43 protein-coding genes and 4 tRNA genes (1 of these 47 running past the window's edge) are annotated in these 57671 nt (G+C 39.0%); 36 read left to right on the top strand and 11 right to left on the bottom strand.

The window, feature by feature from the left end; translation table 11 throughout:
• The 4 genes in view from BSCG_RS16805 to BSCG_RS16820 are tightly spaced (at most 30 nt apart) and all read left to right on the top strand, a layout consistent with a single transcriptional unit that may run on beyond the window.
• On the top strand, positions 1-1262 hold the 3' portion of the coding sequence (locus BSCG_RS16805; RefSeq protein ID WP_008775686.1) for an aldo/keto reductase. The gene continues 142 nt to the left of window position 1, outside the view; 1262 of the gene's 1404 nt are visible here — the last part of the coding sequence; its start codon lies off the left edge, out of view; the stop codon is at positions 1260-1262.
• 6 nt (positions 1263-1268) lie between these two features.
• The gene (locus BSCG_RS16810) at positions 1269-1688 is read left to right on the top strand and encodes a DUF1893 domain-containing protein (RefSeq protein WP_008775685.1); all 420 of its coding nucleotides are present in this window, start codon (positions 1269-1271) and stop codon (positions 1686-1688) included.
• Between the two features lie 30 nt (positions 1689-1718).
• Positions 1719-3608, top strand: a complete 1890-nt coding sequence (locus BSCG_RS16815) for a TonB-dependent receptor (RefSeq protein WP_032849461.1) — start codon at positions 1719-1721, stop codon at positions 3606-3608.
• Between the two features lie 13 nt (positions 3609-3621).
• The gene (locus BSCG_RS16820; protein WP_004296005.1) at positions 3622-4134 is read left to right on the top strand and encodes a hypothetical protein; all 513 of its coding nucleotides are present in this window, start codon (positions 3622-3624) and stop codon (positions 4132-4134) included.
• 131 nt (positions 4135-4265) lie between these two features.
• On the opposite strand, the gene BSCG_RS16825 is transcribed toward BSCG_RS16820, so the two are convergent.
• The 5 genes from BSCG_RS16825 to BSCG_RS16845 form a co-directional block, all read right to left on the bottom strand.
• Positions 4266-8252: a two-component regulator propeller domain-containing protein gene (locus BSCG_RS16825; protein ID WP_008775682.1), complete on the bottom strand. Its 3987-nt coding sequence runs from the start codon at positions 8250-8252 to the stop codon at positions 4266-4268.
• A 229-nt stretch (positions 8253-8481) separates the two neighbouring features.
• Complete coding sequence (locus tag BSCG_RS16830) at positions 8482-9666, bottom strand: ABC transporter permease (protein WP_004296002.1); 1185 nt, start codon at positions 9664-9666, stop codon at positions 8482-8484.
• A complete protein-coding gene (locus BSCG_RS16835) occupies positions 9650-10834 on the bottom strand; it encodes an ABC transporter permease (RefSeq protein WP_004312435.1) in 1185 nt (394 codons plus the stop codon). The genes BSCG_RS16830 and BSCG_RS16835 overlap by 17 nt, the downstream gene beginning before the upstream one ends.
• Before the next feature lie 22 nt (positions 10835-10856).
• The gene (locus BSCG_RS16840; RefSeq protein ID WP_004312436.1) at positions 10857-11843 is read right to left on the bottom strand and encodes an HlyD family secretion protein; all 987 of its coding nucleotides are present in this window, start codon (positions 11841-11843) and stop codon (positions 10857-10859) included.
• 6 nt (positions 11844-11849) lie between these two features.
• Positions 11850-13262: a TolC family protein gene (locus tag BSCG_RS16845; protein WP_008775681.1), complete on the bottom strand. Its 1413-nt coding sequence runs from the start codon at positions 13260-13262 to the stop codon at positions 11850-11852.
• A gap of 777 nt (positions 13263-14039) precedes the next feature.
• On the opposite strand from BSCG_RS16845, the gene BSCG_RS16850 reads away from it, so the two are divergent.
• The 5 genes from BSCG_RS16850 to BSCG_RS16870 all read left to right on the top strand — a co-directional run bounded on the left by BSCG_RS16850 (position 14040) and on the right by BSCG_RS16870 (position 18532).
• Positions 14040-14112 (top strand) — tRNA-Gly (locus tag BSCG_RS16850).
• 139 nt (positions 14113-14251) lie between these two features.
• A complete protein-coding gene (locus tag BSCG_RS16855) occupies positions 14252-14680 on the top strand; it encodes a DUF2867 domain-containing protein (RefSeq protein ID WP_008022330.1) in 429 nt (142 codons plus the stop codon).
• Positions 14681-14850: 170 nt separating this feature from the next.
• Complete coding sequence (gene proS, locus BSCG_RS16860) at positions 14851-16344, top strand: proline--tRNA ligase (RefSeq protein WP_004312439.1); 1494 nt, start codon at positions 14851-14853, stop codon at positions 16342-16344.
• A gap of 214 nt (positions 16345-16558) precedes the next feature.
• Positions 16559-17236: a response regulator transcription factor gene (locus BSCG_RS16865; protein WP_004295994.1), complete on the top strand. Its 678-nt coding sequence runs from the start codon at positions 16559-16561 to the stop codon at positions 17234-17236.
• Between the two features lie 21 nt (positions 17237-17257).
• Entirely contained in the window at positions 17258-18532 is a 1275-nt protein-coding gene (locus BSCG_RS16870) for a sensor histidine kinase (protein WP_004312440.1), read from the top strand.
• 129 nt (positions 18533-18661) lie between these two features.
• On the opposite strand, the gene BSCG_RS16875 is transcribed toward BSCG_RS16870, so the two are convergent.
• Genes BSCG_RS16875 through BSCG_RS16885 form a run of 3 tightly spaced genes read right to left on the bottom strand, consistent with a single transcriptional unit; the run spans position 18662 to position 21509 of the window.
• The gene (locus tag BSCG_RS16875) at positions 18662-19618 is read right to left on the bottom strand and encodes an ABC transporter permease (protein WP_004295992.1); all 957 of its coding nucleotides are present in this window, start codon (positions 19616-19618) and stop codon (positions 18662-18664) included.
• A complete protein-coding gene (locus BSCG_RS16880) occupies positions 19611-20354 on the bottom strand; it encodes an ABC transporter ATP-binding protein (protein ID WP_008775678.1) in 744 nt (247 codons plus the stop codon). Before BSCG_RS16880 ends, BSCG_RS16875 begins: the two co-directional genes overlap by 8 nt.
• 3 nt (positions 20355-20357) lie before the next feature.
• The gene (locus BSCG_RS16885; RefSeq protein WP_004295989.1) at positions 20358-21509 is read right to left on the bottom strand and encodes an NEW3 domain-containing protein; all 1152 of its coding nucleotides are present in this window, start codon (positions 21507-21509) and stop codon (positions 20358-20360) included.
• Between the two features lie 317 nt (positions 21510-21826).
• Between BSCG_RS16885 and BSCG_RS16890 the strand changes: the two genes are divergently transcribed.
• Entirely contained in the window at positions 21827-22264 is a 438-nt protein-coding gene (locus BSCG_RS16890) for a PepSY-like domain-containing protein (RefSeq protein WP_004295988.1), read from the top strand.
• Between the two features lie 21 nt (positions 22265-22285).
• Entirely contained in the window at positions 22286-23143 is an 858-nt protein-coding gene (locus tag BSCG_RS16895) for a PepSY-like domain-containing protein (RefSeq protein WP_004312442.1), read from the top strand.
• A gap of 87 nt (positions 23144-23230) precedes the next feature.
• On the opposite strand, the gene BSCG_RS16900 is transcribed toward BSCG_RS16895, so the two are convergent.
• Complete coding sequence (locus tag BSCG_RS16900) at positions 23231-27685, bottom strand: translocation/assembly module TamB (RefSeq protein ID WP_008775677.1); 4455 nt, start codon at positions 27683-27685, stop codon at positions 23231-23233.
• A 200-nt stretch (positions 27686-27885) separates the two neighbouring features.
• On the opposite strand from BSCG_RS16900, the gene tsaD reads away from it, so the two are divergent.
• From tsaD to BSCG_RS16990, 19 genes are all read left to right on the top strand, one after another.
• The gene (gene tsaD / locus BSCG_RS16905; RefSeq protein ID WP_004306076.1) at positions 27886-28905 is read left to right on the top strand and encodes a tRNA (adenosine(37)-N6)-threonylcarbamoyltransferase complex transferase subunit TsaD; all 1020 of its coding nucleotides are present in this window, start codon (positions 27886-27888) and stop codon (positions 28903-28905) included.
• A gap of 39 nt (positions 28906-28944) precedes the next feature.
• The gene (locus tag BSCG_RS16910; RefSeq protein WP_008775676.1) at positions 28945-30177 is read left to right on the top strand and encodes a competence/damage-inducible protein A; all 1233 of its coding nucleotides are present in this window, start codon (positions 28945-28947) and stop codon (positions 30175-30177) included.
• A 122-nt stretch (positions 30178-30299) separates the two neighbouring features.
• On the top strand, positions 30300-30560 hold the full coding sequence (gene rpmB, locus BSCG_RS16915) for a 50S ribosomal protein L28 (RefSeq protein ID WP_004314359.1): 261 nt from the start codon (positions 30300-30302) through the stop codon (positions 30558-30560).
• A gap of 21 nt (positions 30561-30581) precedes the next feature.
• Positions 30582-30770, top strand: coding sequence for a 50S ribosomal protein L33 (rpmG, locus tag BSCG_RS16920; protein WP_002560155.1), 189 nt, complete (start codon positions 30582-30584; stop codon positions 30768-30770).
• Between the two features lie 16 nt (positions 30771-30786).
• Entirely contained in the window at positions 30787-30945 is a 159-nt protein-coding gene (locus BSCG_RS28715; protein WP_004295982.1) for a DUF4295 domain-containing protein, read from the top strand.
• Between the two features lie 138 nt (positions 30946-31083).
• Positions 31084-32043 carry a signal recognition particle-docking protein FtsY gene (gene ftsY, locus BSCG_RS16925; protein WP_004295981.1) on the top strand — a complete coding sequence of 320 codons (960 nt, stop codon included), beginning with the start codon at positions 31084-31086 and terminating at the stop codon, positions 32041-32043.
• A complete protein-coding gene (rimO, locus tag BSCG_RS16930; RefSeq protein ID WP_008022336.1) occupies positions 32040-33350 on the top strand; it encodes a 30S ribosomal protein S12 methylthiotransferase RimO in 1311 nt (436 codons plus the stop codon). The genes ftsY and rimO overlap by 4 nt, the downstream gene beginning before the upstream one ends.
• Positions 33343-33615, top strand: coding sequence for an HU family DNA-binding protein (locus tag BSCG_RS16935; RefSeq protein ID WP_004314362.1), 273 nt, complete (start codon positions 33343-33345; stop codon positions 33613-33615). The genes rimO and BSCG_RS16935 overlap by 8 nt, the downstream gene beginning before the upstream one ends.
• Before the next feature lie 13 nt (positions 33616-33628).
• Positions 33629-35041, top strand: coding sequence for an HU family DNA-binding protein (locus tag BSCG_RS16940; protein WP_008022338.1), 1413 nt, complete (start codon positions 33629-33631; stop codon positions 35039-35041).
• 237 nt (positions 35042-35278) lie between these two features.
• Complete coding sequence (locus BSCG_RS16945) at positions 35279-36274, top strand: AAA family ATPase (RefSeq protein WP_004295977.1); 996 nt, start codon at positions 35279-35281, stop codon at positions 36272-36274.
• An 83-nt stretch (positions 36275-36357) separates the two neighbouring features.
• The gene (locus tag BSCG_RS16950) at positions 36358-37227 is read left to right on the top strand and encodes a DUF58 domain-containing protein (protein ID WP_004295976.1); all 870 of its coding nucleotides are present in this window, start codon (positions 36358-36360) and stop codon (positions 37225-37227) included.
• Positions 37227-38315 (top strand): hypothetical protein, encoded by a 1089-nt coding sequence (locus BSCG_RS16955; protein ID WP_008775675.1) that lies wholly within the window; start codon positions 37227-37229, stop codon positions 38313-38315. The genes BSCG_RS16950 and BSCG_RS16955 overlap by 1 nt, the downstream gene beginning before the upstream one ends.
• A 49-nt stretch (positions 38316-38364) precedes the next feature.
• On the top strand, positions 38365-39348 hold the full coding sequence (locus BSCG_RS16960; protein ID WP_004295974.1) for a vWA domain-containing protein: 984 nt from the start codon (positions 38365-38367) through the stop codon (positions 39346-39348).
• A gap of 45 nt (positions 39349-39393) precedes the next feature.
• A complete protein-coding gene (locus BSCG_RS16965) occupies positions 39394-40422 on the top strand; it encodes a VWA domain-containing protein (RefSeq protein ID WP_004295973.1) in 1029 nt (342 codons plus the stop codon).
• An 8-nt stretch (positions 40423-40430) separates the two neighbouring features.
• Entirely contained in the window at positions 40431-41153 is a 723-nt protein-coding gene (locus BSCG_RS16970) for a tetratricopeptide repeat protein (protein ID WP_008775674.1), read from the top strand.
• Between the two features lie 31 nt (positions 41154-41184).
• Positions 41185-43014 (top strand): BatD family protein, encoded by a 1830-nt coding sequence (locus BSCG_RS16975; protein ID WP_008775673.1) that lies wholly within the window; start codon positions 41185-41187, stop codon positions 43012-43014.
• Positions 43015-43032: 18 nt separating this feature from the next.
• Positions 43033-43866, top strand: coding sequence for a tetratricopeptide repeat protein (locus tag BSCG_RS16980; protein WP_004295970.1), 834 nt, complete (start codon positions 43033-43035; stop codon positions 43864-43866).
• Between the two features lie 128 nt (positions 43867-43994).
• A complete protein-coding gene (locus BSCG_RS16985; protein ID WP_004295969.1) occupies positions 43995-44285 on the top strand; it encodes a hypothetical protein in 291 nt (96 codons plus the stop codon).
• 77 nt (positions 44286-44362) lie between these two features.
• Positions 44363-45484: a universal stress protein gene (locus tag BSCG_RS16990; protein WP_004306068.1), complete on the top strand. Its 1122-nt coding sequence runs from the start codon at positions 44363-44365 to the stop codon at positions 45482-45484.
• A gap of 239 nt (positions 45485-45723) precedes the next feature.
• Here the strand turns inward: BSCG_RS16990 and BSCG_RS16995 are convergent, their stop codons facing one another.
• Together BSCG_RS16995 and gyrA are read right to left on the bottom strand one after the other, a co-directional pair.
• A complete protein-coding gene (locus BSCG_RS16995) occupies positions 45724-46938 on the bottom strand; it encodes a tetratricopeptide repeat protein (RefSeq protein WP_004295966.1) in 1215 nt (404 codons plus the stop codon).
• A 32-nt stretch (positions 46939-46970) separates the two neighbouring features.
• Positions 46971-49547 carry a DNA gyrase subunit A gene (gyrA, locus tag BSCG_RS17000; RefSeq protein WP_004295965.1) on the bottom strand — a complete coding sequence of 859 codons (2577 nt, stop codon included), beginning with the start codon at positions 49545-49547 and terminating at the stop codon, positions 46971-46973.
• 356 nt (positions 49548-49903) lie between these two features.
• On the opposite strand from gyrA, the gene BSCG_RS17005 reads away from it, so the two are divergent.
• The 6 genes from BSCG_RS17005 (at position 49904) to BSCG_RS17030 (ending at position 57431) form a co-directional block, all read left to right on the top strand.
• Positions 49904-52432 (top strand): ATP-dependent Clp protease ATP-binding subunit, encoded by a 2529-nt coding sequence (locus BSCG_RS17005; RefSeq protein ID WP_008775672.1) that lies wholly within the window; start codon positions 49904-49906, stop codon positions 52430-52432.
• Positions 52433-52566: 134 nt separating this feature from the next.
• Positions 52567-54612, top strand: a complete 2046-nt coding sequence (htpG, locus tag BSCG_RS17010; RefSeq protein ID WP_004306065.1) for a molecular chaperone HtpG — start codon at positions 52567-52569, stop codon at positions 54610-54612.
• 171 nt (positions 54613-54783) lie between these two features.
• Positions 54784-57081, top strand: a complete 2298-nt coding sequence (locus BSCG_RS17015; protein WP_004295962.1) for a patatin-like phospholipase family protein — start codon at positions 54784-54786, stop codon at positions 57079-57081.
• 79 nt (positions 57082-57160) lie between these two features.
• Positions 57161-57234 (top strand) — tRNA-Arg (locus BSCG_RS17020).
• A gap of 20 nt (positions 57235-57254) precedes the next feature.
• Positions 57255-57328: transfer RNA gene (locus BSCG_RS17025), tRNA-Arg, on the top strand.
• 29 nt (positions 57329-57357) lie between these two features.
• Positions 57358-57431, top strand: a tRNA-Arg gene (locus tag BSCG_RS17030).
• Positions 57432-57671: the final 240 nt, after the last annotated feature.

Genomic DNA, 57671 nt, shown 5'->3' with positions numbered 1-57671 from the left:
AGGTGCCTACCGATAAAATGACTTACCGCACGTCTCCGACTACCGGTGACCGTGTTTCACTCTTGGGATATGGTTGTATGCGTTGGCCTCTCAAACCTGTTCCCAACGGTAATGGTGAAGTAATCGACCAGGATGCCGTGAATGGACTGATTGATTATGCAATCGCTCACGGAGTAAACTATTTCGATACATCTCCGGCATACGTACAGGGCTTTTCCGAAAAGGCAACGGGTATTGCATTGAGCCGTCATCCCCGTGACAAATATTATATCGCCACCAAGTTATCCAATTTCTCTCCCGATACATGGTCTCGTGAAGCATCGCTCAAGATGTACCACAAATCGTTTGCAGACCTGCAGGTAGATTACATTGATTATATGCTGCTTCACGGCATCGGCATGGGAGGAATGGAAGCCCTTAAAGGACGCTACCTGGATAACGGAATGCTTGACTTTCTAGTGAAAGAACGGGAGGCAGGACGTATCCGCAATTTGGGATTCTCCTATCACGGGGATATCGAAGTGTATGACTATCTGCTTTCACGGCACGATGAATTCAAGTGGGACTTCGTACAGATACAATTGAACTATGTAGACTGGAAACATGCCAAAGAAACCAATACCCGGAATACGGATGCTGAATATCTGTATGGAGAATTGCATAAACGAGGAATTCCATCTATCATCATGGAACCGCTTTTAGGAGGTCGTTTGTCTAAATTGAATGACAACCTGGTGGCACGGCTCAAACAACGCCGTCCGGAAAGTAGTGTCGCTTCCTGGGCTTTCCGTTTTGCCGGTTCATTTCCGGACATTCTGACTGTGTTAAGTGGTATGACTTATATGGAACATCTGCAAGATAATCTCCGCACTTATTCTCCTTTGGAACCGTTGACAGATGAAGAAAAAGAGTTTCTCGAAGAAACGGCACAATTAATGTTGAAATATCCAACGATCCCTTGCAACGACTGCAAATATTGTATGCCATGTCCGTATGGGTTGGATATACCTGCTGTGTTGTTACATTACAACCGTTGTGTCAATGAAGGGAATGTCCCCAGGAACGGGCAGGATGAGAATTATGCGAAAGCCCGACGCGCTTTTCTTGTCGGATATGACCGCAGCGTGCCTAAACTTCGTCAGGCAAGCCATTGCATCGGTTGTAACCAGTGTGTGGCACACTGTCCGCAGAACATTGATATTCCGAAAGAGCTGCATCGGATAGATCAGTTCGTAGAACAATTGAAACAAGGTACTTTATAAAAAAAGATGGAAGAATTAATCAATTTACTACATACGGGAGGATATTCCTGTACTATTGCCAACAAAGGAGAAATCCGCACTTTCACTCAACGCGGTGTGGCTGATATCTATGATTTACTGACTCAGGAACCGGAGTTTCTTAAAGGAGCCTCGATTGCTGATAAGGTGGTTGGAAAGGGAGCTGCCGCCCTGATGATTCTGGGAGGTATCAAAGAGTTATATACTGATATTATCAGTACCAAAGCTCTGGAGTTGCTTCAGAAATCAGATATAAAAGTTGATTTTACAGAGGAAGTACCTTTTATCTGGAACCGTAACCATACAGAAGGATGTCCTGTAGAGACAATGTGCAGCGAAGTGGAATCAGCAGAAGAAATATTACCACTGATCCGCGATTTTCTGGAAAAGATCAGAAATAAGAAGTAAAAAGAAGAAACTTGAAACACGAAATAAAGTATGAAAAGAAATACAGCCTGTTTATTCCTGTTCGGTAGCTTGCTTTCCCTCTCGGGAATGGCACAGACTAAAAAGGATAGCATACAGGCCGGAAGAAATTATATGATTGATGAAGTCGTAGTCACCGGAACACGTAATGAAACCGATGTGCGTCATCTTCCGATGACCATTTCCGTAGTCGGCAGGCAACAAATTGAGAAAAGATATGAGCCTTCTCTTTTGCCGTTGTTAACGGAGCAGGTACCGGGATTATTCACTACCAGTCGTGGCATCATGGGATATGGCGTATCTACCGGAGCTGCAGGTGGCATGAGCTTGCGTGGTATCGGTGGTAGTCCGACAGCGGGATTATTGGTACTGATTGACGGTCATCCCCAGTACATGGGGTTGATGGGACATCCGATAGCGGATGCTTATCAATCTATGATGGCAGAGAAAGTGGAAGTTTTACGTGGTCCTGCATCTGTACTTTATGGTTCGAATGCCATGGGTGGTGTGATTAATATTGTTACCCGTCGGCAACAGGAAGAAGGTGTGAAGACGAATATGCAAGTTGGGTACGGTTCATATAACACGTTGCAGACTGAATTTTCCAACCGTGTCAAGAAGGGACGTTTCAGTAGCGTCGTAACCGGATCATATAATCGTACAGATGGACATCGTCCCGATATGGGATTCGAGCAATATGGTGGATACGCAAAGTTAGGTTATGATATCAGTTCTTTCTGGAAAGTATGGGGAGATGTGAATGTAACCCATTTTAATGCTTCCAATCCGGGGACTATCCAAGTACCACTGATTGACAACGATTCTCGTATCACTCGTGGAATGACATCGTTCGCTTTGGAAAATCATTATGAAAAGACTTCAGGAGGTTTGAGCTTTTTCTATAACTGGGGACGACATAAAATCAATGATGGCTATCAGATAGGAAAAGAACCGCAAAAATCACATTTCAACTCTAAAGACAAAATGCTGGGTGTATCATGGTATCAGAGTGCCACTTTCTTTACCGGTAATCGTTTGACCGTAGGATTTGATTATCAACACTTCGGAGGTGAATCATGGAACAAAGTACTGGCTACGGGTGAACATACTCCGGGAGTAGACAAGCAAATGGATGAGTTTGCCGGATACGTTGATTTCCGTCAGGATATCAGCAGTTGGTTCTCACTGGACGCAGGTATTCGTGTAGACCACCATTCACACGTAGGTACAGAATGGATTCCACAAGGCGGACTGGCTTTTCATTTACCCAAGAATGCAGAACTTAAAGCAATGGTCAGCAAAGGATACCGTAATCCAACCATTCGTGAGATGTATATGTTTCCTCCTGCCAACCCGGAATTGAAACCGGAAAAACTAATCAACTATGAACTTTCCTATTCACAACGTCTGCTGGAAGGGGTATTGTCCTATGGAATCAGCCTTTACTATATCAATGGCGACAATCTGATTATGTCAAACGGACTCTTTCCTCCATTGAATATCAATTCCGGAGAGATAGAGAATTGGGGAGTTGAAACGAATATAGGCTACCACATCAATTCACATTGGAATGTGAACGCCAATTATAGCTGGTTGCACATGGAGAATCCCGTTCTTGCTGCCCCCGAACATAAATTGTATGCAGGGGCGGACTATACTTCCGGACGTTGGAGTATATCGACTGGAGTACAATATGTGAAAGGACTTTATACTTCTGTTGTAAAGGGTAGCGAGCAACAGGATCATTTTGTTTTATGGAATTTTCGTGGGAATTATCGTGTCTGCCGTTTCGCTAACCTCTTCATAAAAGGAGAGAACCTGCTGGCACAGCGTTATGAAATAAATGCAGGTTATCCCATGCCCAAAGCTACGTTTATGGGTGGTATTAATTTGAACTTTTAAATAATAAAATGATATGGAATCAACTACTGTAAAACTCTATTCGCTGAATTACGGCAATGTGAGAACTTATCTGGCAGCCTCGTTATTCATCGTTGGCAACATCCTTTTTCCCCAATTTTTTCATCTCATACCGCAAGGAGGAATAACCTGGCTGCCTATCTATTTCTTCACACTGATCGGAGCTTATAAGTACGGATGGAAAGTCGGTCTGCTGACTGCTGTTCTTTCCCCTATTATCAACTCCTCACTTTTTGGTATGCCGATGCCGGTGGTGCTGCCTGCTATTTTATTAAAGTCCGTATTGCTCGCCATTGCTGCCGGTTGGGCCGCACAACGTTTCGGACGTATCTCCATCCCGGTATTGGTTGGCGTAGTACTTACCTATCAAGTTGTAGGGACATTGGGAGAGTGGATGTATATAGGAAATTTCTACAATGCCATTCAGGATTTCCGCATTGGAATTCCCGGAATGTGCCTGCAAGTATTCGGAGGTTATTTATTCATTAGATATTTGATTCGCAAATAACTTCCTTATCAATAACCGCTTTTCCCTGAAAAGAGTTATAAGCCTTGAAAAAGAAAGTTCTCCTCTGTTATAGATACCCATAACAGAGGAGAACTTTTTTAAATACAACGTATCTATTCGCTTTTTATTTATCAATCTTCTTCGTCATCTTCCAGTTCAGCAGAGGGATTGCCTCCTTCTTTAGCATACCTGCTCGGACTCATCTTATAGTATTTTTTGAATACTTCCCGAAAATATTTAGTTTCAGAGAATCCAACCATGTCTGAAATCTCATTAATAGCATATTCACCCTCTTTCAATAACTCGGTAGCACGTTTCAAACGCATCCCCCGAATAAACTCTGTCGGAGACTGTCCCGTCAATGCTTTCAATTTACAATAGAAACTGGTACGGCTCATGCCACTTGATTCACAGAGCACATTAACGGAAAATTCAGGGTTGTTTATATTCTCATCCACGATTTTCTTTACATTTGATATAAACTTCCAATCGAGGCTGTTAGTACCGTTTGCAGATGGAACCATTGATTTCGCTTCTATATCCAGATTGGCATATCTCATGCGCAACAGTTCCCGGTTTGCCAACAGATTAGCGATATTCGCCCGTAATATTTTCACGCTGAAAGGTTTGATGAGATATTCGTCCGCACCAATCGACAGTCCATCCAGAATATTATTTTCTTCTCCCAAAGCAGTGAGCAACAACACAGGAATATGTGAAATTTCAATATCACTTTTGATAGCCACACACAATTCATCTCCCCGCATCTCTGGCATCATGATATCAGAAAGAACCAGTTCCGGCCAATATTCTTTGATAATAATCAATGCTTCCTTTCCGTTAGCGCAAGCTTGTACATTATATATAGAAGACAATGAACTGACCAGATAGGAGCGTAGCTCATCATTGTCTTCTACAACAAGAATCCGTCGTAAATTTGGATCATCTATCGTAGCGGTTGTCTTTGCCGGTACATTCGGAGCGGGCAGTACAGGAGCCAACGCCTCAAATTTAGAAGATGCTTCGTCACTGATACTTTGAGAAGTCTTATTCTTTTTCGGAAAAACAATTTTGATTGTCGTACCTTGATGTTCGACACTATCTACACTAATTTTACCTCCATGAAGGCTCACCAGTTTTCCTACCAACATTAATCCGATACCACTACCCGTCACTTTAGAGTTAATAGCATTGCTGGCACGGAAATGAAGCTTGAACAACTTACTTTGTTCACTGGCAGGAATACCTATACCTGTATCCTTGATTATCACTTTCCATGAATCATTCGTATCGGACACGGAAATGCTGACCTTTCCATTTTCCGGAGTATATTTTAGCGAGTTCGATATTATATTCTTCAAAATAGAATCCATCTTCTCCTTATCAAACGATACATTCATATAGCTGAAAGTACTCTCGTATGTATATTCAATACGCCTAATGGCAGCATAAGAAGAGAATGAATTATATATTTCATTCATATAGGTATTCAACTCATACTCGGAAACACTCATTTTAGAGGAATATACATCCGTTCGCTCAAAATTAATCAGATTGCTGACCAGTCGTAAAAGAACTTCCACATTCCTCAATGCAATGTTCGTACGAGTTATTCCATTGTCGGTAAGCGTCTCTTCTTCCAATAATTCCTCCAAAGGTGCTTTTATTAAAGTTAATGGAGTACGTATATCATGGGCCGTATTGATGAAGAACTGCGTTTTTTCATCAGATATATTCTTTTGTTTTCTTAGATTTATCACACGTAGAACAAAATAAAATCCCCCTATTACCAACAGAATATAACACAAGATAGCCCACCAACTCGACCAAAAAGGTTGCGTGATGATAATTTTCATAGCACGTTCCTGAAAAACAATGTCATGTTCTTCTCTGGATATAGCACGTACATGAAGAATATATCTACCTGGAGGCAAATTGGTAAAACGAATCAAATTATTTGCTCCCGGTTGAGTCCATTTCTCATAAAAGCCTTCTAATTTCCACGAATATAGTGCATTTCCGGGAGAATCATAATTGATTGTAGAAACTTCAAATGAAAACGTATTCTCATCATAAGCCAGCTCTAATACATCTGTCTCATCGATACTTTTCTGTAAAGGAGAATCCTTGACACCCGGATAAACAGGTTGATAAGACAGATGAAAGTCGCTAAATACCAATCTGGAGAACTTATAATCCGGGAATTTCACATTCATCGGAAGTTCAATTGCTCCATCCGTACTACCGAATACAAAGTTTTTATTTTTACGCACCGTTCCTGCCGCTGCGTTAAAGTATGCAGGCAACAAGCCTTCTCCTCTAGTCCAATTACGAAATATCTTTTCTTTAGTATGAAAACAGGTTATTCCGTTCTCTGTACTCATCATTATACGTCCATCTACTTCCGGCAATATTGTAAATATTCTATTTGAAACTAAAGCAGAATTATCAGAAAAATAATGTTCGAAAGTCTTATCTTGAGGATTATAAATAAATACTCCCATACCATTTGTCCCGATATATAACAACCCATTATCTGCCTGATAAAGCGTATTAATATAAGTGATTCCTATCTCCATTTCAATATACTGATATTCACCAGTATTTCGATTCAATAAATACAAGCCAGCAGCAGTTCCGATCCACATATTATCTTTGTCTTTTTCAACAATTGATGTTATGGAATTCAGTCCCGGATATAGACGTGCACTGTTAGTCTCCAAATCAAAACATTTTAGATTATAATAGCCTCCCGACCAGATATGTCCTCTTGAATCTTTAACTATATCACGAATATATTTATCCGGACGCATATTGACGTGAGAAAGAAGGTAAGGAGAGAAGTATTCAACTGATAGCGTTTCTTTATTTATTTTATAAATGCCGGAAGTATATCCTCCTGCCCATATAATGCCAGGAGCCACTTCACATAAAGTAATAAATATATGATTCTTGTCCTTTAGTTGATGATTAAAAGAGCTTAGAAATGAATGCCACTGACCTGTTTTTGAATTATAAAGACTAATACCATTACTAGTTCCAAACCACAGATCACCTTCATGATCTTCGATAACCGCTTGTACCTGATCATTGATTAATGACTGTGCATTACCCATAGCATGTTTCATCCAATGATAATTTTCATAGCGATTATCAATCACTGTAATTCCTGTTGGATAATTAGCAAGCCATATCCGCTTTTCTTCATCTACAAAAACATCATTGATATTATTTCCATTCATTTCATTATAACTCTGATAATTAGCAATAATGTAATCTTCCAGTTCACAGGTATTTACGTTAACTTTATACACCCCCATTCCTTCCGTTGCAATCAGTAACTCTGTTTCATTCAATGGGCTGATACGAGCTATGTTTACATCACTAAGATCAGCGTCCGGACGTATAATTTCCTGTGTATTCATATCGTACACAAAAACTCCTCTTTCAAATGAACCAATGAACAATCTTTTTAATTGCCGATGAAAATACAGTTCACTCACCTGTGCATGAAAATAGTCCAGTGTTTCAACAGGCATGGTCTCTAAAATACCATTCTCCAGTTTGACATATCGTACGCCCGTCTCCGTTGCTATAAAGAAATGGTGCTCATCTACTTGTTCTATTGCCGTAATACTACTATGCAATACATTGGGAAATCGAACTATATGAGCATCTTTAATATTATACAGCAATACAGTATCTTTACGACATATCCAGATATTATCATTGCGATCCAGATAACCACAACTTATTGCTTCAGAGGTATCCGGTAATTTATATACCATTTTGAAATCGTCTCTGTCGGCTTCGTATTGAAAGACTCGTCCTTGTTTGCCAACCACCCATATACCGATATGTGGTTCTGTATATAACCATCCCAAACGTATGGGAGCATCCAAAATAGTGCCTTCTTTATTTAATTTATAGTGTTTTATATCTTTACCGTTGTATCGGTCCATCCCTTCATTTGTAAGAAACCACATATAGCCCTGAGCATCTTTCTGAATATTGAATATCCGGCGATTGCTCAAGCCATCTTCTATTCCTATATATTTGTATGTTTGTGCTGTAACCCAAACAGGAAAAAAGAGAAGAATATATACAATGTATTTCATATAAATGGTTGTTTTTTAAACTACTTCTAACGATCATATAAACATAACAGTTAACGAAACTAGACAAAAACAATGACAAATGCAAAGAAATAGGAGAGATTCTACAAGAAAACATCTATTTAGAAACATTTTTATTTCCAAAGTTGATTATTTACTTTGCGAAGTTGATTTATCTGAAAGTGTTCTTTTGCTATATGTTATAATTAGCGCATGTTTTGTTTTTGTTAATTTAACTAATCAGATTTGATTCCAGTTTCTTCTTATAGACCCATATACTTATTGTAAAATAAATAAGTGCCTGTATCCAGAGAGTTATATATTCCGGTCTGATATCAGCCATACTGGCTCCCATAGAATTCAGTTTCACAAAAGCGAGTGTGCCTGGTGCAGCTGGGAAAATGTAATGGACTACTTTCCAATACCAGGGCATTAGTTCCATTGGATAGGAAACGCCGGAAAGAAAGATTAATCCTACGGAGAAGAAGGCGATCATGAGTAGGGGAGCTTCAGAATCCGTAAAATACCTGGATGCAGCCAATCCCAAGAAAGAAGTTGCCATCAAATATGGAATCAATAATAGTACGATGTACAATCCGTTTCCAATATTGGGGATGCTGAAAAAGTGAGGGAGCAAGCCTAATAGAAAAAAGGCAAAGATGGCATAAAGAGTACAGTATACGGACGTTTTTCCTGCCACTATACGAATAGCAACTCCCCAGCCATACCCCAAAGGAGTATATGCACGGATTCCTTTACTACTGTATTCTTCTCCGGTCACCATACCAATAACCATCAGCAAGGTCTGGAAAATTATAATCATCATGACTGCCGGAATAAGATAGGAACCATATCCTTCGGTATAATTGTAGAGTGCAGTGCCTTCCACATTGATCGGTTTCGCCATAGCTACGGCGAGCAATCCTTGTGGTGGAAGAAACACTGCTTCATCTGGCCGGTATTTATCATTAATAGCCAGCATGACACGTGAAGAAGCACCTTGCAAAGCTTCGAAATACAAGAAGGCATCAGTAGTTGCATAAAGGGAAAATACGGCTTCATCTCCCCGGAACACCCGTTCCTCAAAATCATGAGGCAGGTAGAGTATTCCCTGTACTTTGCCTTCTTTCATCCATTCTTTTGCTTCGTGATAGTCCATAGCCTGACTAAAAATCTCTGCTTGGGGAGTAGCATCCAGCCAACGGATAAAATCACGGCTCAATTCACTGTGCGAATTGTCGACTACGGCAACAGGTACATCGGTTACAATATTCGGTGCATACATATAATTGTAGAGCAACCCGTAAACGAAGATTCCTCCCATCAACACCAGTAAAACCGCATAACTGGTACTGATAGCTAGAAATTCACGACGAATGATGAATGACAACTGTTGTAACTTACTTAATGTTTTCATACTTATGACTTTCTATAGCTCGTTTTAAATGAGGAAGCAGCGACAGGGCCAGCAACGGGAAGATACAGAGTATCACAGCCGACGGCCAAAGATGGATAAACCCACCGCCTCCATAGAGCATGGTTTGCATCATTTCCGTAAAATGACGGACAGGGAACAAATTGGAAGCATCCCTCACCAACGGATACATATTGGGAACCGGAAAGGTTACTCCGGACAAAGTAGCCCCCAGAGAACCTACCATAGAAACTACACTTATAACCAACGATATTGCCGGAAACAGCGAGAATAAAAACAGCCCTAAAGCCTGTGTTGCAATGATGAAAAGCACAGTCATGATATTCATTAACCACCAACTCCCCTGAAAAGGAATATGCAAAATACCAAACATGACGTAATTAGCCAACCATCCTATCAGTATATATATAATGGTATAAGGTAATAATTTACCTAAAACAGCTGTCACTATATTGCCTTTTGCAGTCGCCAGCCAATCATCTGCTGTGCGGAACTTGATTTCAATGCCAACCGCATACACGGTAATCAACAGAATCAAAACCTGAAACAGCACAAAGAAAAAGGGCTGACTTAAATATACCGAATAATCCAGACTAGGGTTATATATCGGATGGTTATTAGCTTGTACGGGTAATAAAAAGGTGGTAATCTGATCCTGTTCTACTCCGAGTGCCATCGCTTGCATCACCACAGGAGAAAGAGCCACCGGAGCTAAGGAAGTTTCGAATGCCGCCATCAACTCACCACCTACCGACATTAATGCATAATGATAATAGTAGGAGAGTGTTGCATTCTTTCCGGTAATCGCATTCTGTTCAAATTGGGGAGGTATGGAAAGATATCCATAAATCTCTTTCTTTTGCACAGATTCACGGGCAGCTGCTTCATTTACAAAATGCTTTGTCACTTTAAAAGTTGGTACGGCAGAAATATTCCTGACTATCGTCCGGGAAGTAGCAGTATTATCCTGATCGACAATACCAATAGGAATGTTTTCCATCTGTCCGTTACCAAAGATCGTAGCCATAAAGAAAAGGGTGAACAATGGCAAGACAATGCAGACACCAAAATAAAGGCGCCGTGAAGTCATTCGCCACCACTCTCTGAGCAGTACGGAACGAAAAGGGGAATATGTTTGTGATTCATCCATTCTCTGGTTTATTTGATGTCGATTAATCTAAAGTCAATAACACGGACATGCCGGGACGCAAGTCATCCACCTTTTGGGTTGGACGGGCATGAATCTCAAAGGTACGTAAGTCATAACTTCCGGTTTGCTTGGTTGATTTCCAGGTAGCAAAACTGCCTAGCGGACTAATATAATAGATTTTGAATTCAATATTTTTTTTACCGATAGCGGGCACATCCGCAACAAATGTTTCGTCCATTTTAAATTGCGGCATCAGATCTTCCCGCACGTTAAGAACAACATGTATATCATCCACCACCACCAAATTCATAATGGGAGTTCCCGGTGCAACCAACTCTCCACGTTTAGGGAAGATTGTTGCTATCTGACCGTTTTCCGGAGCGGTCAACCGAGCATCGACCAGCAAAGCCGAGACTTCATCCACTGTGCTTCGAGCAGCATCCACCATGCTGGCAGCAGACGCTTTATCTTCTTTTTGTGCACCATCTACAGCCATCTGATACTGTTCATAGGCAGCACGTTCGGCTGCTACAGCCGCTTTATACATAGCTTCTACTTCATCCTTTCTTTGAGAAGTAATGACACTGTCCTTATATAAAGTAAGAATACGGTTGTAAGTTGTCTGGGCGAGAGTAAGATCGCTCTTCGTTTTATTCCATAATTGCAGTGCAGTAGCCACGATCTGACGACGGGTTCCGGCATCTATTTTCTTGTTCTGTTGTACTGCCACCTGTTCCAAGGCATTCACTTGTTGATACTTGGCATGTACTTCAGGGCTATTAATGACGACAAGAGTATCTCCCCGGTGTACCCAGTCTCCCTCCTGAACGAAGAAAGTGTCGATACGGCCGGGAAGTTTCCCACTGATACGGATTTCTGTTGCTTCAGCTTGTCCTTGCAAGACCAGCGGCTGTTTATGCATTAATATAACTCCCAAGCCGGTGAAAATACCGACAGCCAGAAGAATGATGACAAAAGCCCATGATAGGGTTTTACTAGTTGGTTTCATTGTTTGTTACGGTTTAGGTTGATAGTTTGCAAATTGTTCCGGTGTGCCACAAAGCGAGAGTAGATTCATTAGTGCCACATCATATTCATAATATGCTGCCAGGCGAGCCACTTTTACACTGGCAAGCATGGTTTCAGCATCAATAACTTCGGTAGAAGTTGCCATCCCTTCTGTAAATGATTTCTTTCGGATGCGTACCAATTCTTCACTTAAGGCAATCGTTGCATTTAAAGCTTTTACATTATCCTGTGCCTTTTCCAGCTGCGTATAAAGCTTATCTACCCCAACAGCCAGATCATCACGGGCTTTCATCTGCCCTAAAGCCAGAGTTTGTTCCGTTAATTTCGATTGCCGCACTCTTTTTTCACGATCCAGTCCGTCAAAGAGGTTCCATGTAAAACCAATGCCTACCATGGTACGCGGTAATAAATTACTCTGAATACCATGCGAATATAAGGTCTGTTTTCCAAAAAGGGCTATATTCGGCAAATAGCCGCTTTGAGCAATCCGCACTTCTTGTTTGGCAATATGCTGCTGCAGCTGTAATTGGTTGAGTGTATAGTTCCCACTGTTTACCGAAAGATCAAATAGCATTTTAGGTGGCAATGAATCATTCATAAAAAGGGGAGAGGTAGGAATGATATTGGCATCTGCATCCTTTTTATTCAGCAAAACCTTTAAGGCACTTTGCACTACTGTTTCTTCTTTTCGCGCAGCTTCCAATGCACGTTTGGCTTCATCCATATTTACCTGGGCAAAAAGCCTTCCTGCTTTGTCAATCATTCCTGCTGCCTCTAACTTCAAGGCATTTTCATAATGTTTCTTCAATCCGTTGTAGGTTTCTTCACGAACCGTCACAATTTGTTGTGCCAGTCGAAGCCCGTAATAGCTTTCAACCAATAAACTTTGCTGATTGGCCGATGCCTGTGCCCGACTTTCCCGTGCCAGATCAACCATCGTTCTTCCGATGTTGGTGGCATGAAAACGCTTACCACCGGAAAAGAGTACCCACTCGGCTGATAAATCAACAGTTGTCAAATTTCTTGGAGTCAAAGGAAATATAAGGGTATTTGCCCCAATTTGATCCAGTATAGACGAAATGATTTGGTCATCCGGAATAATGGAATGTACAAAGTCTTTAGCCGGATCGGTAAACTGCGATAAAGGCTGTTTAACTTCGATCTTCTCCGACATGTGTACAAACGCACCTGTATACTGAAGACTGGGATACCAAAAAGCATTCAACTTATCACGTTCAGCCTTCGCAATCTCAATACTCTTATCCGCTATTTTCAGACTCTGATTTCCTTGATTCAACAGATGCAGTGATTCTTCGAAACTTAATGGTATCTGTGCATCTATCTGACCGATGGAAAAATACAAAGTCAATAGTATACAAAGTCGCTTATTTTTTTTCATACTGGTTAGGTTATATCTGAATTTGAGATATTCTAACAGATGAAAAGAGAGGTTTGTTCATCAGAAAGAATATAGCAATACAACAAAAGAAGGTTTCAACGCTTTTTTATAAGATGTTCTATTTTTCATCTTCTCTTTGAATCACGTTTGTATCATTTCTATCAGATAGAAAAAATGATGCATAAAATAATGCAAGTATATGCAATAAGCGTGTTATTAATGGATATAAACTACTTGATTATACAAAATATAAATGCATATTGGAGTTGTTTCTTTAAAGGAAAAGCTCTGTTCCTTTAAATGGAACCAACCGTTGGTCGGTGAGAAGCGTGTTCTCCCTTTAAAAGAAAGCTACCAAACAGCCCATAAAGTACCAGTTTGTCTCTAAATCTTATTTATTTTGCTAGAAACTAAATCTGTTAATTTGAAATAATATAAGCAACTTTGTTCTCACATATTCAATATTCATTCTCTATTTAGAACCTAGTGATAGATTATTCACTAAAATAGTTTATATCTGAATCTTATTAACCGGAAATCCTGGAATTTTTTCTATAGCGACTATCGCCAATCTGTATATTTTTTAATTATACGGGCTACTAATATGCGTTTTTTCATATCCGGTTGTTTTTCATCAAAACAAAAGAATTGAAGAGGCTTTAATTTCTCTTTTTTCTTGCATTAAAATTTCTGCGATTTTATTTGAGATATAAAAATTATGTTTACCTTTGCATCACCATTTCATAAGGCTTTTGAGTCGAGAAATGCAGTAAATATGCGGTAATAGCTCAGTTGGTAGAGCACTAGCTTCCCAAGCTGGGGGTCGCGAGTTCGAGCCTCGTTTACCGCTCTTTTGAAAATCAGGTGGTTATCTTAAAAAAAACTGCCTGATTTTTTATTTTTCAAGCCCCCTTTTCTATGGTTTTATCTATTATCGGACGAAACCTAAACTGAACATATTGTAGAATAACCCTAATTGAATAACCAATATGGCTAAGAAAATAGAGAAATATCTCCCCGTAGATTACAGTGACAGTTTTTCCATAGAAGTTACAGAAAATCGTTTGTCTCCTAAAGATATTATTTTAAAAGTCTTTGCTCATAACCCCGCTTGGCTCCGAATGTTGTATGCAATAAGGGCCTGTTTAGTCAAACCTTTCGGTATAGAAACTAAAGCTATTGAAAGTGAAGAACTTATTATAGAGGAAGACAAGCAAGAAGCAATTATGAGAAAAGACGATAAACATTTATTGTTTTATGTCGATATTTTCATTACGCCATTGGAAACAGGAAAACAAATGATTGAGGTTACCACATTAGTAAAATACCATAATTGGGTAGGAAAGGCTTATTTCTTTTGCGTAAAACTTTTTCATCGGATCATAGTGCCTTTAGTTCTCAAAAAAGCGCTATGCTGAACAAGCACAGTCGCGGATGCAACTATATAACGAATATGAAAAATGAGATATGTAATATAGAAGTACATGACTTTAGAAAATTAATGCATGAAGAATAGGGCAGTTCATGCATTTTTCGTATTTTTGCACCCTGTTTTAACACTCAAGAAAACTTTAAATAGAAAAATATAATGGCAAAAGAACTGAAAGACCTTACCAAACGTAGTGAAAACTACTCACAGTGGTATAACGATTTGGTGGTAAAAGCTGATTTGGCAGAACAGTCTGCTGTGCGCGGATGTATGGTGATTAAGCCTTACGGATACGCTATCTGGGAGAAAATGCAACGTCAATTGGACGACATGTTCAAGGAAACAGGACACGTAAATGCATACTTCCCGCTATTAATCCCGAAATCATTCTTAAGCCGCGAAGCAGAACACGTAGAAGGGTTTGCGAAAGAGTGTGCCGTAGTAACACATTATCGTTTGAAGAATGCGGAAGACGGTTCAGGAGTTGTAGTAGATCCTGCAGCTAAATTGGAAGAGGAATTGATTATCCGTCCGACATCAGAAACAATCATCTGGAATACTTATAAGAACTGGATTCAGTCATACCGTGACCTGCCTATTCTCTGCAACCAATGGGCGAATGTTTTCCGTTGGGAAATGCGTACCCGTCTTTTCCTGCGTACTGCCGAATTCCTGTGGCAAGAGGGACATACCGCTCATGCTACCCGTGAAGAAGCAGAGGAAGAAGCAATCAGAATGTTGAATGTATATGGTGAATTTGCAGAAAAATATATGGCTGTTCCCGTTGTAAAGGGAGTGAAATCAGCCAATGAACGTTTTGCAGGTGCACTTGACACTTACACAATAGAAGCCATGATGCAGGACGGAAAAGCATTGCAAAGTGGTACTTCCCACTTCCTGGGACAAAACTTTGCAAAGGCATTCGATGTTCAGTTCGTTAACAAGGAAAACAAGTTGGAGTATGTTTGGGCTACTTCATGGGGTGTTTCTACTCGTTTGATGGGTGCATTGATTATGACTCACTCGGATGACAACGGATTGGTATTACCTCCACATTTGGCTCCGATTCAGGTAGTAATCGTTCCTATCTATAAGAATGACGAACAACTGAAACAAATTGACGCTAAAGTAGAAGGCATTGTAGCTAAGTTGAAAGCATTGGGTATCTCTGTGAAATATGATAATGCAGATAACAAACGCCCGGGCTTCAAATTCGCTGATTATGAATTGAAGGGTGTACCTGTTCGTTTGGTTATGGGTGGTCGCGATCTTGAAAACAACACTATGGAAGTGATGCGCCGTGATACACTGGAAAAAGAAACGGTTACTTGTGAAGGCATTGAAACATACGTTCAGAATTTGCTTGAAGAAATGCAAGCTAATATCTACAAGAAAGCATTGGACTACCGTAACTCCAAGATTACAACAGTAGACACCTATGACGAATTTAAAGAAAAAATCGAAGAAGGCGGATTTATTCTGGCTCATTGGGATGGAACTACTGAAACCGAAGAAAAAATTAAGGAAGAAACTAAAGCAACCATTCGTTGTATTCCGTTCGAGTCATTTGTTCCGGGAGACAAAGAACCTGGTAAATGTATGGTAACAGGTAAACCATCTGCTTGCCGCGTGATATTTGCACGTTCTTATTAAACAAAATTCGCACATAATTATAAAAAGGATGGAAACGGCTCAATCGCTTTCATCCTTTTCTTTTTTTCCTTCCATATTATATTATTTATGGCCTGTCCTAACAGTTCATTAGACATTCAATAGTTATTTCAAGCTCTTTTTTCAATCCATTTCAGTTTTATTTCAGAAATATCCCTTTTCTTTGTAGTATGTAAAAAAGAAAGGAGACAAAATTATGAAGATATTGATTGTAGAAGACGAACCCTCTTTGAGAGAACTGATTCAATGTTCACTTGAAAAAGAACGTTACGTTGTAGAAACAGCCAGTGACTTCAATTCTGCTCTACGCAAAATTGAAGATTACGACTATGATTGTATCTTATTGGACATCATGCTACCGGACGGAAGCGGACTTGATCTTCTTGAACGACTGAAAGCTCTCCATAAGCGGGAGAACGTGATTATTATTTCCGCGAAAGACTCTCTGGAAGACAAAGTTTTGGGATTAGAACTGGGAGCGGACGATTATTTGCCAAAGCCATTTCATTTGGTTGAACTAAATGCACGAATTAAAAGCGTGATTCGTCGCCATCAGCATGATGGAGAGATTGATATCCGCCAAGGCAACGTACGGATAGAACCGGATAAATATCGTGTATTTGTCAACGAGCAGGAAGTGGAACTAAATAGAAAAGAATATGATATCCTGTTATATTTTATCAATCGCCCTGGGAGATTAATCAATAAAAACACTTTGGCCGAATCAGTGTGGGGAGACCATATCGATCAGGTCGATAATTTTGACTTCATATATGCACAAATCAAGAATCTTCGCAAAAAGCTCAAGGATTCGGGTGCAACTATTGAAATTAAAGCAGTCTATGGATTTGGGTATAAAATGATAGTAGAATAAAAAGGAAAGAGATTATTGTCCATGAAATTAATATATTACATCATTCTTCGTATTACCCTTGCTCTGACTCTCATACTGACGGTCTGGGCTATCTTCTTTTATGTTACGATGATCGATGAAGTCAACGATGAAGTGGATGATGCTTTGGAAGATTATTCGGAAACCATCATTATCCGGGCATTGGCAGGAGAGGAGCTACCTTCTAAAACCAATGGCTCCAACAATCAATATTATATGATGGAAGTAAGCAAAGAGTATGCGGAAAGCCGGGAGGATATTCAGTATAAAGACTCTATGGTATACATTGAAGAAAAAGGAGAGACCGAGCCGGCACGTATTCTTACTACTATCTTTAAAGATGATGAAGGACGATACCACGAACTGACAGTATCGACCCCCAGCATTGAAAAAGATGATTTGAGAGATGCCATCCAAATGTGGATTATATTTCTATATGTAGCTTTATTATTCTGCATTATTATCATTTCCGTATGGGTATTTTACCGGAATATGCGACCGCTCTATGTACTTCTACACTGGCTGGACGGTTATCAAACAGGAAAAAGAAATAAACCTTTGAGTAACGATACTCAAATCACGGAATTCCGGAAATTAAATGAGGCTGCCATTCGTTATGTGGAACGTACGGAGCAGATGTTCGAACAACAAAAACAGTTTATCGGAAATGCTTCACACGAGATACAAACTCCACTTGCTATCTGCCGTAATCGATTGGAAATGTTGATGGAAGATGATTCGCTATCAGAAAAACAACTGGAAGAACTGATGAAAACGCATCAGACTTTAGAATACATTACTAAATTAAACAAATCCCTATTATTGCTTTCCAAGATTGATAATGGTCAGTTTACGGATACCAAAGAATTGGAACTCAATGTACTTCTCAAACAATATCTGCAAGATTACGAAGAAGTTTATGATTATCGCAACATAGAAGTCACGATAGATGAACAAGGCGTTTTCAAGGTGACAATGAACGAATCCCTGGCTGTTGCTTTGCTCACTAACCTCCTGAAAAATGCATTTGTACATAATATTGATGGAGGACATATCCGAATCACCGTTACTAAGAACGGTATTACTTTCCGAAATTCGGGAGTGGAACATCCGCTGAACAAGGAACATATCTTCGAACGTTTCTATCAGGGTAGCAAAAAAGAAGGATCTACAGGGCTGGGATTAGCTATAGCCGATTCCATCTGTCGTTTGCAACATCTGAATATAAAATATTACTTCGAGCAGAATGAACATTGCTTCGAGATTTCCCAATCATAAGATTCATCTGAAAAACACAGAGGACACGGATTTTAAGTGAACGACCTGTCGGTTATCATAAAACCAATTTGTCAGGTATATCCATTCACCTGTTTCTCCGTGTCCTCTGCGTCTTTTATAGTGAGCAGGTTATCGGGATCGTATTTCTCTCCTCATAAACATGATATAAGAAATAGCGAAGCAAATAACCGTTGCCGCAATCAATCCGGTCAACTGTGGCCATACAACTAAAAGACTTTGTCCCAATGGGAGCGGACTAGGGATAGCTCCCTGTACCTGTTCCATAGTCAATGGCCCCAAACTTCTGACAGAAGGCATCAATAGTGTGGTGGTAGCTTCATTAAACAGTTCACTCGGTGCCAAACGCATCAACCCTAGAATAAACTTCTGATAACTGATAATCTGATAAGGTGATGCCATCTGTGACGGACTCAACCCTTTTGCCACCAAATTAACAATCATGGTATAGAATACACTAAAAAACAGCCAAACAGCCACAGATGCTAAGGCAGAAGTCGCTGCCTGACGGAAACGGAGTGAGAACAGAATAGCCAGATTCAACCAGAATGCTACATAAAAGATACTGGTAATGATGAAGAAAACAATTCTCCAAAACTCTTCTGCCGTAGGAGGAATACCAATAGCAATCAGCCCACATCCCATCACCAGAAAGCCCAATACAAACAACATGATACCTATCACAATCAAAGCAGCCACAAACTTCGCATTGATAATGCAATCGCGATGAATAGGCTGGGACAGCATACGGCTCAATGTTCCTTTATTTTGTTCGGAATTGACTGCATCAAATCCCAAAGCGATTCCCAATAGGGGACCTAAGAAGTTAATAAACAGCACAAAAGAGGGGAGAGTCCCATCTGAAACCGTAAACAACTTCAAGAAAAGAAACGAACCGTCCGGATCATTAGGTTTGATGGCTTCACTAATATTGGTGAGTGCTGTATATAGCGACCCCATACAGGTAAGTGCTATAATACCTATTAGTATAATAAAACGCCAACTTTTGACATGATCGGAAATTTCCTTGTTGACGATAACCCAAAAAGGATGATTGACTTTATTCATGTCTTTCTCCTCCTTCCTCAAAATAATGGTTATAAATATCAGACAATTCCTGCTTCTTATCTTTCAATTCTGCCATATCAATCAAAGCAAGTAATTGGCCATTACTGAACAAACCTACCCGGTCGCACACTTTCTGTACCTGATCCAGATGATGGGAAGAGAAAAGCACTGTCAGTCCTTCTTCTTTACTCAACCAGCGAATCAGTTCGATAAATTCCTGAACACCTGCAGGGTCAATCCCTGAAGTCGGCTCATCGAGAATAATAATCTTCGGATTTTTAATAAGTACATCAGCCAATCCCAACCGCTGTCTCATACCACGAGAGTATTTCCCTGTCTTTTTGGCTAACTGATCTTCAAGGCCTACCCGCTTCATCAGTTCCATAGCCTTGGTTTTTGCCTCTTTATCAGAAATACCATTTAATCGCGCTGTATAGATCAAATTCTCCGGTCCTGTCATATCATCATAGAATCCTACATCTTCTGGCAAATACCCAATTTTCCTTTTTACTTCAATGGGGTGTGTAGTAGAATTGATTCCACAAATTTCAACTGTTCCCGAAGTAGGCTCTGTCAATCCCAACATCATTAAGATAGTAGTTGATTTTCCAGCACCATTCGGTCCCAGTAATCCGAAGATTTCTCCTTTCCGGATATTCAGGCGAATATGATCTACAGCAGTGAAATTACCGTATTGTTTGGTCAAATCGGTAAGTACGATCACTTGTTCGCCCATAATTTACCTCCTTCCATATTTACGGAACAGATAGTAAACCACGCCGATGGTGGCAATAATGATAAGAACGCCTACCCATCCCCATATCATCGGAGTTTTTACTGCAACTCTGAACTGCGCATCTGCATTTACTTCAGGAGTTTTTGCCATGATGGTAGTCACATAGTCGCCTGGCAATGCTTTTTTAGAAGCTTTCAAAGTAGCCATAACCGTTGATGTCTCTCCGGCTTTTAGTGCATCGATTTTTGAAGGTTCGAAAGTTACTTCCCAGTCAGCAGGTTTATTAGCAGACAGCTGAATATCTTTCAGTAATGAAGAACCTGTATTTCTGACTTCCAGTTCTATTTTCTTTATATCACCTGCTGTGACATCTGTGCTCAATAACCCACGGGGAGTAGTCAGTTCCATTTGATAAGAGCCGGTAACAACCACTTCCAGTTCCAATTCAGCGGAAGTGGTACCTGTAGCGGCGCGTACCGGAATTTTGTAACTGCCGGCTTCTACATTGGCAGGAGGAGTAATATCTATACTTACATTTTGGGTACTGTTGGCTTCCACTTGTGCAGAAGTGGCTTGCTTATAATTAGGTTTAAAAACTACATTCCAACCTCTGGGTGCATTAGCCATCAAAGCATATAGCTGCTGGTCGGCAGTCTGATTCTTTAAAGTGGCGCTGAAAGTGAAGGTTGATTTGGAATTTCCCTGCATGTTGGGTTGGTCGGTAGTAAATTCAGTCTGGTATGTTCCTTTTTGAGCAACCACCACATCCAATGGAAGTTTGGCGTTTCCGGCATATACTACAAAGTGATAATTACCTTTATTCACTTTTAATGGGACTTCGACTTTTAAATTGAAAGTCTTTTTCTCTTTGGGAAGTACCGATAGTTGGCTAAGGCTCCAGCCACCGGATTTCATTTCGTGTTTCCAACTGGCGGACAATCCGCTGACAGAAAGATTCGCATTCATCAACTGGTCTGTGTTGTTGATAAGATCGATACTGTAGTCAATTGACGCTCCGGGAGATACGGAGATTTTTGTGTAAGGTGTGTACAGAATCACGCTCTTAGGTATTGAATCATTGGCGTGCGTGTAACTCATAGGGATAATCCCCAATAGAATAGCTAATAATAAAAAATAATTTGTTCTCATAGTCATACAAAAGTTCTTATGGTTGTTTAATATGAATATTGTCAAATTTGTGTGTGCAAAAATAAACGATGTATCTATTAGTAGTTTTAAAAGAATCCTAAAGAATCTAATTTCAGGAAGAAATTATAGTGACACTATCCCTATAGGATGGTGACGGTATCCTTTATATATAGTGACGCTATGTTAACCGGATAGCGTCACTATATTTTTTCGATTTTTTTTCGGAAATTCTCAAAATTCCCAAATCTTTTCAGATTCTCCTCTCATCTTTGCATTATCAAATTAATAATAATAGTAAAAACCAATATTAAAAAACAACGATTATGAAAAAGTTAGTATTCTTATTAGTGTGTCTTTTCACTTTGCAAACAGTAGCTCGTGCAGATGACGACAAACCAATCCAGGTAACTCAAATGCCACAACCGGCACAGCAGTTTATCAAACAGCATTTTGCCGACAGCAAAGTAGCATTAGCCAAAATGGAAAGTGATTTCTTCTATAAAAGTTATGAAGTGATTTTCACGAATGGCGATAAAGTAGAGTTTGACAACAAAGGTAACTGGGAAGAAGTGAACTGCAAATATAGTTCTGTACCTACAGCAATTATTCCGGCAGCTATTCAGAAATACGTAGCGACCAATTACCCTGATGCTAAAATTCTAAAAATTGAGAGAGATAAGAAAGATTATGAAGTAAAACTGTCCAACCGTACGGAACTGAAGTTTGACCTGAAATTTAATTTGATTGATATTGATTTCTAAACCTATTTAAATTGAACAAAGATGAAACTAAAGATTTATACACTTTTACTGGCACTAAGCGTCACATGGAGTCTGCAAAGTTGTGACAACGATGACGATGGTTCAATAGCTGTTCCTGCCGAACTTCAAAGTGCATTTTCATCCAAATTCCCTAATGCTGCAAATGTGAAGTGGGAAACTAAGTCTGGATATTATGTAGCAGATTTCTATGACGGATATGAAGCATCTGCATGGTTCACCCAAGATGGTAAATGGCAAATGACAGAAACGGACATTCCTTACAATGCATTACCACAAGCAGTAAAAATGTCTTTTGAGAACAGCGAATATGCCTCATGGAAGCGGGATGATATAGACAAACTGGAACGGACAGGCGTTGAAACTGTTTTCGTAATTGAAGTCGAAAAGCAGAATCAGGAGGTCGATTTGTATTATTCTGCTGATGGAACTCTGATTAAAAGCATTGTAGACACTGATGATGATAACAACGAACATCTTCCTGTACAATTGACTGAAGCTATGAAAAACTTCATCAATGAAAAGTATCCGAATGCAAGAATCATGGAAGTAGACGTTGAGGATGATAGAAATGATTGGGATTCTGGATATACAGAGGTAGATATCATTCATAATGGAATCCCCAAAGATGTATTGTTCAACCAGACTGGAAATTGGTATTCTACTTCATGGGAAATACGTCAGAATGAATTGCCTGAAGCAGTAAACAATACTCTCAATAATCAATATGGAGAATATCGTTTTGACGAAGCGGAGTATATTGAAAAAGCAGATGGTAGCATATATTATCGAATTGAACTTGAGAAGGGGGATGTAGATAAAGTAGTAAACATAGGCGAGAACGGTACTGTCCTTTCATAGGTCAAAGTGCATAATTCTGAAACATAATTCTCACAAACAACAAACGATGACATAATTCCTGGGGGATATGTCATCGTTTATTATTTTTTACTGCTCCTGTACACGTTTTCTTTTCACTGCCGATTTAGCAGTTTTATCAGTGATGCTGTCCGTTTGTTGCGGTTTCACCTTTTCAGCTTCTTCCCGTTTCCGCTTATTGCGTAACCGCCATTTATTCCAGAAATATAGATCACTCCATTTATTGAAATCCTTTTTATACATGATACCTACACCTTGTGTAGTCAAGTTTGTTTTTGTGTAATAACGGTCATTTGTCTCATTATAAGCCTTCAAACGAATATCTCCCGAACGGGTAATCAGCCATTCTGCTTCAAAGTCTCCTACAAAGTTAGTATTAGCCATCGGATTATCCCGATAACCGAAGTTTCCGTTTATCAATAAACGGTTATTCAATAATTGTCCCGACAAAATACCTTCTACTTCCATGTCTGTCCAACCCTTATCACCCGTACTCAAATTCGTACCGATATTCCAGTTATTCGTTTCAAAGACCTGTGAAAGTGCATTGTTCAACTGGCCGGAGAGAGTAGATGAGAGCACCGATGACATCACATTCGAATTCTGATTATTATTACGGGCATCTTCCGTATAGAACTTGCCAATACCCAGCAAATAAAGAATCTGCATATTCATTTGCTCTTCCGTACTGATATAATTACGTACCAATGTTTGTATTTCATCTCTTTCATTCGGAAGCTCAATACCCAGTTTGATAGTCGGTCGTACCAGCATACCACTTAGATTCATGATACAATTTACACGCACATTGGGTTGTTGTATAATAGCCGAAGCATCCGGTATCAAATCATTCAAAGAGGCAGAGTTCACTGTATATGAAGCTTGTATGTCCATGTTAGCATCCAAAGGTGCACCATTGAACGTTATTGTACTTCCATCTTTGATAATAAAGTCTTTACGAATCACTTCCTGCAAACTAAATTTATATACTCCTTGATTGATCCGGTAATTACCAAACATTTTCACATCGCCCTTATTATAAAATTCCGTCCGGATATTTCCCGTACCTTTTCCGCTGATATAATCTCCGGCAATAGGGTCCATAATGATTCGCATGGTGGCATCGGGAGTTGCATCCACGAGAATATTCAAACGGATATCTGTTTTCTGCTCTTCCTCCTCCTGACGTTTTTGCTGTATTTGTTCGTAATATGAGATTACTTGAACAGAATCCTGGATAGTACGACGAGGTGTTTTATCCACGAATTTGATAAACTGATTGCTAGTAGCCGATGCTACACTACCATTAATATAGGTAAAGGTAGTATTTCGATTTGTAGTCATGGCCACATTTACATCGAGCCCCTGTATGGCGTTTCCAGAGAGCAATACATTCCCGGTACCATATACCGTACCATAGAAAGGCATATCTGTCGATTCTTTTGTGTTCATCACAAGCATATTATTTGCCTGTATCTCGAAACGATAGTTTAGGTTCTTAAAATGCTGGAAATGCAAATATCCATTCATTCTCCCCGAATGCCCTTCCATATCAGAGATATGTATATTATTGAATGTCAATCCGGTAGGAGCCAAATGAATAGTATCTTTTACCGCAAAATGTGTGTTTAAAATATCAAAATTCATGGATGCATCTGTCATAACCGCACCATCCAGGTTCAATCCTTTAAATTTTCCATAGAAATGTACTTTTCCTGTTCCTCGCCCTTTAATATCATTGGCAATAGACTTCATATAATGTTCGAGGAATTTCAGATTCAATTCATTTGCTTCAATATTTAAATCAAGTCCGCTCTCGGGTTTTAATGGATAAATAATACCCGTGACACGCGACGGAGAAGGAGATATATCCTGAATGGATGCATCCAACCGGATACCTCTGTTTTCATTATCCCACTCACCATATATATCCAGTTCACCCAAACGACCGTGATTGAGTGAGAAATTCTTTATAAATAAACGGGTATTCATGATAGGCTTTTTAAACACTCCGCTTGCATAAGCCGTTCCTGTTGCATCGCCCTCAAAATTTACATCGTCGGATATACTTGCAATATCAAATACATATCCCATATTTATATCCTTTAGATCAACCTTTACAGTATCTTTAGGATTCTCGGAAAGCCGGCCGTTAATACGTACATACCTATCCTGATGACTAAAATAGAAATTATTCACATCCACTCGTCCGGAATCGACCACCACCTGCGAAGGATGTATCTTCCAGAGAGTATCATTTAAAATAACATCAGTAGGCTTCACATCCACCATCGCTTTCAACAATGACTTTTCTCCACTTGTACGTAGAAATTTGGCAACAGCTGCTAATTTCCCGCTATATGTTGCTGCAGCATTATTTCCCCAATCCAAAGTCGTACTGACATTGTCATCTTTAGCTTGTGCATCCAGAGATAGATTGACTGCCCCTTTCTTTTTCAAATTAGTCAGACGAACCCGTGCATGAATATGATCTGCCGGATTCTCGCACAGAATCATACCTGACTCAATATAGTTGTTCTTATATTGCAGACGGGGAAAATATCCCTCTACACGCAAGCGTTGTAAAGCATCATTAAAATATCCCTTCAACGTAGAATGAGTATATACCGTTAACGGTATATCAAATATCGTAGATAAAATGTCCGTATTATATATATGTATATCAAACAAAAAGTTATTATGGGTTTCAATCGGCTTCTTGGGAGGTAATATCAAAGACGGCACATATTTCCGCATAATATTCAGAATACTGGCAGGCAATGTGTGATATTGGAATTTTCCCTCTATGCTTGCTTTCAGGAATTCGGAAGTCAATCTAAGCTGATTTTCTCCATTTTGTTTGGTTGCCCGGATATTCATATTCTGCATGAAATATGCTTTATCCGGAGCTGTAAATTCCAAGCTATCCACATTGATTTCTCCAATCATCTCATCCACTGATCCACCTGTAAAATTGGCTTTCAGTTTTAAAGAGAACTCTGCATCAGGATATTTGGTCGTAAGATTCAAATCATGTGGGCGTACTTTATTGACTACTGCAAGAAAATTAAAAGTAGGAACTTTGGATGCAACATTTACGTCTCCATTCAGATAAATAGAGCCATTAGGATCATCCAACGCAATCTTTCCATTAAATCCGCCTTGTTTGTATTCTCCGTCCAGTGTGATATTTTCATATCTATATCTGCTATAATCTATCGAAGCAATCAGTCCTTTCAATTCTACGGCAGGCAAGTGGTCAGCAATATGCCGGCCATGTACATCCAGATTGAAAGTAATTTCTCCCAATTCCTCATTATCCAATAATTTACCTAGTTGAAAATCCTCTGTTTTGACAGCTCCGGAATACGCAAACAATCCTTTTGTCTTATCAGAACTCAATTTTAAGTCGGTCTTTACATTTCCAAGACTCGTTTGTAATTGTCCATAAGTAACTAAGTCCGTGAAGTATCCCGAAATTTCTCCCTGGAAACTCACGTTGCCCAAACGTTCGAGAAGAGGAGGAACTCCATTATAATTAGGATTCAAATTACGCACTAAAAAACCGACTCCGCGCGTATTGGCCGAAAGTTCGGAAAGGGTTCCATATACATACGCATCTTGTGGATGCGATAAGTCCTGAAGCGATACATCTCCTCGCAGACGGAACTGACGGTCATCGGCTGTAATCTCCAGATGCGAACAAGTCAACTGATCCACAGTTCCCTTCACCTCCATATCCAACGTCACCGGTTCCTTGAAATGCGAGAGGATAGGGACAAAAGGAGAAATATCTTTTAAAGTAACTTGCGATGGCAAAGTACGGAAAGAGAAATGCACCTGTTCTGTAAAACGGTCAAAAGCTTTCAAACTATCATACTCCAAATGAATGGTATCGAGCTTGAGAGAGGTTTCGGGCAATTCTATTGTAAAATTATCAATGTTTGTCTGCTTGTTATTGGCAACCAGTTTCAAACTCATTTTTTTCAAAGAGAAGCCGGATGCTTTTTCATCAAGGCTCAATCGCTTGATCCCTAAATTCAAAGAGTCCTTACTTAATGCCTTCAGCGATATATTAGCGATGATATTTTGAAGCTGAATATGCTTAGCATTAAATTTCCCCGGTGTTTCTTCTTCCGACAACACATGATAAGACATCCTTCCACGACGAATCAGGATGGAATTAATACGCAAATCAAGGGAGTTTTCTTTCTTCACGGTATCTTTGGAAGCAAAAGCATCCAAAACAAACTTAAAATTAGGAGGGAAATCCGGAGTCTCTTTCCGGAGATTGATATTAAATCCGAAAAGCTGGACACTGCTAATGGATATCTTTCCTTTAAAAAAGGGCATAATATCGAACTTGGCAGACAAACGTGTGACTTTGAGCATTTCCTGACCACTCTGATCGTCAAGCAATACATCATCAATAATAATACGGTTCAATAGACCCATATTAATTCTACCAATCACTACCTTTGTATTTAAAACTTCAGAAAGTTCTTCAGCTACAAATACACTCATTGCTTGCTGAATGTTTGGTATATTCAGCAAAACAATAGTCCCGATATATACTCCCAGTACAATACCTACTACCCAGCGTACAGTCTTTTTCAGCGTTCTGATATGCGATAACTTTTATTTTGCGGACAAAAATATAAAATAGTTCGTTACGAATCGTAGTTTTATGATTACTTTTGCACCGTTTAATAGTTTAAATACTTATGAGTGCAATAATTTTAGGAATTGAATCCTCCTGTGACGATACGTCGGCAGCCGTAATCAAGGATGGTTATTTGCTGTCAAATGTGGTATCAAGTCAAGCCGTACATGAAGCATACGGTGGAGTAGTACCCGAGTTGGCTTCACGGGCACACCAACAAAACATCGTACCGGTAGTACATGAAGCATTAAAACGTGCCGGCGTCACCAAAGAAGAGTTGAGCGCGGTAGCTTTCACTCGCGGACCGGGATTGATGGGGTCTTTGCTTGTTGGAGTCTCCTTTGCAAAAGGATTCGCTCGTTCTTTAAACATCCCAATGATTGATGTTAATCATTTGACCGGACATGTTTTAGCTCATTTTATTAAAGCGGAAGGAGAAGAAGAGAGACAACCTGTTTACCCATTTCTCTGTTTGCTGGTATCTGGAGGAAATTCACAAATCATACTGGTCAAAGCCTATAATGATATGGAGATTCTTGGACAGACTATTGACGATGCCGCAGGTGAAGCTATTGATAAATGCTCTAAAGTGATGGGACTTGGTTATCCCGGCGGACCGATCATTGATAAACTGGCTCGTCAGGGAAATCCGAAAGCTTTTACATTCAGCAAACCGCATATTCCTGGTTTAGATTACAGCTTCAGCGGATTGAAAACTTCCTTTTTATATTCATTACGCGACTGGTTAAAGGAAGATCCTGATTTCATAGAACACCATAAAGTAGATCTTGCAGCATCATTGGAGGCTACTGTAGTGGATATTCTGATGGATAAATTACGAAAAGCCGCCAAAGAATATAAGATTAATGAAATAGCTGTGGCCGGAGGAGTTTCTGCAAATAATGGATTGCGTAATGCTTTCCGGGAACATGCCGAGAAATATGGCTGGAACATTTTTATCCCTAAATTCAGTTATACGACTGATAATGCAGCCATGATCGCCATTACCGGATATTTCAAATACCTGGATAAGGATTTTTGTTCTATTGATCTTCCGGCTTATTCGCGTGTGACATTATAATAAGTATACCTTATATATAATAGGATAAAACTAAGAAGTATGTTTGCCGAAATAATAACCATTGGCGATGAACTGCTGATAGGACAGGTTGTCGATACTAATTCTGCCTGGATGGGACAGGAATTAAATAAAATAGGTATTGAGGTTCTTCGTATTGTTTCAATCCGTGACCGGGAAGAAGAAATCATGGAAGCGATTGATAATGCGATGGAAAGGGTGAATATTGTTTTAGTAACCGGAGGACTCGGACCTACCAAAGACGATATTACCAAACAGACTTTATGTAAATACTTCCATACGGAACTGGTTTTCAACGAAGAAGTATTCGAAAACGTAAAGCGGGTACTGGCAGGAAAAATACCAATGAATGCACTCAATAAAAGCCAGGCAATGGTCCCGAAAGATTGTATGGTAATAAATAACCCTGTGGGAAGTGCTTCTGTCAGTTGGTTCGAGAGGGATGGCAAGGTACTTGTTTCCATGCCGGGCGTTCCACAAGAGATGATTGCTGTGATGACAGAAAGCGTGTTACCTAAGCTGCACGATAGGTTTCAAACGGATGTTATTATGCATCAAACATTTCTCGTACAGCACTATCCAGAATCTGTATTAGCCGAAAAGTTAGAATCGTGGGAGAACGCTTTACCGGAATGCATTAAATTGGCATATCTACCCAAACTTGGCATTATTCGTCTTAGACTGACCGGACGAGGACAAAACAGAGAAGAAGTAAAAGTTCTTCTTGAACGTGAAAAGTTAAAATTAGAGGAAATACTTGGTGAAGATATTTTCAGTGAAGAAGATACACCATTGGAGGTTATAGTCGGTGAGCTTTTAAAAAAGAAGAAATTGACCGTTTCCACCGCAGAAAGTTGTACCGGGGGGAGTATTGCCGCACGGTTGACTTCCATCGCCGGCAGTTCTGAATATTTTAATGGAAGTGTAGTGGCCTACTCTAATGAAGTGAAAATGGGGCTTTTGCACGTTTCCTCCGAAACTTTGGAACAATATGGAGCTGTCAGTGAGGAAACTGTGATTGAAATGGTAAAAGGTGCGATGAAAGCATTAAAAACAGATTGCGCTGTTGCTACTTCAGGGATAGCAGGCCCTGGAGGTGGTACTCCGGAAAAGCCGGTGGGAACTGTTTGGATAGCTGCTGGTTATAAAAACGAAATTCATACTTACAAGCAAGAAACAAACCGCGGAAGAAGCATGAACATTGAAAGAGCTGGCAATAATGCCCTATTAATGCTCCGTGATTTACTCAAATAAAGAAAAATAGGTGCCTGAAAGTGAATTATTTTAAGAAATTCTTGTTTTATACGGATAAAAGTGCTTACTTTGCGTCCTGTTTGAAATAAGTATAGATATAAAACTATAAAAATAAGATAGAAATGTCGAAGATTTGTCAAATTACCGGAAAGAAAGCCATGATTGGCAACAATGTTTCACACTCAAAGAGAAGAACTAAAAGAACCTTTGATTTGAACTTGTTTAACAAAAAGTTCTATTATGTAGAACAGGATTGTTGGATCAGCCTTAGCCTTTGCGCTAACGGGTTGCGTATTATCAACAAAAAAGGACTGGATGCTGCGCTGACTGAAGCAGTGGCTAAAGGTTATTGTGATTGGAAAAGCATTAAAGTAATCGGCTAAACGTAGAGGAGAAAACTTACAATGGCAAAGAAAGCAAAAGGTAACAGAGTACAAGTGATTCTGGAATGTACAGAACACAAAGACAGTGGAATGCCGGGAACATCTCGTTATATCACAACTAAGAACAGAAAGAATACTACAGAAAGACTTGAGTTGAAAAAATACAACCCGATTCTGAAGAGAGTAACAGTACACAAGGAAATTAAATAATAAAGTAGTATAACCCATGGCAAAGAAAACAGTAGCAAGTTTGCACGAAGGTTCTAAAGAAGGTCGTGCTTATACCAAGGTTATCAAAATGGTAAAATCTCCGAAAACTGGAGCATACGTTTTTGATGAACAAATGGTTCCGAACGAAAAAGTACAAGACTTTTTCAAAAAATAATCGAAATAGCATATACGCTATAACTGCAAAATCCTCTCATTGGCGAACAATGAGGGGATTTTTTATTGCTTCTTTTTTTACTTTTCCAATCCTTTGTTATATCTTTGTAGCAAATGTATTATACAAACAAGTGTAAATATGGGATTTTTTAGTTTTTTTTCAAAGGAGAAGAAGGAAACTTTAGATAAAGGATTATCTAAAACCAAAGAGAGCGTATTCAGTAAAATAGCTCGTGCTGTGGCTGGCAAGTCAAAAGTAGACGATGAAGTATTAGATAATCTGGAAGAAGTGCTGATTACATCTGACGTCGGCGTAGAAACAACTTTAAATATTATCAAGCGCATCGAAAAACGTGCTGCTGCAGATAAGTATGTAAATACTCAGGAACTGAATCTTATATTACGTGACGAAATAGCAGCTCTGCTTACTGAAAATAATTCGGGTGATGTAGCTGATTTCGACGTACCCATCGCAAGAAAACCTTATGTCATTATGGTTGTGGGAGTAAATGGGGTAGGTAAAACTACGACCATTGGTAAACTGGCTTATCAATTCAAGAAAGCAGGTAAATCCGTTTACTTGGGAGCCGCTGACACTTTCCGCGCTGCAGCTGTGGAACAGCTAATGATTTGGGGAGAACGGGTAGGAGTTCCCGTAGTTAAACAGAAAATGGGAGCAGATCCCGCATCTGTGGCTTATGACACTCTTAGTTCGGCCGTTGCCAATAACGCAGATGTGGTTATTATTGATACAGCCGGTCGTCTGCACAATAAGGTAGGCTTAATGAACGAGTTGACCAAAATTAAGAATGTGATGAAAAAGGTAGTGCCTGATGCACCGGATGAAGTTTTATTGGTACTGGACGGTTCCACCGGACAAAATGCATTTGAGCAAGCCAAACAATTTACTTTGGCGACGGAAGTTACCGCTATGGCCATCACTAAGCTTGATGGAACCGCTAAAGGTGGTGTTGTGATTGGTATTTCCGATCAATTCAAGATTCCTGTTAAGTATATCGGACTAGGCGAAGGCATGGAAGACCTGCAGGTATTCCGTAAAAATGAATTCGTTGATTCCTTGTTTGGAGAAAATGCATGAAAAGAAAAACAATAGATATTATTACTTTAGGATGTTCTAAAAATCTGGTTGACTCCGAGCAGCTAATGCGCCAATTGGAGGAAGTCGGATACAGCGTAACTCATGACACTGAAAATCCGCAAGGAGAAATTGCGGTAATCAATACATGTGGTTTCATTGGTGATGCCAAAGAAGAATCCATAAATATGATTCTGGAGTTCGCTGAAAGAAAGGAAGAAGGGGATTTAAAGAAACTTTTCGTGATGGGTTGTCTTTCCGAACGCTATCTCAAGGAATTAGCTGTTGAGATACCACAGGTAGATAAGTTTTATGGGAAGTTTAATTGGAAGGAGCTTTTACAGGACTTGGGAAAGGTCTATCACGATGAATTATATATCGAACGGACATTGACAACTCCCCAGCATTATGCTTACCTGAAAATTTCAGAAGGATGTGATCGTAAATGTTCTTATTGTGCTATCCCTATTATTACAGGACACCATATTTCCAAACCAATGGAAGAAATTCTGGACGAAGTACGATACCTGGTATCGCAAGGCGTGAAAGAATTTCAGGTGATCGCACAGGAATTGACTTATTATGGAATCGATCGGTATAAGAAGCAAATGCTTCCGGAACTGATTGAACGTATTTCCGATATCCCTGGCGTGGAATGGATTCGGTTGCATTATGCCTATCCGGCACATTTCCCAACGGATTTATTCCGGGTTATGCGTGAACGCGATAATGTATGTAAATATATGGATATTGCTCTTCAGCATATCAGCGACAATATGTTGCAATTAATGCGTCGGCAAGTGAGCAAAGAGGATACTTACCGACTGATTGAACAATTTCGTAAAGAAGTGCCAGGCATTCACCTGCGAACAACTTTAATGGTAGGGCATCCCGGAGAAACCGAGGAAGACTTCGAAGAGCTTAAAGAGTTTGTGCGCAAAGTACGTTTCGATCGGATGGGAGCTTTCGCATATTCCGAAGAAGAGGGAACTTATGCTGCAAAAGCATACGAAGATTCTATTCCACAAGAGGTTAAACAAGCCAGACTTGATGAATTGATGGACATCCAGCAAGGTATCTCGGCAGAATTAAGTGCGGAAAAAATCGGTAAACAGATGAAAATTATCATCGACCGTTTGGAAGGAGATTATTATATTGGACGAACAGAATTTGATTCACCGGAAGTAGATCCGGAAGTGCTGGTTAAGCGTTCAGAGAGAGAACTTAAGATCGGACAGTTTTATCAGGTGGAAGTGACGAATGCAGACGATTTTGATTTATATGCAAAGATTATAAATGACTATGAATAATAAGGAATTTACATCCGAACTAGCGGAAAGATTGGGATACACAATCAAGGATACTTCCGAATTGATAGGTTCTTTGTTGTCCAGCATGACACAAGAATTGGAAGAAGGTAATGTGATTGCAGTTCAAGGATTCGGCTCTTTTGAAGTTAAAAAGAAAGCGGAACGAATTTCAATCAACCCGGCAAGTAAACAACGCATGTTGGTTCCACCCAAATTAGTGCTATCTTATAGACCTAGCAATACATTGAAAGATAAGTTTAAATAAATAATTTCCCGTTATGAATGAAAGACTAACAATTCAAGACCTTACTGACTTATTGGCAGCCAAACATAGCATGACCAAGAAAGACGCCGAAGCGTTTGTTAAAGAGTTTTTTCTCTTGATAGAACAAGCTTTGGAGAACGAAAAGACTGTAAAAATCAAAGGATTGGGAACTTTCAAACTTATTGATGTAGATAGCCGGGAAAGTGTCAATGTCAACACAGGAGAACGTTTCCAGATAAAGGGACATACAAAAGTCTCATTTTCTCCGGATGCCAATCTAAGAGATACAATAAATAAGCCTTTCGCACACTTTGAGACTGTTGTATTGAATGAAAATACAATTTTGGAAGATACTCCGATAGAAGATACAGAGGAAGAAGAAGCAGGTGAGGAAGCATCAGCACAAACTGTATTGAATGAGATGGGGGATAATTCTGAAACTACTGCGATAGAAGAAAATGAAGGTACTGATAATCTTTCAGAAGAAGAGCCGATTCAAGAAGAGCAAATAGCCAGTCGCCCACTTGTGGAAGAGTCCATTGAAGAACTTGCTATTACTGAGGAATCTGCAATAGTACAGGAATTGACAGAACAGACATCTCCTAAAGAGCCTGAAGAGATCATTACAGAGACTAATATCGAAGAAAAGGTAGAACAGTTGGAAGATGAAGAGGTTCCGGAGGAGGAAGTGACAATCGATGAACAGCAACCAGCATCTATAGAAGAAGAAAAAGAAAAGATCACTGCCGAAAAGATTATAGAGCAAGAGCTTCTAAAAGCAAATCTGCAACCTGTGACTCCCATAGTGCCTCCTGCTGAAAAAGAAACGATAAAGCCGGTCCAACCGAAACAAATATCCCAACCGGTTTCTAAAAAGACAGCCCCGGTGAAGGAAAAATCTCCTGTACCTTATTTAATAGCTGTTATTGTAGTCGTTTTGTTATTATGTGGAGGTGTCATTCTATTTATTTATTATCCGGATTTATTTTCTTCTTCATCTGACAAGAATGCACTGGATATGCCGCCTGTGACGACTCAACCCGTTCAACCGGAAGCGCAACTTTCTGATACGATTGCACATAAGGATACTACAAAGATAATAACGCCTGATGTATCCAAAGTCGCTACCACGACACAACCGGTTGCCAAAAAAGAAGAAGCTATTCCTGTCAAAGCAGAACCTCAAACGGTTACACAACAACCTGCTACTTCTGCCTATCTGGATTCAGCATCTTATAAGATTACGGGAACCAAGACAAAATATACAATCAAAGAAGGAGAAACTTTGACTAGGGTTTCCTTGCGTTTTTATGGTACAAAGGCAATGTGGCCATACATTGTGAAACACAATCCGAAGGTTATTAAGAACCCCAACAATGTACCGTATGGCACAACTATTGAAATACCGGAACTCACAAAAGAATAAGTAGTTATAATCCATTCACCCGACCATGCAAATCCTGTATTGGTCGGGTGAAGTGTTATGGATGTACAAAAGCGTATGAAAGTACCTTAATCTAAAGATTTCGCATTGTTTTTTAATAAAAATTAGTTGCAATCGTTAATTATATGGCGTACTTTTGGGGCAAAATAAAAAGCCTTATGACACAGGCAAGGCTTACATAAAATTAATGGGATTTAAATAATAAAATATTAAGTATTTATGGCTGAATCAATTGATATCCGCGAGCTAAATGAGCGGATTGAAAGACAAAGTGCTTTCGTTACCAATCTTACGACAGGTATGGACCAAATCATTGTTGGTCAGAAACATTTGGTTGAATCACTGCTTATCGGATTACTTTCCGATGGCCACGTCCTCTTGGAAGGTGTGCCTGGTTTGGCGAAAACTTTGGCTATTAAGACACTCGCTTCTCTGATTGATGCGAAATATAGCCGTATCCAGTTTACGCCGGACTTATTGCCTGCAGACGTTATCGGTACAATGGTTTACAGTCAGAAAGATGAATCTTTTAAAGTGCAGCGCGGACCTATTTTCGCTAACTTTGTATTAGCTGATGAAATTAACCGTGCTCCTGCAAAAGTACAAAGTGCTTTGCTGGAAGCAATGCAGGAACGTCAAGTTACTATCGGTAAAGAAACATTCATGTTACCGGAACCTTTCCTTGTATTGGCAACTCAGAATCCTATCGAACAGGAAGGTACTTATCCGCTTCCTGAAGCACAGGTTGACCGTTTCATGCTGAAAGTAGTCATTGATTATCCGAAGTTGGAAGAAGAAAAATTGATTATTCGTCAGAATATCAATGGTGAGAAGTTTAATGTGAAACCTATTCTAAGAGCGGATGAAATTATTGAAGCACGTAAGGTTGTTCGTCAAGTCTATTTGGATGAGAAGATCGAGCGTTATATTGTAGATATTGTATTTGCAACTCGTTTCCCTGAAAAATATGATCTCAAGGAACTGAAAGATATGATCGGATTCGGAGGTTCACCTCGTGCGTCTATCAATCTGGCTTTAGCTGCTCGTACGTATGCATTCATCAAACGTCGCGGCTACGTTATTCCGGAAGATGTACGTGCTGTAGCACATGATGTTCTTCGTCACCGTATCGGATTGACATACGAAGCTGAAGCTAACAACATGACTTCGGACGAAATCATCAGTAAGATTCTGAATAAGGTTGAAGTACCCTAATCTGTAGTTATAATACAGTCAATAAGTAGTCATAAATATCTATGCATGACTACTTAACTACCTACTAATTAACTACTGTATAAATGGAAACAAGTGAAATACTAAAAAAAGTTCGCCAAATTGAAATAAAGACACGAGGATTGTCTAACAATATCTTTGCAGGCCAGTATCATTCGGCTTTCAAAGGTAGGGGTATGTCATTTTCGGAAGTCCGTGAATATCAATTCGGTGATGATATACGTGACATAGACTGGAATGTGACTGCGCGCTTCAATAAACCTTATGTGAAAGTGTTTGAAGAAGAACGTGAACTGACAGTTATGTTAATGGTTGATGTTTCCGGAAGTTTGGAATTTGGTACGATCAAGCAGTTAAAGAAAGATATGGTGACGGAAATCGCTGCTACTCTTGCTTTCTCTGCCATCCAGAATAATGATAAAATAGGTGTGATTTTCTTTTCAGACCGGATAGAGAAGTTTATTCCTCCCAAGAAAGGACGTAAACATATCTTGTATATTATCCGTGAATTAATTGATTTCCAACCGGAAAGCCGTCGCACAAATATTCGTCTTGCCTTGGAATATTTGACAAACGTAATGAAAAGGCGTTGCACTGCATTTATCTTATCAGATTTTATTGATCAGGAAAGCTTTAAGAATGCGCTGACCATTGCTAACAGGAAACATGATGTAGTAGCATTGCAAGTATACGACAGGAGAGTCAGTGATCTTCCTCCAGTAGGACTGATGCGAATCAAAGATGCAGAAACTGGGCATGAACAATGGATTGACACCTCTTCCAAAGCTGTACGCCGGGCACATCGCGACTGGTGGATACAAAAGCAGACTGAACTGAACGATACTTTTACCAAAAGTAACGTAGATGCTGTATCCGTCAGAACCGATCAGGATTACGTAAAGGCATTGTTGAATTTATTTGCCAAACGAAATTAATGGAATCAAAGATGAATAGAAATATTATTCTGATAGCATTATTAGGTCTATTGTTTGTCAGTAAAGCAGTAGCACAGTCTGTTACAGTAGAAGCAAAAATTGATTCACTGCAGATACTGATCGGCGAACAGGCGAAAGTGCAACTGCAAGTAGCCATGGATGCCAAACAGCGTGCTATTTTTCCTGCTTACACTGATACACTGGTAAGAGGTGTGGAAATTATAGAAACAGTCAAACCAGATACCCAATTCCTGAATGATCGTCAGCGGATGGTGATTACGCAGGAGTACATTATCACTTCTTTTGACTCTGCTCTATATTATCTGCCGCCAATGCCAGTTACCGTAGATGGGAAAGTGTACAACTCCAAAGCTCTCGCATTAAAAGTATATTCAATGCCGGTTGACACCTTACATCCGGACCAGTTCTTCGGACAAAAACCTGTGATGAAAGCTCCTTTTGCATGGGAAGACTGGTATGGATTGATCGCTTGTTCATTCTTGGCTTTACCTTTGCTTGGCTTGCTGATCTATCTGATTGTTCGCATACGTGATAATAAACCGATTATCCGTAAAATTAAAGTTGAACCTAAATTGCCGCCACATCAGGCTGCAATGAAAGAGATAGAACGTATCAAGACAGAGAAGGTATGGCAGAAAGGGCTATCGAAGGAGTACTATACCGAACTTACCGATGCTATTCGTACATATATTAAGGATCGTTTCGGATTTAATGCATTGGAAATGACTTCTTCTGAAATAATCGATCAGTTATTGGAAATGAATGATAAAGAGGCCATATCAGACCTAAAACTATTGTTCCAGACTGCTGATTTAGTGAAGTTCGCCAAGCATAATCCTCAGATGAATGAAAACGATGCCAATTTGATTAATGCCATTGATTTTATCAATGAGACCAAACAACCGGAAGAGGAAAATCAGAAACCGCAACCAACGGAAATCACTATTATTGAGAAACGTTCTTTACGTGTTAAAGCTATGCTGATTTGTGGAATTGCATTGTTATCAGCAGCATTGATCGGTACCTTTATATATATAGGTCTACAGTTATACAATCTTTTTGTATAAAGGATGTATAGCTTAATACTAAATAGTAAACTGTTAAATCATAAATAAAATGGTTTTTGCCAATATTGAATATCTGTTTTTGCTATTATTGCTTATACCGTATATTGTATGGTATATCCTGAAGCAAAAGAAAAGTGAAGCAACTCTTCAAATTTCAGATGCCCGGGTATATGCGCATACACCTAAAAGTTATAAGAATTATTTGTTGCATGTTCCATTTCTATTACGTTGCCTTGCTTTAGTACTGGTTATTTTGGTTCTTGCACGCCCGCAAACTACTAATAAATGGCAGAACAGTGAGATAGAAGGAATTGATATTATGCTGGCTATCGACGTTTCTACCAGTATGCTGGCTGAAGACTTGAAGCCGAACAGACTGGAAGCTGCTAAAGACGTAGCTGCAGAGTTTATCAATGGACGTCCCAATGATAATATCGGTATTACATTATTTGCAGGAGAAACTTTCACCCAATGTCCGTTGACTGTAGACCATGCTGTATTGTTGGATATGATACATAATATCAAATGTGGTCTTATCACTGACGGTACTGCTGTCGGTATGGGTATTGCAAATGCTGTAACCCGCTTAAAAGATAGCAAAGCGAAATCCAAAGTTATTATCCTATTGACGGATGGTACAAATAACAAGGGAGATATTTCGCCTATGACAGCGGCAGAAATAGCAAAAAGCTTTGGTATTCGTGTATATACCATCGGAGTAGGTACCAATGGAATGGCTCCTTATCCTTATCCAGTCGGAAATACGGTGCAATATGTAAGTATGCCGGTAGAAATTGATGAAAAGACATTGACAGAGATTGCCGGAACGACAGATGGTAACTATTTCCGGGCTACGAGCAACTCGAAGCTTAAAGAAGTATATGAAGAAATTGATAAACTGGAAAAGACGAAACTGAATGTAAAAGAGTATAGTAAGCGGGACGAAGAATATCATTGGTTTGCTTTAGCAGCTTTCCTCTGTGTCTTGTTGGAAGTACTATTACGTAATTCGGTACTCAAGAAAATTCCATAAGGATGTTTGTCAATCGTTATTTGCCAATCATAAAATAGTAAGAAGATGTTTCGATTTGGAGAACCTACATATTTATATTTATTGTTGCTATTACCTTTTTTAGCAGCTTTCTACTTGTATTCCAATTACAAGAGGAGAAAGAATATCCGACGTTTCGGAGATCCGACTTTGTTGGCTCAGTTAATGCCTGACGTATCCAAATATCGTCCGGATGTAAAATTCTGGATTATTTTTGTTGCTATTGGTTTGTTCTCCGTATTACTGGCACGCCCTCAATTCGGTTCAAAACTGGAAACGGTTAAACGTAAGGGAGTAGAGGTAATTATTGCTTTGGACATTTCAAACTCTATGTTAGCGCAGGATGTACAGCCTAGCCGTTTAGAAAAAGCAAAAAGATTAATATCCAGGTTAGTAGATGAGCTTGATAATGATAAGGTAGGTATGATTGTATTTGCCGGTGACGCTTTTACACAGCTGCCAATTACAAGTGACTATATTTCCGCTAAGATGTTCTTAGAATCCATTAGTCCTTCCTTAATTTCTAAACAGGGTACAGCCATTGGGGAAGCAATCAATCTAGCAGCCCGTAGTTTCACCCCGCAAGAAGGGGTAGGACGCGCCATTATTGTTATTACTGATGGTGAAAATCATGAAGGTGGTGCAGTGGAAGCTGCTAAAGCTGCGGCAGAAAAGGGTATTCAGGTAAGTGTATTGGGAGTAGGTATGCCTGATGGTGCTCCAATACCGGTGGAAGGAACGAATGATTACCGCCGCGACCGGGAAGGTAATGTGATCGTTACCCGTTTGAATGAAGCTATGTGTCAGGAAATTGCAAAAGAAGGAAAAGGTATATATGTACGAGTAGATAATTCTAATTCAGCCCAAAAGGCCATCAATCAAGAAGTGAATAAAATGGCGAAGTCTGATGTAGAGTCGAAAGTATATACGGAGTTTAACGAACAATTCCAGGCTATTGCATGGGTTATTCTACTATTGTTATTGGCAGAAATCTTAATTCTGGATCGCAAAAATCCTTTATTTAAGAACATTCACCTGTTTTCTAATAAGAAATAGTTATACGTATGTTAAAAAGTAAATATATTCTATTCGCTGTATTTCTGTTAGCGGCAGCTGGTGTATCGGCTCAGAAAGCAGAACGCGACTATATCCGTAAGGGAAACCATCTGTTTAATGATAGCGTATTTGTTGATGCAGAGGTGAATTACCGGAAGGCCTTGGAAGCTAATCCCAAGTCTACGGTATCCATGTATAATCTGGGAAATACCCTTTCGCAACAGCAAAAGTTTCAGGATGCCATGGAACAATATGTATCAGCTAGCAAAATAGAAAAAGATAAAATGAAACTCGCCCATATTTATCACAATATGGGAGTAATTTTCCAGGCTGGTAAAGACTATGCCAAAGCTGTAGATGCATATAAAATGTCACTGCGTAATAATCCTACCGATCATGAAACCCGGTACAATTTGGCTCTCGCACAGAAAATGCTGAAAGACCAACAAAATCAGCAGAATCAAGATCAAAATCAGGACCAAAACAAAGATCAGCAAAAGCAAGATCAGAAACAGGACCAGAATAAAGACAAACAGAAGGATCAGAAACAAGATGAAAAGAAAGATCAGCAGCAACCACCGAAATCTGAAAAGAAACAAGACAATCAGATGTCAAAGGAGAATGCTGAACAATTACTGAACTCTGTCATGCAGGACGAAAAAGATGTGCAGGATAAAGTGAAGAAGCAACAAAAAGTTATGCAAGGCGGTCGCTTGGAAAAAGATTGGTAATATAAAGTTGATGATATAAATTTCATAAGCAATGAAAAAACTGATTATTATATTGATGGCATTGATAGCATATAGCACTCATGTGTTTGCTGATAAGGTGTCTTTTACTGCTTCTGCTCCTGATGCAGTGGTAGTAGGCGAACAATTCAGGCTGTCGTATATTGTAACTACACAAAAAGTGAAAGATTTTCGGGCACCATTAATCAAAGGTTTTGATGTATTGATGGGCCCAAGCCGTTCACAACAAAGTAGTACTCAAATAGTGAATGGTAATGTTACATCTACTAGTAGTATTACATTTACATACATATTAATGGCTAATAATGCCGGAGAATACACAATACCCGGTGCCTCCATTGTTGCCGATGGTGACCAAATGGTGTCAAACTCAGTAAAGATTAAAGTATTGCCACAAGATCAAGGTGGCAATAGCGGACAAAATAATAGCAGTAGTGGTTCTATACATTCCTCATCTGGTACAAGTGTCTCTAATCAGGACCTTTTTATTATGGCAAGTGCCAGTAAAACAAATGTGTATGAACAGGAGGCTTTTGTCCTGACCTATAAAATATACACCAGAGAATCCAACTTACAACTTAATAATGCGAAATTGCCCGACTTTAAAGGTTTCCATTCTCAAGAAATAGAAATGACAACCAATGCAAGATGGACTCCGGAGCATTATCAGGGACGTAATTACTATACAACGGTTTATCGCCAGTTTGTTCTCTTCCCGCAACAATCAGGAAAGCTATATATTGATCCGGCACAGTTCCAGATGACTATCGGAAAACCTGTGCAATCAGATGATCCTTTTGATGCCTTCTTCAATGGAGGAAGTAATGTCATTGAAATTAAAAAAAATATTTCCACTCCTAAGATAGCAATAAATGTCAATCCGCTTCCTACGGGTAAACCTGCAGATTTTTCAGGTGGAGTGGGAGAGTTCAATATATCTTCTTCTATCAACAGTAAGGAACTGAAAACCAATGATGCTATTACTATTAAACTGGTAATATCCGGTACAGGTAACCTGAAGTTGATTTCTAATCCGGAAATTAAATTCCCGGATGATTTTGAAGTATATGATCCCAAAGTAGACAATCAAGTCAGATTAACCCGGGAAGGACTCACAGGCAATAAAGTTATTGAATATTTAGCAATTCCGAGACATGCCGGAACATATAAGATTCCGGGAGTATCTTTCAGCTATTTTGATATTCGCTCCAAGTCTTACAAAACACTGAAAACAGAAGATTATGTAGTAAATGTTGAGAAAGGTGCAGGTAATGCGGATCAAGTAATTGCTAACTTCACGAATAAAGAGGACTTGAAAGTATTAGGTGAAGACATCCGTTATATCAAACAGAATGAAGTTACTCTCCAACCTAAAGGAAGTTTCTTCTATGGTTCAATGACATATTGGTTATTCTATATCATTCCGGCTCTTGCCTTTATTATTTTCTTTATTATTTATCGTAAGCAAGCTGCTGAAAATGCAAATGTTGCTAAAATGCGTACGAAGAAAGCAAATAAAGTGGCAACGAAGCGTATGAAGCTTGCAGGAAAATTACTCTCCGAAAATAAAAAAGATGCTTTCTACGATGAGGTATTAAAGGCATTGTGGGGATATATAAGTGACAAACTGAATATTCCGGTATCTCGTTTATCTAAAGATAATATTGAAGAGAAACTAAGAAATCACGGAGTAAATGAGGAACTAATCAAAGAATTCCTGAATGCATTGAATGATTGTGAATTTGCACGGTTTGCTCCAGGTGATGAGAATCAAGCTATGGATAAAGTTTATTCTTCTTCAATAGAAGTAATAAGCAAAATGGAGAATTCAATAAAACATTAACCCAGAAGAGATTATGTCATGAAAAAGATATTATTTTTTATATTATTATCAATGTCGCTTACTTGTTTCGGACAAGATTCGTTAAGCATTGATACTAGACAAACGAATGGAGTTGATTCTATCCACGCTTCGCATACCACATTTTCCAGTAATACACTGGAAGATGCAACAAAAGCTGAAGGAGATTCCGCATATATAAAAGAAGATTATGCAGCAGCTATTCAGATATATGAAGCATTACTGAAAAATGGAGAAGCTGCCGACGTCTATTACAATCTGGGAAATAGTTATTATAAAATAGGGGAGATAGCGAAAGCTGTTTTAAATTATGAGCGTGCTCTGCTATTACAACCAGGAAATGGTGACATCCGTGCTAATCTTGAAGTGGCACGTGCAAAAACAATAGACAAGGTTGAACCTGTTCCTGAAGTATTCTTTGTTTCATGGATCAAATCTCTGACAAATAGTATGAGTGTAGATGCATGGGCCACATGGGGTATTGTCTCCTTTATTCTATTGATTATCGCTTTCTATTTCTTTATATTCTCCAAACAGATTATGTTAAAGAAAATAGGATTCATATCAGGAATCATTTTGCTGATTGTCACTGTTTGCTCTAATCTTTTTGCTTCGCAACAAAAAGAGCATTTGGTTAATCGAAGTGAGGCGATAGTAATGAATCCGAGTGTAACAGTACGAAGTACTCCAAGTGAGAGTGGGACTAGCTTGTTTATTCTCCATGAAGGGAGAAAGGTAAGTGTCAAAGACAACTCTATGAAAGAATGGAAAGAAATTCGACTGGAAGATGGAAAAGTCGGGTGGGTACCTGCTTCTGCTATCGAGGTGATATAAAGGTCATTAATAGATTTTATATATTCAAGAAAAAAAGATAAGCAAATAATTTGTTTTATCTTTTTTTTTGCTTAAGTTTATAGCGTGATAAAAAAATCACATAGTATTAACCATTAAATTTATGAGACATGAGAACAATAACGTTTAATGAACTTCGTAAAATTAAAGATTCATTGCCTAGCGGTAGCATGCATAGAATAGCAGACGAACTTGGTTTGCACGTAGATACAGTGCGAAACTTCTTCGGAGGACACAATTTCAAGGAGGGAAAAAGCGTCGGAATACATCTCGAGCCCGGTCCAGATGGTGGGCTTGTAATGTTGGATGACACGACCGTTCTTGATCGGGCTTTAAAAATCCTAGATGAATTGAATATGAGTATGCAAAAAGAACAGGCTACCGAATCTGTGCAAGTTTAAAATATAACAAACTGAATCCCAATTGTTTGATTCAATTGGGATTTCTTATTTGTTTTCACCTTATAAAATGTACATTTATGGAAGACAAATTAGTAACCCTGGCCATTCTGACATACACCAAAGCGCAGATCTTAAAGAATGTCTTGGAAAATGAAGGTATAGAAACCTACATTCATAACGTTAATCAAATACAACCGGTTGTTTCATCGGGAGTGCGTTTACGAATTAAAGAAAGCGATCTGCCACGTGCTTTGAAAATAACAGAAAGTTCTACATGGCTGTCTGAAAGTATAGTGGGAGAGAAGGAGCCCAAAGTAAAAGATAAATCAAATAAGATTTTAATTCCCGTCGACTTCTCTAATTATTCGATGAAAGCATGTGAATTTGCATTCAACCTGGCAAAAACAGAAAATGCAGAAGTCATCCTGTTGCATGTCTATTTCACGCCTATTTATGCATCGTCGTTGCCTTATGGGGATGTTTTCAATTACCAGATTGGAGATGAAGAATCTGTAAAAACGATTATCCAAAAAGTCCATTCTGATCTCAATGCTTTATCAGAGAAGATAAAAGAAAAAGTTGCATCAGGCGAATTTCCCAACGTTAAATATAGCTGCATCTTACGTGAAGGTATTCCAGAGGAGGAAATCTTAAGATATGCTAAAGAACAGCGTCCTATGGTTATCATTATGGGTACCCGAGGCAAAAATCAGAAAGACATTGATTTAATTGGCAGTGTAACCGCTGAAGTTATTGACAGGAGTCGCACGGCTGTATTGGCTATTCCGGAAAATACACCATTTAAACAGTTTAGTGAAGCAAAACGGATTGCCTTTATTACCAATTTTGATCAAAGAGATCTAATTGCTTTCGAGGCATTCTTTAATACTTGGAAATCATTCCATTTTTCTGTATCTTTGATACACCTTACAGATTCTAAAGATACCTGGAATGAAATAAAACTAGCAGGTATAAAAGAATATTTTCACAAGCAATATCCGGGGCTTGAAATTCATTATGACGTAGTGATGAATGATAATTTATTAAAAGGACTTGATCAGTATATCAAAGATAATCATATAGATATAATCACTTTGACTTCTTACAAAAGGAATATATTTGCTCGATTATTTAATCCAAGTATTGCCAGAAAAATGATTTTCCATTCAGATACACCATTGCTTGTTATTAACAGCTGATCAAATCAGGCAAAAAATGAGCATCCAAGAAGGGAATAATAAATATTATGTTTAATAGAAAAAGGAGTAATATAATGACCTTACTCCTTTTTCTATTTTTATTTAAATGAAGAAATTTACCTGTTCCACTCAAGTCCATATCAAATATAAGATTTTTCAATTACTACTTTAAACTATTGAATAAAAAAAAGAAGACTACTATTTCTAATAGCCTTCTTATATTTTTTCAGAAAACGATCTTACTTCATCATCTTATCGATTTCTTCGAATTCAGGTCCCATATTCAAGTTATAGTAAACTCTGTAAAGACCTTGCAACCATAAATCTTGTTGATCGGGTTTTAAAGCTCTGGCTTTTTCATAGAATGGTTTAGCTTCTTCGTAGAATTTCTTAACCACAGCTTGTGCTTCAGCGTACTTAGGATCATTGATATCTGTTGTTGCTTTATCAGCATAATCCTGTGCTTTCATCAAATATACCAAACCTACATTAGAGTATGCTTCTGCATATTCCGGATCAGCAGCAATAGCTTTTTTGTAGTATTCGATTGCATTATCATATTCTTTCATATTATGATAAAGATATGCTTTTACATACAAATACAACTTGTTATTCGGATCATTAGCTAACATTCTATCAGCAAACTCCATAGCTTTAGAAGCTTGATTAGAGCTATTATAATAATCAACCAAATTAGCGAAGAAATAATCATTTCCAGGGAACTTAAGGATACCCTCTTCCAAAGACTTAATCCATGCAGCAGTATCACCTTTAGCTTTATAAGCATCAGCCATCAATTGCATTGCAAATTTACCTCCATCTTTATCGGATAAAGCCATAGGAGCATATTTAATGATCGCATCTTTATCACCTACTCTATCAGCAGCTAATGTTGCATAATAAGCAATTTGCGGAAGAAGAGTATCGTTTTTAGCCAATTCTTTATCAGCTAACATCGGATAAGAAGCTGACTCTACATAGGTTGCAAAGAACTTCAAAGCCTCTTTATTCTTGTCCAGGTTGAAATACTGAATACCACCATTAATCAAATTAGGACGTTCAGCCAACATACTGGAAGCATTAGCCTTCCGATATTTGTTTTTAACTTTTCCCTTTTCATTAGGTATTTCCGCTAATTCATCACACTTATTATAGTACTCATACATTTTCAGAATACTATTGTATACTTTCAATGTATCATACGGTTTCTTCAAAAAAGCATTTTTCATTTGCTCCTCGTTGATACGTCTCTGAATAAATCCAGCAACGTCCCATGTGTCAGCAAGATCCTTCGTTTCAGGATTCTTCATAGCCTCCTTAATAAGCTGTTCAGCCTGCTTAAAATTAGGTTTTACGTCATTAGCCATACTCTTTGCTTCCTTCACATTCTTCATCTGAGCGAATGAGAAGCTAACAGCCATCAATAAAACCATAGAAAATAATACTCTTTTCATGATTGTTGTTTGATTAATTATTAATATTATGTCTATTCCTCAATTTCGTTATTGCTTTCGTTTTCATTTACGTCCGCTGCATCATCAATATCAGGAACATCAGCATTCGGATCACTCACGATTGTACCCTCTGCCTCTTCTGCCGGAATTTCATCTTCAAGACTTTCTGTCATAACCTTACATACCGAACCAATCTGGTCGTTACGTTTTTCAAGATTTATCAGACGAACGCCTTGAGTAGCACGGCCCATTATACGAACATCCGCTACCTTCAAACGAATAGTGATACCAGACTTATTGATAATCATCAAGTCATTTTCATCGGTTACCGACTTGATTGTTACCAACTTACCTGTCTTTTCGGTAATATTCATGGTCTTCACACCCTTACCTCCACGGTTCGTTTTACGATAGTCTTCAATTTCAGAACGTTTACCATATCCTTGTTCGGAAACTACCATTACAGATTCTGTCTCCAAATCTTTGATACAAATCATTCCTACTACTTCATCCTGACCATCATTATCCAACGTAATACCACGTACACCTGTTGCTGTACGTCCCATTACACGAACTGCTGCCTCATGGAAACGAATTGCACGACCATTGCGGTTTGCAATGATGATTTCATTATTTCCATTCGTCATACGAACTTCAATTACGCTATCATCTTCGCGGATAGTTATAGCATTTACACCATTCTGACGAGGACGAGAATACTGTTCAAGCAATGTCTTCTTTATTACACCTTTCTTAGTACAGAATAATACATAGTGGCTATTGATAAACTCGGAATCCTCTAAACTCTTCACACGCAAGTATGCAGTTACATTATCATCCGAATCAATATTCAACAAGTTCTGAATAGCACGGCCCTTAGAATTCTTCGTTCCTTCAGGTATTTCATATACTTTCAGCCAATAACACTTACCCTTTTGTGTAAAGAACATCATGGTATTGTGCATGGTAGCAGGATAAATATGCTCTACAAAGTCTTCATCACGGGTTTCCGTACCTTTCGAACCTACTCCACCACGATTTTGTGCACGGAATTCGGTCAACGGTGTACGTTTAATATAACCCATATGAGAAATTGTAATAATCATCTGATCATCTGCATAGAAGTCTTCCGGATTAAATTCTTCTGAAGAATAAACAATTTCAGAGCGACGTACATCTCCATATTTCGCTTTGACTTCTAACAATTCCTCTTTCATTACCCGACGACATACTTCATCATCAGCCAGAATACTTTCCAAATAAGCTATCTGCTTCATTATTTCTTCGTATTCCGCATGAAGCTGATCCTGCATCAGACCGGTTAACTGACGCAAACGCATTTCTACAATTGCACGAGCCTGAATTTCTGTCAGGTTAAATCGCTCAATCAAGCCTGTTATTGCGTCATTCGGAGTTTTTGCAGCACGAATGATACGAATTACTTCATCAATATTATCTGAAGCAATAATCAAACCTTCAAGAATGTGCGCACGCTCTTTCGCCTTACGAAGATCGAACTGAGTACGACGAATAACAACTTCGTGTCTATGCTCTATGAAATATTTAATTAAATCTCTTAGATTCAACGTTTTTGGACGTCCATGAACCAAAGCCACATTGTTAACACCAAAAGAGGTCTGCAAAGCTGTCATTTTATAGAGTTTATTCAACACTACACTTGCATTTGCATCACGTTTTATGTCAATAACAATACGCATACCATCACGGTCAGACTCATCGTTGGCATTTGAGATACCTTCTATCTTCTTATCATTTACAAGATCAGCAATATATTTAATCAGTTCGGCCTTATTTACATTATAAGGAATCTCTGTTATTACGATCTTGTCATGTGTTTGTCCGCTTTCAATTTCAGCTTTCGCACGCATAATTACACGTCCGCGACCTGTCAAATATGCTTCGCGTACACCACTCACACCATATATATATCCGCCAGTAGGGAAATCCGGTGCTTTAACAAATTCCATCAGTTCCTCTACCGTAATTTCCGGATTATCAATATATGCATCACATGCTTCAATCACTTCCGAAAGATTATGAGGAGGCATATTGGTAGCCATACCAACAGCAATACCGGATGCTCCGTTCACCAGAAGGTTCGGGATACGCGTCGGCATCACCTTAGGTTCCACCAGCGTATTATCAAAGTTTGGCTCAAAATCAACGGTTTCCTTATACAGGTCATCCATCATTGCTTCACCCAACTTATTGAGACGAGCTTCTGTATAACGCATAGCAGCAGGGCTATCACCATCCACAGAACCAAAGTTTCCCTGTCCATCTACCAAAGGATAACGCATTGCCCATTCCTGCGCCATACGTACCATTGCAAAATAAACAGAAGAATCCCCATGAGGATGATACTTACCAAGTACCTCACCCACGATTCTCGCTGACTTTTTATAAGGTTTGTCTGAAGTATTGCCTAATTCCATCATTCCGTATAAAATTCTACGGTGAACAGGCTTAAATCCATCTCTAACATCCGGAAGGGCACGCGAAACGATGACCGACATGGAGTAGTCAATGTACGATGACTTCATTTCCTCCTCGATGTTAATCTTTATAATTCTGTCTTGTTCAAGCATTTAAAATGATTATTAATTATACATTCTACGGTTTGTGAAAAACCACGCTAAAGTACTACTTTTCCCCGATATACGAAAGTTTTTAGAAAGAAAGTTTTATCATGACCGGGACGATAACCCGCCAAACTTTAAAATACAAAAATAAAAAGATAAAAACGATAAATATAATATGGAAAGATAAATAACATCGGTAAAAAAGAGCCTATTATTTGTTATACCTTATATATATAATACAAATACACTGTTTTTATGGCACGCCATTTGTAGATATAAGAAATAAAGCAAATATTGCAATACAAACTTGATTAAATGCGTATATTTGCCAGTGAATAACCCTTAGAAGAAAAGGAAAAAGTATGAATAATCAATTCTCACAAAGAGTTTCCGACATTATCGTCTATAGTAAGGAAGAAGCGAATCGGTTGAGAAGTAGGTATATAGGTCCCGAACACCTGCTTCTGGGAATACTCCGTGACGGTGAAGGAAAAGCTATCGAGATATTGTCTAAACTCAACACCAATCTGGCTGCTATAAAGCAACAGATTGAAGCTCAGCTGAAGGCAGAAGCTGATGAAATGTTATTGCCTGATGCAGAGGTGCCGTTATCTAATGATGCGGCAAAGATATTAAAAATGTGTATTTTAGAAGCTCGTGGAATGAAAAGTAACATCGCTGATACAGAACATGTATTATTGGCTATTTTAAGAGAAAAAAACAATATGGCGGCTTCCGTACTTGAAGCAAACGATATAAACTACGTGAAAGTACTGGAGCAAGCTACATTGCAGCCGGATATCAATTCCGGCATGGGCTTTTCGGAAGACGATGAGGATGACGAAGAAATGTCTTCTCCTCGTTCCGGCAGAGGTGGCTCGGATGAACGCCAACAGGCACAAACCGCTTCCAAGAAGCCGTCTAATGATACGCCGGTACTTGACAATTTCGGTACTGACATGACAAAAGCGGCAGAAGAAGGACGGTTGGATCCTGTTGTGGGCAGAGAAAGAGAAATCGAACGTTTAGCGCAGATATTAAGTCGACGCAAAAAGAATAACCCAATTCTGATTGGTGAACCCGGTGTAGGAAAATCAGCGATTGTTGAAGGTCTTGCATTGAGAATCATTCAGAAAAAGGTTTCGCGTATCCTGTTTGATAAACGAGTCGTTGCTCTTGACATGACTGCTGTTGTGGCAGGAACAAAGTACCGTGGACAATTTGAAGAACGTATCCGTTCCATTCTCAATGAATTGCAGAAGAATCCGAATGTTATATTATTCATTGATGAAATTCACACGATTGTAGGCGCAGGCTCTGCGGCAGGCTCTATGGATGCCGCCAATATGCTAAAGCCAGCATTGGCAAGAGGAGAAATACAATGTATCGGTGCCACCACTCTTGATGAATATCGTAAGAATATTGAGAAAGATGGCGCATTGGAACGTCGTTTCCAAAAAGTAATTGTAGAACCGACTACTGCTGCCGAAACTCTGCAGATTTTGCGTAATATCAAGGATAAGTATGAAGATCATCACAATGTGTATTATACAGATGAAGCATTGGAAGCATGTGTCAAGCTGACAGACCGCTATATCACAGATCGTAATTTCCCTGATAAAGCCATTGATGCTTTAGATGAAGCCGGCTCACGTGTACATCTTACTAATGTCAATGTACCCAAAGAGATAGAAGAACAGGAAAAGCTGATCGAAGAAGCTAAAAACAAGAAAAATGAAGCCGTAAAATCGCAGAATTTTGAACTTGCAGCCAGCTTCCGTGATAAAGAGAAAGAACTTTCTATCCAATTGGATGAGATGAAAAAAGAATGGGAAGCCAATCTAAAAGAAAACAGGCAAACTGTTGATGCAGAAGAAATTGCCAATGTTATCTCAATGATGTCAGGCATTCCAGTACAACGAATGGCACAGGCCGAAGGCATCAAGCTAGCAGGTATGAAAGAAGATTTGCAAGCTAAAGTCATCGCACAAGACACAGCTATAGAAAAGCTGGTCAAAGCCATTTTGCGAAGCCGTGTAGGACTCAAAGATCCTAATAAGCCCATTGGCACGTTTATGTTCTTAGGTCCGACAGGAGTTGGTAAAACTCACCTAGCAAAAGAGTTGGCCAAGTATATGTTCGGTTCTGCCGATGCACTGATTCGTATTGATATGAGTGAATATATGGAAAAGTTCACTGTTTCACGCTTGGTTGGGGCACCTCCGGGATACGTAGGATATGAAGAAGGTGGCCAGCTGACAGAAAAAGTGCGCCGTAAACCATACTCTATTGTATTGCTTGATGAAATAGAAAAAGCACATCCGGATGTATTCAATATCCTGCTTCAGGTAATGGATGAGGGTCGTCTGACTGACAGTTATGGCAGAATGGTAGATTTCAAAAATACCGTTATTATCATGACTTCCAATATCGGAACCCGCCAACTGAAAGAATTTGGACGTCGTGTTGGTTTTGCGACACAAAGCCGCCTGGATGATAAAGAATTCTCGCGAAGTGTTATACAAAAAGCTCTAAATAAATCATTCGCGCCTGAATTCATCAATCGTGTAGATGAGATTATCACGTTTGATCAACTTTCTCTGGAAGCGATAACAAAGATTATAGACATAGAGCTAAAAGGATTGTACGATAGAATAGAATCTATTGGTTACAAGCTTGTTATTGAAGATAAGGCGAAAGAATTCATCGCTAGCAAGGGATATGACATACAATATGGCGCCCGTCCTTTGAAGCGCGCAATTCAAACCTATCTGGAGGATGGTTTATCCGAGCTCATCATTTCCTCGTCTTTAAAAGAGGGAGATACTATTCAAGTAACCCTTAATGAAGAAAAAGGCGAATTGGAGATGAAAGTTGTTTCTCCGGAATAGAGTTATTTCCTGAATAAGAAAATAATTTAATATGCCATAATGTCAGACCTTCGGGTCTGGCATTTTTTTTGTCTCTGTATGGACAAATATCAATTAAAATTAATCAATAGATAAACTAAAAAAATATACGTATTATGCAAAAAGGTAATATTGGGGTTACAACAGAAAACATTTTCCCTATCATTAAAAAGTTTTTGTACAGTGACCATGAAATTTTTCTGCGCGAGTTAGTATCCAATGCGGTAGATGCCACTCAGAAGCTGAATACGCTTGCTTCTATTGGCGAATTCAAAGGTGAACTGGGTGACTTAACTGTTCACGTTGAATTAGGCAAAGATACTATTACCATTTCTGACCGTGGTATCGGTTTGACTGCAGAAGAAATAGAGAAGTACATCAATCAAATAGCTTTCTCTGGAGCTAATGACTTCCTGGAGAAGTATAAGAACGATGCAAATGCCATTATCGGACATTTCGGACTTGGCTTCTACTCTGCCTTTATGGTTGCAAAGAAAGTGGAGATTATCACTAAATCATACAGAGACGATGCAAAAGCCGTAAAATGGACTTGTGATGGCAGCCCTGAATTCACTATTGAAGAAATAGAAAAAGCCGACCGTGGATCAGATATCATCTTATACATTGATGACGACTGCAAAGAATTCCTCGAAGAAGCACGTATCTCCGAACTTCTGAAGAAATATTGCAGCTTCCTTCCTGTTCCTATTGCATTTGGAAAAAAGAAAGAATGGAAAGACGGCAAACAGGTAGAAACGGCTGAAGATAATATAATCAATGATACCACTCCTTTGTGGACACGCAAACCTAGCGAACTTTCGGATGAAGATTACAAATCATTCTATAGCAAGCTATATCCGATGTCTGATGAACCACTCTTCTGGATTCACCTGAATGTGGATTATCCATTCCATCTGACTGGTATTCTCTACTTCCCGAAGGTAAAGAGCAATATAGAATTAAATAAGAACAAGATTCAGTTATATTGCAATCAAGTATATGTAACAGACTCTGTTGAAGGCATTGTACCAGACTTTCTGACTTTGTTACATGGAGTAATAGATTCTCCGGATATTCCGTTGAACGTTTCCCGTTCATACTTGCAAAGCGACTCAAACGTGAAGAAGATTTCAACTTATATCACCAAGAAAGTTTCCGACCGTTTACAGTCTATATTCAAGAATGATCGTAAGCAGTTTGAAGAAAAGTGGAACGACTTGAAAATATTTATCAATTATGGAATGCTCACACAAGAGGATTTCTATGATAAAGCGCAAAAATTCGCCCTTTTCACCGATACAAATGACAAACATTACACATTCGAGGAATATCAGACCCTTATTAAAGATAACCAGACAGACAAAGATGGAAATCTAATCTATCTGTATGCAAATAACAAGGACGAACAATACAGCTATATTGAGGCTGCAACCAATAAAGGCTATAATGTCTTGCTCATGGATGGCCAGTTAGATGTAGCTATGGTAAGTATGTTGGAGCAAAAGCTTGAGAAATCCCGTTTCACCCGTGTAGACAGTGATGTTGTTGACAATCTGATTGTAAAAGAAGACAAGAAAGGTGAAACTCTGGAAGCCAACAAACAAGATGCAATCACAACAGCCTTCAAGAGCCAATTGCCTAAAATGGATAAGGTTGAATTCAATGTGATGACGCAAGCGTTGGGAGAAAATTCGGCTCCGGTCATGATTACTCAAAGCGAATATATGCGTCGTATGAAAGAAATGGCAAATATTCAAGCCGGAATGAGCTTCTACGGCGAAATGCCTGACATGTTCAATCTGATCCTGAATTCAGACCACAAGTTGATAAAACAAGTATTGAATGAAGAAGAGAATGCCTGTCAAGCAGAAGTAGCTCCGATACTCTCCGAAATGGATAACGTCAACAAACAACGTAATGAGTTGAAAGACAAACAGAAGGATAAAAAGGAAGAAGACATCCCAACAGCTGAAAAAGATGAATTAAACGATCTCGACAAGAAGTGGGATGATCTGAAAAGCAAGAAAGAAGCTATCTTTATCGGCTATGCAAGCAATAACAAAGTTATCCGCCAGCTTATCGATCTGGCCTTACTTCAAAACAATATGTTAAGAGGTGAAGCTTTGAATAACTTCGTAAAACGTAGCATTGAGCTGATTTAATATCGCCCCTTTAAACATTACACATACTTCAAGAAAGAGCATTCAACGTTAAATACACGTTGTAATGCTCTTTTTCAATTTAAAACGATCGGCAAAATATCGATTAATTGAAAAGTATTGTATATATTTGAACACTTAATAGACAAAAAATTCAATTGTTTGATTTGGGTTATGAGAAAGATTTTTTTAGTGTTCATTACTTTATGGCTGATTATCCCGGCTATCCATGCCCAAAAAGTAGGACTTGTATTAAGCGGTGGTGGCGCCAAAGGAATGACGCACATCGGCATCATTCGCGCATTGGAAGAAAACAACATCCCTATTGACTACATTGCTGGTACTTCCATGGGAGCCATTATCGGCTCCTTGTATGCCATGGGATACTCTCCTGATGACATGGTAGAACTACTCAAATCGGAGGACTTTAAACGATGGTATTCCGGAGAAGTGGAAGAGAAATACGTATATCATTTCAAAAAGAATCTTCCCACTCCCGAATTTTTCAATATTCGTTTTTCATTCAAAGATTCACTGAAGAGTTTAAAACCTCAATTCCTGCCTACCAGTGTTGTCAACCCGATTCAAATGAATCTCGTGTTTGTTGACCTATATGCACGTGCTACGGCCGCTTGTAAGGGAGATTTTGATAAACTTTTTGTTCCTTTCCGTTGCATTGCGTCCGATGTGTACAATAAAAAACAGTTAGTCATGAAGGAAGGAGATTTAGGAGATGCCGTCAGAGCTTCCATGAGCTTCCCTTTCATGTTTAAACCCATTGAAATAGACAATGTACTGGCCTACGATGGAGGTATCTATAATAACTTTCCCACGGACGTCATGAGAGATGATTTTCATCCGGATGTCATTATAGGAAGCGTTGTATCCACCAATCCCACTAAACCCAAGGAAAATGACCTCATGAGTCAAATTGAGAATATGGTGATGCAGAAAACCGACTATTCTATTCCGGACTCTATGGGGATTTTAATGACATTCAAATATGACAACGTCAACCTGATGGATTTTCAACGCATCGACGAATTACACGATATAGGATATAATCGAACCATCAGCATGATGGATTCTATCAAAAGCCGTATCCATCGGCGTGTGAATCTGGACAATATTCGTTTAAGGAGAATGGTATACCGTAGTAATTTCCCGGAACTACGTTTTAAAAATATCATCATTGATGGAGCTAATCCACAACAACAGGCATATATGAAGAAAGAATTTCATAAGTCGGATAACAAAGAATTCACCTATGAAGATTTAAAGCAAGGTTATTTTCGATTGCTATCAGATAAAATGATTTCAGAAATCATACCGCATGCAATTTATAATCCGGAAGATGACACCTATGATCTGCATTTAAAAGTCAAACTGGAAAACAACTTTGCTGTACGGCTGGGAGGTAACATATCCACCTCCAATTCGAATCAGATCTACCTGGGACTTAGTTATCAGGACTTAAACTACTATGCCAAAGAGTTTATTCTTGACGGGCAACTTGGAAAGGTATATAACAACGTGCAATTTATGGCAAAAATAGACTTTGCCACTGCCATTCCTACCTCGTATCGTCTTATAGGTTCGATCAGTACTTTCGACTATTTTAAGAAGGACAAACTTTTTTCGCGAAATAACAAACCGGCCTTTAACCAGAAAGACGAACGTTTCTTGAAATTACAGGTTGGATTACCTTTCCTTTCGAGCAAGCGAGCAGAGTTTGGAGTAGGAATTGCAAGAATAGAGGATAAATATTTTCAAAAAAGTGTCATTGACTTCGGAAATGACAAATTTGATAAAAGCCGCTATGATTTATTTGGTGGATCAATTAGTTTTAATGGAAGTACTCTTAATTCCAAACAATATCCTACACGTGGATACAGAGAAGCCCTTGTAGCCCAGATTTTCGTTGGAAAAGAACGATTCTATCCGGGCGAAGGAAGTACGACCAGTAACAACAAAGATCATCACTCCTGGCTGCAATTATCTTATATGAAAGAGAAATATCATAATATGAGTGAACATTGGGTTTTAGGATGGTATTTGAAAGCCCTGTATGCCTCCAAAAACTTCTCCGAGAACTATACGGCCACAATGATGCAAGCTGGAGAGTTTTCTCCTACATTACATAGCAAATTGACTTACAACGAAGCCTTTCGTGCCAATCAATTTGTCGGAGCCGGCATTCGGCCTATTTACCGTTTAAGCCAGATGTTCCATCTTCGGGGAGAATTTTATGGTTTTATGCCTATTTATCCAATCGAAAAAAACTCGTTGAATAAAGCATATTACGGAAAAGCTTTCTCCAAGTTTGAATATTTAGGAGAAATTTCTGTTGTATGTCAATTGCCTTTTGGAGATATCTCTGCATATGTAAATCATTATAGCTCACCGAAAAGGGAGTGGAATGTCGGACTAAGTATAGGTTTACAACTATTCAATTATCGGTTCATAGAATAATTTTCTACAAAAAAAGTCGGTGAAAAGCTTGCTAATTCGGGAAAAGTCCGTATCTTTGCACCCGTTAAAACAAAATAACGGTCGCGTAGCTCAACTGAATAGAGTAGCTGACTACGGATCAGCCGGTTACAGGTTTGAATCCTGTCGCGATCACTTTTTTGAATTAACAGAATGGCCGCGTAGCTCAACTGAATAGAGTAGCTGACTACGGATCAGCCGGTTACAGGTTTGAATCCTGTCGCGGTCACTGAAAAATTTACAAGTTATATTATTTGAGGTCGCGTAGCTCAACTGAATAGAGTAGCTGACTACGGATCAGCCGGTTACAGGTTTGAATCCTGTCGCGATCACAAAATCCTCTGCATTTGATGCGGAGGATTTTTATTTTCTCCCATTTCATCGAAGAAATTAGCTATAACTAAACTAAAAAGATTCAAAAGTCAGTCATTATAAACAAGCGATACATCCCCTCATATCTTTTATTTTCAATTCCCTCTTCACCTTCACCTTTCTTCCGGGCTCCCTATAAATAAGTCGTTTACGGGTGAAGGGCAACTCTTACACAGCCTTTTTCACCTGTTTGGAAATGT

It is taken from the genome of Bacteroides sp. 2_2_4 (genome assembly GCF_000157055.1).
GTDB classification, from domain to species: Bacteria; Bacteroidota; Bacteroidia; order Bacteroidales; family Bacteroidaceae; genus Bacteroides; species Bacteroides ovatus.
Note: the sequence above shows the minus strand (reverse complement) of the source record. Positions and strands in the feature narration are given on the sequence as shown.

Excerpts from the sequence above, each read along its gene's own strand:
- BSCG_RS16945 (WP_004295977.1), top strand. The coding sequence starts at position 35,279 with ATGGCTGAATCAATTGATATCCGCGAGCTAAATGAGCGGATTGAAAGA.
- BSCG_RS16830 (WP_004296002.1), bottom strand. The coding sequence starts at position 9,666 with ATGAAAACATTAAGTAAGTTACAACAGTTGTCATTCATCATTCGTCGT.
- htpG (WP_004306065.1), top strand. The coding sequence starts at position 52,567 with ATGCAAAAAGGTAATATTGGGGTTACAACAGAAAACATTTTCCCTATC.
- BSCG_RS17015 (WP_004295962.1), top strand. The coding sequence starts at position 54,784 with ATGAGAAAGATTTTTTTAGTGTTCATTACTTTATGGCTGATTATCCCG.
- rpmB (WP_004314359.1), top strand. The coding sequence starts at position 30,300 with ATGTCGAAGATTTGTCAAATTACCGGAAAGAAAGCCATGATTGGCAAC.
- BSCG_RS16890 (WP_004295988.1), top strand. The coding sequence starts at position 21,827 with ATGAAAAAGTTAGTATTCTTATTAGTGTGTCTTTTCACTTTGCAAACA.
- BSCG_RS16950 (WP_004295976.1), top strand. The coding sequence starts at position 36,358 with ATGGAAACAAGTGAAATACTAAAAAAAGTTCGCCAAATTGAAATAAAG.
- tsaD (WP_004306076.1), top strand. The coding sequence starts at position 27,886 with ATGAGTGCAATAATTTTAGGAATTGAATCCTCCTGTGACGATACGTCG.
- BSCG_RS16955 (WP_008775675.1), top strand. The coding sequence starts at position 37,227 with ATGGAATCAAAGATGAATAGAAATATTATTCTGATAGCATTATTAGGT.
- BSCG_RS17005 (WP_008775672.1), top strand. The coding sequence starts at position 49,904 with ATGAATAATCAATTCTCACAAAGAGTTTCCGACATTATCGTCTATAGT.
- BSCG_RS16855 (WP_008022330.1), top strand. The coding sequence starts at position 14,252 with ATGGCTAAGAAAATAGAGAAATATCTCCCCGTAGATTACAGTGACAGT.
- BSCG_RS16835 (WP_004312435.1), bottom strand. The coding sequence starts at position 10,834 with ATGGATGAATCACAAACATATTCCCCTTTTCGTTCCGTACTGCTCAGA.
- BSCG_RS16845 (WP_008775681.1), bottom strand. The coding sequence starts at position 13,262 with ATGAAAAAAAATAAGCGACTTTGTATACTATTGACTTTGTATTTTTCC.
- BSCG_RS16970 (WP_008775674.1), top strand. The coding sequence starts at position 40,431 with ATGTTAAAAAGTAAATATATTCTATTCGCTGTATTTCTGTTAGCGGCA.
- BSCG_RS16885 (WP_004295989.1), bottom strand. The coding sequence starts at position 21,509 with ATGACTATGAGAACAAATTATTTTTTATTATTAGCTATTCTATTGGGG.
- BSCG_RS16935 (WP_004314362.1), top strand. The coding sequence starts at position 33,343 with ATGAATAATAAGGAATTTACATCCGAACTAGCGGAAAGATTGGGATAC.
- BSCG_RS16985 (WP_004295969.1), top strand. The coding sequence starts at position 43,995 with ATGAGAACAATAACGTTTAATGAACTTCGTAAAATTAAAGATTCATTG.
- BSCG_RS16900 (WP_008775677.1), bottom strand. The coding sequence starts at position 27,685 with ATGAGTGTATTTGTAGCTGAAGAACTTTCTGAAGTTTTAAATACAAAG.
- BSCG_RS16895 (WP_004312442.1), top strand. The coding sequence starts at position 22,286 with ATGAAACTAAAGATTTATACACTTTTACTGGCACTAAGCGTCACATGG.
- ftsY (WP_004295981.1), top strand. The coding sequence starts at position 31,084 with ATGGGATTTTTTAGTTTTTTTTCAAAGGAGAAGAAGGAAACTTTAGAT.
- BSCG_RS16990 (WP_004306068.1), top strand. The coding sequence starts at position 44,363 with ATGGAAGACAAATTAGTAACCCTGGCCATTCTGACATACACCAAAGCG.
- BSCG_RS16825 (WP_008775682.1), bottom strand. The coding sequence starts at position 8,252 with ATGAAATACATTGTATATATTCTTCTCTTTTTTCCTGTTTGGGTTACA.
- BSCG_RS16865 (WP_004295994.1), top strand. The coding sequence starts at position 16,559 with ATGAAGATATTGATTGTAGAAGACGAACCCTCTTTGAGAGAACTGATT.
- BSCG_RS16840 (WP_004312436.1), bottom strand. The coding sequence starts at position 11,843 with ATGAAACCAACTAGTAAAACCCTATCATGGGCTTTTGTCATCATTCTT.
- proS (WP_004312439.1), top strand. The coding sequence starts at position 14,851 with ATGGCAAAAGAACTGAAAGACCTTACCAAACGTAGTGAAAACTACTCA.
- BSCG_RS16965 (WP_004295973.1), top strand. The coding sequence starts at position 39,394 with ATGTTTCGATTTGGAGAACCTACATATTTATATTTATTGTTGCTATTA.
- BSCG_RS16870 (WP_004312440.1), top strand. The coding sequence starts at position 17,258 with ATGAAATTAATATATTACATCATTCTTCGTATTACCCTTGCTCTGACT.
- BSCG_RS16880 (WP_008775678.1), bottom strand. The coding sequence starts at position 20,354 with ATGGGCGAACAAGTGATCGTACTTACCGATTTGACCAAACAATACGGT.
- BSCG_RS16960 (WP_004295974.1), top strand. The coding sequence starts at position 38,365 with ATGGTTTTTGCCAATATTGAATATCTGTTTTTGCTATTATTGCTTATA.
- BSCG_RS16815 (WP_032849461.1), top strand. The coding sequence starts at position 1,719 with ATGAAAAGAAATACAGCCTGTTTATTCCTGTTCGGTAGCTTGCTTTCC.
- gyrA (WP_004295965.1), bottom strand. The coding sequence starts at position 49,547 with ATGCTTGAACAAGACAGAATTATAAAGATTAACATCGAGGAGGAAATG.
- BSCG_RS16820 (WP_004296005.1), top strand. The coding sequence starts at position 3,622 with ATGGAATCAACTACTGTAAAACTCTATTCGCTGAATTACGGCAATGTG.
- BSCG_RS16995 (WP_004295966.1), bottom strand. The coding sequence starts at position 46,938 with ATGAAAAGAGTATTATTTTCTATGGTTTTATTGATGGCTGTTAGCTTC.
- rpmG (WP_002560155.1), top strand. The coding sequence starts at position 30,582 with ATGGCAAAGAAAGCAAAAGGTAACAGAGTACAAGTGATTCTGGAATGT.
- BSCG_RS16980 (WP_004295970.1), top strand. The coding sequence starts at position 43,033 with ATGAAAAAGATATTATTTTTTATATTATTATCAATGTCGCTTACTTGT.
- BSCG_RS16810 (WP_008775685.1), top strand. The coding sequence starts at position 1,269 with ATGGAAGAATTAATCAATTTACTACATACGGGAGGATATTCCTGTACT.
- BSCG_RS28715 (WP_004295982.1), top strand. The coding sequence starts at position 30,787 with ATGGCAAAGAAAACAGTAGCAAGTTTGCACGAAGGTTCTAAAGAAGGT.
- BSCG_RS16975 (WP_008775673.1), top strand. The coding sequence starts at position 41,185 with ATGAAAAAACTGATTATTATATTGATGGCATTGATAGCATATAGCACT.
- BSCG_RS16910 (WP_008775676.1), top strand. The coding sequence starts at position 28,945 with ATGTTTGCCGAAATAATAACCATTGGCGATGAACTGCTGATAGGACAG.
- BSCG_RS16940 (WP_008022338.1), top strand. The coding sequence starts at position 33,629 with ATGAATGAAAGACTAACAATTCAAGACCTTACTGACTTATTGGCAGCC.
- BSCG_RS16875 (WP_004295992.1), bottom strand. The coding sequence starts at position 19,618 with ATGAATAAAGTCAATCATCCTTTTTGGGTTATCGTCAACAAGGAAATT.
- rimO (WP_008022336.1), top strand. The coding sequence starts at position 32,040 with ATGAAAAGAAAAACAATAGATATTATTACTTTAGGATGTTCTAAAAAT.